The organism is Streptomyces sp. Ncost-T10-10d, assembly GCF_900091955.1.
Lineage (GTDB): Bacteria > Actinomycetota > Actinomycetes > Streptomycetales > Streptomycetaceae > Streptomyces.
This window is the reverse complement of sequence record NZ_FMDF01000134.1, coordinates 1-55,575: the sequence shown is the minus strand read 5'-3', so window position 1 is coordinate 55,575 and position 55,575 is coordinate 1. Positions and strand designations below refer to the sequence as shown.

The 55,575-nt window shown below is 69.3% G+C and carries 34 protein-coding genes, 5 pseudogenes and 1 riboswitch; of the genes and pseudogenes, 14 read left to right on the top strand and 25 right to left on the bottom strand.

Translation table 11 applies throughout. The features are described 5' to 3' along the window. The 6 genes from GA0115254_RS22170 to GA0115254_RS22145 form a co-directional block, all read left to right on the top strand. A partial coding sequence (locus tag GA0115254_RS22170) for a non-ribosomal peptide synthetase (RefSeq protein WP_141720895.1) occupies positions 1-4,894 on the top strand: 4,894 nt, incomplete at its 5' end. Between the two features lie 50 nt (positions 4,895-4,944). After that, positions 4,945-6,744, top strand: a complete 1,800-nt coding sequence (locus GA0115254_RS22165; RefSeq protein WP_093897042.1) for a carbamoyltransferase family protein — start codon at positions 4,945-4,947, stop codon at positions 6,742-6,744. Next, positions 6,737-10,087 (top strand): non-ribosomal peptide synthetase, encoded by a 3,351-nt coding sequence (locus tag GA0115254_RS22160; protein WP_093897041.1) that lies wholly within the window; start codon positions 6,737-6,739, stop codon positions 10,085-10,087. Before GA0115254_RS22165 ends, GA0115254_RS22160 begins: the two co-directional genes overlap by 8 nt. Next, on the top strand, positions 10,084-11,580 hold the full coding sequence (locus tag GA0115254_RS22155) for an amino acid adenylation domain-containing protein (protein ID WP_093897040.1): 1,497 nt from the start codon (positions 10,084-10,086) through the stop codon (positions 11,578-11,580). The genes GA0115254_RS22160 and GA0115254_RS22155 overlap by 4 nt, the downstream gene beginning before the upstream one ends. Positions 11,581-11,666: 86 nt before the next feature. Continuing rightward, positions 11,667-11,873, top strand: a complete 207-nt coding sequence (locus tag GA0115254_RS22150) for an MbtH family protein (protein WP_093897039.1) — start codon at positions 11,667-11,669, stop codon at positions 11,871-11,873. Positions 11,874-11,961: 88 nt separating this feature from the next. After that, on the top strand, positions 11,962-13,266 hold the full coding sequence (locus GA0115254_RS22145) for an MFS transporter (protein ID WP_093897038.1): 1,305 nt from the start codon (positions 11,962-11,964) through the stop codon (positions 13,264-13,266). Between the two features lie 21 nt (positions 13,267-13,287). On the opposite strand, the gene GA0115254_RS22140 is transcribed toward GA0115254_RS22145, so the two are convergent. The 4 genes and pseudogenes from GA0115254_RS22140 to GA0115254_RS22125 all read right to left on the bottom strand — a co-directional run bounded on the left by GA0115254_RS22140 (position 13,288) and on the right by GA0115254_RS22125 (position 15,354). Next, the gene (locus GA0115254_RS22140) at positions 13,288-13,476 is read right to left on the bottom strand and encodes a ferredoxin (RefSeq protein ID WP_093897037.1); all 189 of its coding nucleotides are present in this window, start codon (positions 13,474-13,476) and stop codon (positions 13,288-13,290) included. A gap of 31 nt (positions 13,477-13,507) precedes the next feature. After that, positions 13,508-14,704 carry a cytochrome P450 gene (locus GA0115254_RS22135; protein WP_093897036.1) on the bottom strand — a complete coding sequence of 399 codons (1,197 nt, stop codon included), beginning with the start codon at positions 14,702-14,704 and terminating at the stop codon, positions 13,508-13,510. A 249-nt stretch (positions 14,705-14,953) separates the two neighbouring features. Further along, positions 14,954-15,181: pseudogene (locus tag GA0115254_RS22130) on the bottom strand (fatty-acid--CoA ligase); the annotation flags it as partial. Further along, positions 15,100-15,354: an AMP-binding protein gene (locus GA0115254_RS22125; RefSeq protein ID WP_256102729.1), complete on the bottom strand. Its 255-nt coding sequence runs from the start codon at positions 15,352-15,354 to the stop codon at positions 15,100-15,102. The gene GA0115254_RS22125 and the pseudogene GA0115254_RS22130, both read right to left, overlap by 82 nt. A 192-nt stretch (positions 15,355-15,546) precedes the next feature. On the opposite strand from GA0115254_RS22125, the gene GA0115254_RS22120 reads away from it, so the two are divergent. After that, complete coding sequence (locus GA0115254_RS22120) at positions 15,547-16,158, top strand: TetR/AcrR family transcriptional regulator (protein ID WP_093897033.1); 612 nt, start codon at positions 15,547-15,549, stop codon at positions 16,156-16,158. A 184-nt stretch (positions 16,159-16,342) separates the two neighbouring features. Further along, positions 16,343-17,476 carry a PP2C family protein-serine/threonine phosphatase gene (locus GA0115254_RS22115; RefSeq protein ID WP_093897032.1) on the top strand — a complete coding sequence of 378 codons (1,134 nt, stop codon included), beginning with the start codon at positions 16,343-16,345 and terminating at the stop codon, positions 17,474-17,476. A gap of 88 nt (positions 17,477-17,564) precedes the next feature. Here GA0115254_RS22115 and GA0115254_RS22110 read toward each other — a convergent pair whose 3' ends face one another. Then, entirely contained in the window at positions 17,565-20,261 is a 2,697-nt protein-coding gene (locus tag GA0115254_RS22110; protein ID WP_093897031.1) for a SpoIIE family protein phosphatase, read from the bottom strand. 259 nt (positions 20,262-20,520) lie between these two features. Further along, entirely contained in the window at positions 20,521-21,759 is a 1,239-nt protein-coding gene (locus GA0115254_RS22105; protein ID WP_093897030.1) for a DUF4032 domain-containing protein, read from the bottom strand. A 138-nt stretch (positions 21,760-21,897) separates the two neighbouring features. Here GA0115254_RS22105 and GA0115254_RS43330 point away from each other — a divergent pair. Both GA0115254_RS43330 and GA0115254_RS22095 read left to right on the top strand, forming a co-directional pair. Further along, positions 21,898-22,005, top strand: a pseudogene (locus GA0115254_RS43330) (NAD(P)-binding protein); the annotation flags it as partial. Positions 22,006-22,238: 233 nt separating this feature from the next. Beyond that, positions 22,239-23,528 carry a cytochrome P450 gene (locus GA0115254_RS22095; RefSeq protein ID WP_093897028.1) on the top strand — a complete coding sequence of 430 codons (1,290 nt, stop codon included), beginning with the start codon at positions 22,239-22,241 and terminating at the stop codon, positions 23,526-23,528. Positions 23,529-23,616: 88 nt separating this feature from the next. Here the strand turns inward: GA0115254_RS22095 and GA0115254_RS22090 are convergent, their stop codons facing one another. The 14 genes and pseudogenes from GA0115254_RS22090 to GA0115254_RS22025 form a co-directional block, all read right to left on the bottom strand. Then, positions 23,617-24,792, bottom strand: a complete 1,176-nt coding sequence (locus GA0115254_RS22090) for a cytochrome P450 (RefSeq protein ID WP_093897044.1) — start codon at positions 24,790-24,792, stop codon at positions 23,617-23,619. Between the two features lie 109 nt (positions 24,793-24,901). Beyond that, on the bottom strand, positions 24,902-25,957 hold the full coding sequence (locus GA0115254_RS22085) for an MDR family NADP-dependent oxidoreductase (RefSeq protein WP_093897027.1): 1,056 nt from the start codon (positions 25,955-25,957) through the stop codon (positions 24,902-24,904). Then, complete coding sequence (locus GA0115254_RS22080; protein ID WP_093897043.1) at positions 25,954-27,702, bottom strand: phytoene desaturase family protein; 1,749 nt, start codon at positions 27,700-27,702, stop codon at positions 25,954-25,956. Before GA0115254_RS22080 ends, GA0115254_RS22085 begins: the two co-directional genes overlap by 4 nt. Then, positions 27,699-29,381 carry a phytoene desaturase family protein gene (locus GA0115254_RS22075; protein WP_093897026.1) on the bottom strand — a complete coding sequence of 561 codons (1,683 nt, stop codon included), beginning with the start codon at positions 29,379-29,381 and terminating at the stop codon, positions 27,699-27,701. The genes GA0115254_RS22080 and GA0115254_RS22075 overlap by 4 nt, the downstream gene beginning before the upstream one ends. Beyond that, positions 29,371-38,787: a non-ribosomal peptide synthetase/type I polyketide synthase gene (locus GA0115254_RS22070; RefSeq protein WP_093897025.1), complete on the bottom strand. Its 9,417-nt coding sequence runs from the start codon at positions 38,785-38,787 to the stop codon at positions 29,371-29,373. Before GA0115254_RS22070 ends, GA0115254_RS22075 begins: the two co-directional genes overlap by 11 nt. A gap of 80 nt (positions 38,788-38,867) precedes the next feature. After that, entirely contained in the window at positions 38,868-39,809 is a 942-nt protein-coding gene (locus tag GA0115254_RS22065) for a sterol desaturase family protein (RefSeq protein WP_093897024.1), read from the bottom strand. A gap of 653 nt (positions 39,810-40,462) precedes the next feature. Then, positions 40,463-40,822, bottom strand: a pseudogene (locus GA0115254_RS22060) (LuxR C-terminal-related transcriptional regulator); the annotation flags it as partial. A 133-nt stretch (positions 40,823-40,955) separates the two neighbouring features. Next, positions 40,956-41,801, bottom strand: coding sequence for a Gfo/Idh/MocA family protein (locus GA0115254_RS22055; protein WP_093897023.1), 846 nt, complete (start codon positions 41,799-41,801; stop codon positions 40,956-40,958). A 168-nt stretch (positions 41,802-41,969) separates the two neighbouring features. Continuing rightward, on the bottom strand, positions 41,970-42,881 hold the full coding sequence (gene bla, locus GA0115254_RS22050; RefSeq protein WP_370740924.1) for a class A beta-lactamase: 912 nt from the start codon (positions 42,879-42,881) through the stop codon (positions 41,970-41,972). 285 nt (positions 42,882-43,166) lie between these two features. After that, positions 43,167-43,433 carry a hypothetical protein gene (locus GA0115254_RS22045; RefSeq protein ID WP_093897021.1) on the bottom strand — a complete coding sequence of 89 codons (267 nt, stop codon included), beginning with the start codon at positions 43,431-43,433 and terminating at the stop codon, positions 43,167-43,169. 344 nt (positions 43,434-43,777) lie between these two features. After that, positions 43,778-44,665: an aminoglycoside phosphotransferase family protein gene (locus GA0115254_RS22040; protein ID WP_093897020.1), complete on the bottom strand. Its 888-nt coding sequence runs from the start codon at positions 44,663-44,665 to the stop codon at positions 43,778-43,780. A 219-nt stretch (positions 44,666-44,884) separates the two neighbouring features. Next, complete coding sequence (locus GA0115254_RS22035) at positions 44,885-45,832, bottom strand: EamA family transporter (protein WP_107451370.1); 948 nt, start codon at positions 45,830-45,832, stop codon at positions 44,885-44,887. A 119-nt stretch (positions 45,833-45,951) separates the two neighbouring features. Further along, positions 45,952-46,604, bottom strand: a pseudogene (locus GA0115254_RS22030) (HD domain-containing protein). 74 nt (positions 46,605-46,678) lie between these two features. Further along, positions 46,679-47,758: an NAD(+)/NADH kinase gene (locus GA0115254_RS22025; RefSeq protein WP_093897018.1), complete on the bottom strand. Its 1,080-nt coding sequence runs from the start codon at positions 47,756-47,758 to the stop codon at positions 46,679-46,681. A gap of 547 nt (positions 47,759-48,305) precedes the next feature. Here GA0115254_RS22025 and GA0115254_RS47720 point away from each other — a divergent pair. Further along, a complete protein-coding gene (locus GA0115254_RS47720) occupies positions 48,306-48,491 on the top strand; it encodes a hypothetical protein (RefSeq protein WP_093897017.1) in 186 nt (61 codons plus the stop codon). 55 nt (positions 48,492-48,546) lie between these two features. Here the strand turns inward: GA0115254_RS47720 and GA0115254_RS22015 are convergent, their stop codons facing one another. Beyond that, positions 48,547-49,944 (bottom strand): APC family permease, encoded by a 1,398-nt coding sequence (locus GA0115254_RS22015; protein ID WP_093897016.1) that lies wholly within the window; start codon positions 49,942-49,944, stop codon positions 48,547-48,549. 350 nt (positions 49,945-50,294) lie between these two features. On the opposite strand from GA0115254_RS22015, the gene GA0115254_RS22010 reads away from it, so the two are divergent. After that, a complete protein-coding gene (locus GA0115254_RS22010) occupies positions 50,295-50,612 on the top strand; it encodes a hypothetical protein (RefSeq protein WP_093897015.1) in 318 nt (105 codons plus the stop codon). 120 nt (positions 50,613-50,732) lie between these two features. Next, positions 50,733-51,383, top strand: a complete 651-nt coding sequence (locus GA0115254_RS22005; RefSeq protein WP_256102726.1) for a DUF2461 family protein — start codon at positions 50,733-50,735, stop codon at positions 51,381-51,383. A gap of 136 nt (positions 51,384-51,519) precedes the next feature. On the opposite strand, the gene GA0115254_RS22000 is transcribed toward GA0115254_RS22005, so the two are convergent. Continuing rightward, the gene (locus GA0115254_RS22000; protein ID WP_093897013.1) at positions 51,520-52,257 is read right to left on the bottom strand and encodes a transglycosylase SLT domain-containing protein; all 738 of its coding nucleotides are present in this window, start codon (positions 52,255-52,257) and stop codon (positions 51,520-51,522) included. 4 nt (positions 52,258-52,261) lie between these two features. Next, positions 52,262-52,447, bottom strand: a riboswitch (cyclic di-AMP (ydaO/yuaA leader). A gap of 703 nt (positions 52,448-53,150) precedes the next feature. On the opposite strand from GA0115254_RS22000, the pseudogene GA0115254_RS21995 reads away from it, so the two are divergent. Continuing rightward, positions 53,151-53,780, top strand: a pseudogene (locus tag GA0115254_RS21995) (ATP-binding cassette domain-containing protein); the annotation flags it as partial. Positions 53,781-53,976: 196 nt separating this feature from the next. Here GA0115254_RS21995 and GA0115254_RS21990 read toward each other — a convergent pair. The 3 genes from GA0115254_RS21990 to GA0115254_RS21980 all read right to left on the bottom strand — a co-directional run. Further along, entirely contained in the window at positions 53,977-54,372 is a 396-nt protein-coding gene (locus GA0115254_RS21990; RefSeq protein WP_093897012.1) for a DUF305 domain-containing protein, read from the bottom strand. A 104-nt stretch (positions 54,373-54,476) separates the two neighbouring features. Further along, positions 54,477-54,812 carry a hypothetical protein gene (locus tag GA0115254_RS21985; protein WP_141720894.1) on the bottom strand — a complete coding sequence of 112 codons (336 nt, stop codon included), beginning with the start codon at positions 54,810-54,812 and terminating at the stop codon, positions 54,477-54,479. A gap of 226 nt (positions 54,813-55,038) precedes the next feature. Continuing rightward, positions 55,039-55,575 (bottom strand): HAD-IC family P-type ATPase (locus tag GA0115254_RS21980; RefSeq protein ID WP_141720893.1); only part of this gene is annotated, 537 nt, incomplete at its 5' end.

Below are 55,575 nucleotides of genomic sequence, written 5' to 3'. Positions count from 1 at the left end.
CCTCCGACTCCATGTCCTCGACCCGTACGGGAACCCCACCCCGATCGGAGTGGTCGGGGAACTCCACGTCGGCGGCGCGGGCCTGGCACGTGGCTACACCGGTCAACCCGCACTCACCGCACAACGATTCGTACCGGATCACCTGACGCCGGCCCCCGGTTCCCGGCTCTACCGCAGTGGCGACCTCGCCCGCTGGACACCCTCCGGCGACCTGGAATACCTCGGCCGGGCCGACGCCCAGGTCAAGATCCGCGGATACCGCATCGAACTCGGCGAGATCGAGGCCCAGTTGGCCCGGTTGGCCGGTCTGCGTGAGGCCGTCGTCCTTCCACATCAGGAGGCGAACGGCCGTACGGACCTGGTCGCCTACCTCGTGCCGGAACCGGGAACCGACAAGCCCACCACCAGCGAACTCCGCGACGCCCTCGCCGACCACCTCCCCGACTACATGATCCCGAGGAACTTCGTCCTCCTCGACGCCCTCCCACTCACCCCGCAAGGAAAGCTCAGCCACCGGGCTTTGCCCGCTCCGACGGCCGAACGCCCCGACCTGTCAGCCGAGTTCATTGCTCCGCTCCCCGGGAAGGAGGAGCTGCTCGCAGCGATCTGGACCAACATCCTCGGCGTCGACCGCATCGGCCGCCACGACAACTTCTTCGACCTCGGCGGCGACTCCATCCGCAGCATCCAGATACTCGGCCGAGCCCGCGACAACGGACTCACCTTCCACCTCCAAGACCTCTTCCACCACCCCACACTCGCCGACCTCGCCACCACCACAACCACAACACAACCCACCACCACACCACCCACCACCCAACCCTTCTCCCTCCTCACACCCCACGACCGCAACCACCTCCCCCACCACCTCGACGACGCCTACCCCATGGCCGAACTCCAGATCGGCATGGTCTACGAAATGCAACGCGACCCCGACCGCAACCCCTATCTGAACGTCGAGACCCTTCCGGTAGCCGGTCCGTTCGACGCTCCGGTCTTCCGGCGGGCTCTCGCGCTGGTGGTGAAGCGGCATCCCGTTCTGCGTACGTCATTGGCACTGACCGGGTACAGCAAGCCGCTCCAACTGGTGCACACGGACGCCGATGTGCAGCTGACGGTGCTGGATCTGCGGGGACTCGGGGATGACGCGCAGCGCACGGCTCTGCGGGAGTGCGTCCGTACCGAGCGGGCGAAGGTGTTCGACATCGATGCGGCGCCGTTGTGCCGGATGACGGTCCATGTGCTGTCCGACGACGCCTTCCAGTGGACCGTCACCGACCACCACGCCATCCTCGACGGCTGGAGCCTCGCCTCCACCCTCGCCGAAATCATCGACACCTACCACACCCTCCTCGACGGCAGTACTCCGTCACTCCCGCCCCTCCGCTCCACCTACCGCGACTACATCGCGGCCGAGCAAAAGGCACTCATCGACCCCGCACACACCACCTACTGGCACAACCTCCTCACCGACCGCCCCGACACCCGCCTCCCGTGCGATTCGGCCGCGTTGTCCGACGAGCCGGGCAACCGCAACGTCACCACGCATCTGCCCCCGCAGCTCCTCGCCGCGCTGGAGCACGGTGCCGCGCAGGCCGGTGTTCCGCTCAAGGCAGTGCTGCTGGCCGCCCATCTGCGCGCGTTGGGCCTGGCGACAGGGAGCCCGGATGTCATCACCGGGCTGACGGCCAACGGGCGGCTGGAGGAGACCGACGGGGCCGAGGTACGAGGGCTCTTCCTCAACACCGTGCCGTTCAGGCTCCGTCTGCCGGAGGGCAGTTGGGCCGATCTGGCGCGGGCCGTGTTCGACGCCGAGCGCGAGATGCTGCCGCACCGCAGGTATCCGATGGCCGCACTCCGGCGCGAGCTGGGTGGTGCACCGCTCTTCGAGGTCAACTTCACCTACAACAGCTTCCCGCAGTTCGGTGCGCTCGCCGAGGCAGGTGCGCTGGCCAAGGAGGGACCGGGCAGCGACGTCCCTGGCGTGGCTCCCACGAGCTTCCCGTTCAGCGTCACGCTCAGCCGGGAATCGGTACTCGGCGGGATGTGGATGGAGCTGGAGTACGACACCGCGGAGCTGTCGGCCGACCAGGTCACCCGGCTGCGCGACTACCACCTGCGGGCACTGGAGGCGGTGGCGGCGGACGTCGGAGCAGACGCGTACGGGGCGCCATTGCTGAGCGAGGCCGAGCAGGCGCTGCTCGACATGCTGAACTACACGACGGACGCCCGGGCGGCCGGCAGGGTTCCGGTGCACGAGCTGCTGCGGCGGCAGGCCGCCCGTACCCCGGACGCACTCGCGATCGAGGACGGCGGGACACGGATCAGCCTGGCCCGGCTGGACGCGGACAGCGACCGCCTCGCCCGGCGGCTGCGCCGGGACGGGGTGCGTCACGGTGATCTCGTCGGAATCCTCCTGCGGCCCGGATCGGCAGCGCTGACCACCTTCTGGGCGGTGTGGAAGGCGGGGGCCGCGTTCGTCCCGCTCGATCCCGGGCTGCCGGAACACCGCCTGCGCTCGATGCTGGATCAGGCCCGGCCCGTTGTGCTGATCACCGACGACCCGAAGGCGGCCCCGAGCGGTCACGCACTGTTCGATCTGTCATCCATCACGCACGAGGCAGGGCAGAATGAGACCGGTTCGTGGTCCGGGGAGGGCCCGGACAGTTCCGCGCTGCCGTCCGTGAGCGCCCGGGACCTGGCCTATGTGATGTTCACGTCCGGCACCACCGGTGGCCCCAAGGGCGTCATGATCGAGCACGGCAGCCTTGCCGCCTACGCGGTGGGAACACCCCTGGCGCGTACCCGTTCGTTGGGGGCCGAGAAGCCGCTGCGAGTGGTGACCGGCACGTCGGCGTACATCTCCGACTTCCTGCTGGCGCAGGTTCTCCTGGTGCTCGACGGTCACACACTGTGCGTCCTGAGCGAGGAGCAGCGGCGTGACCCCGGACATCTCGTCGCCCTCGCCCATGACCGTGAGCGGGCTGTGGACGTCATCGACACGACCACCGTCCAACTTCAACTCCTGGTAGAGCATGGACTGTTGGACGCTCCGTGGCCGCCCCGGCTGCTCGTCTTCGGCGGCGAGGCGTGCCCGCCCGACCTGTGGGCGGCGCTGGGCGAACGGTCCGGGGTGCAGGTGTTCAACAGTTACGGGCCTGCGGAGGCGACGGTCGAGGCGACCGTCTCACGGGTGACAGGCGACGGCGGACCCGTCATCGGCCGGCCCTGCGCCAACACCACGATCCATCTCCTGGACGCCGCAGGGCGTGAAGTGCCGCCCGGCACCGCGGGTGAGATCTGCGTCGGCGGCGCCGGGGTGGGCCGGGGCTATCTCGGCCGGCCCGGGGCCACGGCCGAGCGTTTCGTGCCGGACCCCTGGGGCCCGGCGGGCAGCCGTCTCTACCGCACGGGTGACATCGGCCGTCTCACCGACTCCGGCGACCTTGAGTTCCTGGGGCGGGTGGATCACCAGCTGAAGGTGCTCGGCGAGCGCGTCGAGCCGGAGGAGGTCGAGGCGGTGCTGCGCGCCCATCCGGGCGTGGCCGGCGCGATCGTCGGCCGTCATCCGGACCACGAGGGGCTGCTGGCGAACGTCGTACCGGCTCAGGGCGGCGCCCCGGACCAGCGGGAACTGCGACGGCATGCCGCCTCGCGGCTGTCGTCGGCAGCGGTTCCGGCGCACTTCGTCGTGGTCGACGCGTTGCCGCTCACCCCGGCCGGAAAGCTGGACCGTGGCGCCCTGCTGACCGCCGGACCCGGCTCGGGTCCCGAAGGAATCGGAACGTCTGAAGGAATCGGGGGTCCGGGCGAACCGGGCCGTGGGGCGGCGGAGTCGGCGTTCTCCCGGACGGAGCGGCGCGTCGCCGAGGTGTGGCACAAGCTCCTCGGCCTTCGTGCCGACCGGCAGGACGACTTCTTCTCGATCGGCGGTCACAGTCTGCTGGCCGTACGGCTCGCGGGTGAGCTGGGCGCCGCGTTCGGCACCACGGTTCCCCTGCCGCAGCTGTACAGCACTCCCACACTGGCGGGTCAGGCGGCGTACCTCGACGACGTGCGGCACGAGCGTGAGGGCAGGGGCCGAAGCAGCGGCCCGCGCAGCGTCATGGGCCTCGGCGGCTCTCCCGGGCTCCAGCCGCTGGTGCTGGTGCATCCGCTCGGCGGCACGCTCTTCTGTTACCGGGATCTGACGGCCCGGGTCTCGGGGTCCTTCGAGGTCCTCGGGGTCCAGGGGGACCTGATGGGCGGTGGGGACACGGCGGACTTCGCCTCGCTGGCGTCGGGTTACGCCCGCGAACTGGCGCCCCTGCTCCGGGGGCGGCGGCCCGTGATCGCGGGCTGGTCGGCAGGCGGTGTGCTGGCGCACGAGGTCGCCTCACGGCTGGCGGACCGGGGCATCGTGGCCGATCGTGTCGTCGTCATCGACGCCGCTCCCCGGCAGGGACCGGACGCGGCGGCGGACGCGGCGGTGCTGGAGCGGCTGCGTACCGATGTGGGGCGGCTGGGCCCGCGCCGGCTCCTGGCGGAGCACGCCGTCGACGACGTGCTGCGGCTGCTCGGCGTGGACGCGGAGGCGCTGGCCGAGCTGAACGGGCCCGTCACCGCGTCACTCATGGAGTTCTGGCAGGGGATGCTGTCCGGCCTGGCCCGACACCGGCCCTCCCCCTACCCGGGCCCCGTGCACCTCGTGGTGTCCCGCCGGAGTGAGGAGGCGGCCGTCCGTGCCCAGATCACCGGGTGGGAGCGGTGCGCCGGGACGCTGCGTGTCTCGTACGCCGACGGCGATCACTACGAGCTCATGCGGGAGCCCTGGATCGGGGACGTGGCCGAGGTGTTCGCCGGCCCGGACGATCCGACAGATCAGACCGACGGGGGCGTGTCCGGCCGGTCCTGATCCGCCGTACACATCCGAATCCGGCTGGACCCTTTCGAAAGGAACTCGACGTGCTGGTGCTCGGTGTCAGCGGACTCGACCGATCGTTGTCCGTCAAGAAGAACATGCTGCCCGGTCTGGACCGGCGGGAACAGCGTGTGGTGCAGGGTCTCGACTCGGCCGCGGCCCTGGTCGGGGAGCAGGGCGTGATCGCCGCCTCGGCACAGGAGCGGCACGACGGGGTGAAGGGCACGGGGGCCTTCCCCGTCGACGCGGTCGAGGCGTGCCTGAGAATGGCCGGAGTGACCCTGGACGACGTCGACTTCGTCGCGCACGGCTTCCGGTACGAGCCGTCCGTCGCGTTCGAGCGCGACGAGTTCGCCCGGCGCTGGTACCGCGAGGTGTACAGCGAGGACGTGCAGTACGAGGTGTTGCGCGCGCACTATCCGGACCAGGACTGGGAGCGCAAGTTCGTCCGGGTGGGCCACCATGTCGCCCACGCCGCCAGCAGCTACTACCTGAGCGGGTTCCCCGACGCGACGGTTCTGGTGGCCGACGGGATGGGCGAGGCCGAGTCCACGTCGGTGCTGCGGGGCAGCGGTGACGCATTGCACGGTGTGCGCAGCTACTCCATATCCGCGTCACTGGGCATCCTCTACAGCGTCGTCACCCAGTACCTGGGGTTCCTGCCGGGGATGGACGAGTACAAGGTGATGGGCCTGGCGCCGTACGGGGATGCGAGCCGGTACGCGAATGTGGCTGACGAGCTGGTGCGCAGGGCTCCGGGCGGACGGCTGCTGGTCCCCGTCCTGGCGCACGACAAGTCGCCGACGGAGCGCGAGACGCATCGGGGAGCCATCCGACGACTGGAGGAGCTGTTCGGTCCGGCCCGGCATCCGGAGGCATCGCTCGACCAGCGGCACATGGATGTCGCGGCGACCGTCCAGCGCAAGCTGGAGGAGAGCCTTCTGTATGTCCTGCGCGAGACAGCCGACGGCGCGGGCGGCTCCCGCAATCTGTGCATGGCGGGTGGTGTCGCGCTGAACTGCACGGCCAACGGAGTGATCGCCCGCAGCGGTCTGTTCGATCGGGTGTTCGTGCAGCCGGCGTCGGGGGACGACGGTACGGCCCTCGGCGCGGCTCTGTGGCAGCTTCAGCGGCACGTACCGGCGCCGCCGGCCCCGATGACGATGCCGTACTGGGGCGAGGAGTTCGACGACGCGGACATCGAGGCGCAGCTGCGTGGGCTGGGTGCCGGATTCACCGTACGGAAGCTGGCCGAGGACGAACTGCTGGCCGAGGTGTCGTCGCTGATCGGCGCGGGGAAGGTCGTCTCCTGGTTCCAGGGGCGGATGGAGTTCGGCCCGCGTGCACTCGGCAACCGGAGCATCCTCGCGGACCCGGCATCGCCCGGCATGCGTGCCCATCTGAACACCGTCGTGAAGCAGCGTGAGGAGTTCCGGCCGTTCGCGCCGGCCGTCCTGGCGGAGGAGGCGACCACCTACTTCGAGATCGAGCCGGGTCAGGAGTCGATGTACCGTCACATGCTGTTCGTGGCACAGGTGCGGCCCGAGTACCGCGACAGGCTGCCGTCGATCACACATGTCGACGGCTCGGCCCGGGTGCAGACCGTCGACCGGGAGAGCGCGCCGAGGTTCTGGCGCCTGATCCGCCGGGTCGGTGACGACCGGGGCATCCCGATGGTGGTCAACACCTCGTTCAATCTGCGCGGCCAGCCGATCGTGCGGACGCCGGACGTCGCGGTCGCCACGTACGCCCGCTCGACGCTGGACGCGCTGGCGATCGGCGACTGGCTGGTGACCCGCGACCAGCCGTCGGCCGCCGGGATCGCAGGTGCGACCCATGAGTGAGCGGCCCGCCCCCGCAGGGGAACGTTCCGCGGCGGAGCTCCGTGAGGCCGTCGCCGCGATCTGGCGCAACGCCCTCGGCCTGGACGACGTCCGCGACGACTGCAACTTCTTCGACGAGGGCGGCGACTCCGTCCTCTCCGTGGAGGTGGCGATCTCGCTGCGCGAACTCATGGGCCAGGAGCTCGAACTGGACATCCTCTACGAGTACCCGGAGTTCGGCGCACTGTCGGCGGTGTTGAGCGGGGGCCCCGATGAGGGAGCGCCGGAGACGAGGGAGCTGACCGCCGCCGAGGAACGGCTGTGGACCGCCGAACAGCTCCACCCGGGGAGCGCCGTCTACCATCTCGCTGTCCGTTACCGCTTCCCCGGCGGTCTCGACGTCATCAGGCTGCGCGCCGCGCTCGACACGCTGGCGGCCCGGCACGAGGCACTGCGGCGCGGCTTCGTGAAGCCGGCGCTCGCACTGACCGCGCAGAAGGCCTCCGTGGCCTGCCGGTGGGTGGACGCGCGGGGCGTGTCGGACGGGAGTGTGCGCGAACTCGTCGACACCGAGGTGCGCACACCGTTCGACCTCGGCCGGCCTCCGCTGTTGCGCGCACTCGTCGTGGACCGGGGCGACTCGGGCGCCGAACTGGTGCTGACCGTGCACCACTTGGTGTGTGACGGAGTGTCGCTGGACCTCCTCGAAACACAGCTCCAGCACCTCTACGAGAACGGCTCGGATTCAGAGGGCACGGAGTGGGAGCGGGAATCCGCCGGCCGGCAGGCCGTGTCCGTACGGCCCCGGGATGCCGGGGCGGCGCTGGACCACTGGCGGACGATGCTCGCCGGCTGCCCGGGTGCGTTGTCCCTGCCGCACGATCTGGCCCGTCCGGCGCGGCCCGGTGTCAAAGGCGCCGCCCATCGCATCCTGCTCACGGACGAGCAGGTGTCGACGATCCTGTCGTCGGCCGAGGAGGAACGGCTCAGTCCGTTCATGGCGTGGGTGGCCGCCTATGTGACCGGCCTGATCGCGGTGACGGGCGACCGGGATCTGGTGCTCGCCGTGCCGGCCTCGTCGCGGGGTGCCGCCCAGGCGGGCGAGGTCGGCATGTTCGTCGATACGCTGCCGCTGCGGTTCACCGTCCGACCGGGGGCAACGGCCCGTGACGTGGTGCGGTTGGTGCGTCGTGTGGTGACCGGTGCCCTGGCCCATCAGCAGGTGCCCTTCCAGACGCTCATCGAGGAGGTACGGTCCGGCGTCGACCGTTCTCGGGCCCCGCTGGCGCAGACCGCCCTCACCTACATGGACACCACACGGTGCGGGCTGCGGTGGGACGGTCACAGGGCCGAGCGTGAGCAGATCGGCACGGGCACCGCGAAGTACGAGGTGCTGTGGCTGGTCACGCGGACCGGTCGCGGAACGGTCTGCGAACTGGAGTACTCCACGGACCTGTTCACCGACGAGGCGGCGGCCGCCCTGCACCGACGCATGGTGGCGGCTGTCGGCGAGGCCTTCGCACAGCCGGACACCCCTCTGCCGGAGCGCGGTACGGACGCGCTCGACGTGTTCGTACCGATCCACGAGAGGGTTCACCGCCGGGCCGTGGAGCACTCCGGCGCGGTGGCGGTGCGACACGGGCGGACGACGCTGACGTACGGGGAGCTGGACCGGCGGGCCGGCGTTGTGGCCGCGGGGCTCCGGACGGCCGGGATCGGCCGCGGCGCGGTGGTGGCCGTGCCCATGGAGCGTGGCATCGCGTCGGTCACCACATGCCTCGGCGTCCTGTACGCGGGCGCCGCCTACCTGCCGGTGGACATCGCTCAGCCGGCCGAGCGCACCCGGCACATCGTGCGTACCGCCGCGACGGCGGCCGTCGTCACGGACGACGCCGCAGCTGAGCTGCTCGCAGAGGACGTGCCCTCCCACCTGCTGGAGAAGCTGCTCGTCACCGACGGGGCCCCGGTGGCCCCGGCGGCGGTGACCGGCGCCGATGTCGCCTACGTGATCTGCACCTCGGGCTCGACGGGCCGTCCCAAGGCGGTGGTGGTGCCGCACCGTGCCGTCGTACGGCTGGTGCCGGACGCGGACTTCGTGACGTTCGGCCCCGCCGACCGGGTCGCCCATGTCTCCAATCCCGCCTTCGACGCGGCGACGCTGGAGATCTGGGGAGCGCTGGCCGGCGGCGGCACCCTCGTCGTCGCGGACCGGGACGTCCTGCTGTCACCGCGGCGGATGCGCTCCTTCCTCACCGACGAGCGCATCTCGGTCATGTTCCTCACCGTGACGCTCCTCAACCAGATGGTGGACTTCGCACCGGACGCCTTCCGGGATCTTCGGGTGCTGCTCTTCGGCGGTGAGAAGCACGATGCGCGCAGGCTGGGGAAGCTGTTCGCGGCCGCCCCGCCCGCCGCTGTGGTGAACGGCTACGGCCCCACCGAGAACACCACGTTCAGCACCACTCACGAGGTGACCGCCGAGGATCTCGCCGAGGGCGTGGTCCCCCTCGGCCGCCCGCTCCCGCGCAGCACGGCGTACGTCCTCGACGCATCCGGGCAGCGGGTCGGTACCGGCGGGACCGGGGAACTGTACGTGGGCGGCGAGGGGCTCGCCCACGGCTACCTCGACGCCCCGGCGCAGACCGCCGCGGCCTTCGTCCCCGACCCGTTCGCCGGGCGTCCCGGGCAGCGGCTCTACCGCACGGGCGATCAGGTACGGGTCCTGCCCGGTGAGCGGTACGAGTACGTGGGGCGGCTCGACGACCAGGTGAAGGTGCGCGGCCATCGCGTCGAACTCGCCGAGATCGAGGCGACGGTACGGAGGCAGCACGGGGTGGCCGACGCCGTCGTGCACGCACGTCCGACGGACGACGGCATCGAGATCATCGCCTTCGTGGCACCGGACACCGCCGGGGACGGACCGGACGCGGCCCTGGACGTCACCGTGCTCGGGGACGGACTGCGCAGCGCACTGCCGCAGTACATGCTGCCGACGGTGATCGTCGTCGACCGCATCCCCGTCACCGCCAATGGAAAAGCGGACCGCGAGGCACTCCTGTCGACGTCGGCCGCGGCCGGGTCCGGTGGTTGTGCTCCGGCGGAGTCCGCCGATCCGTCGCAGGACGGCGACCCGGTCGACGGCACGGTCGCCGTGCTCTGGCAGGAGGTGCTCGGCACCGGGAGCGTCCGGCCGGAGGACAACTTCCTGAACGCGGGCGGGCATTCCATCAAGGCCATGCGGCTGCTGGCCCTCCTCGGCGAGGAACTGGACGTCACGATCGATCTGGTCGACTTCTTGGAGAACCCCACCCTGCGCGGGCTCACCACCCTCGTACGGCAGGAACTGACGGGAGGCGGGCTGTGAGCTCCGCTCCTTCTCTGAGCCGCTTCCTGCACTGGGCACAGGTCCAGCCGGGCGCCGTGGCGATCGTCGACGAGAGCGGCGAACTGAGCTATGCGGTACTGGAGTCCGCCGCCCGCGCCCGCGCGGCCGGGCTGTCGGCCGATGGGGTGCGCCCCGGTACACGGGTCGCCGTCGAGTGCGGGTACGGCACCGACTACGTGGTCGCCCTGCTGGCGACGTGGCTGCTGGATGCGGTGGCGGTGCCGCTCGATCCGGCCGCGCCGGCCGAGCGCCGCCGCCACCAGGTCCGACAGGCGGGCTGTGAGGCGGCTGTTCCCTTTCCGTACGTCGACGGCATCGTCCGCGCCGCCGTCGCCGACGTGGTCTCCGGGCGGGCGACCGGGACCGTCGGCCCGCCGGACGCGGCCGAGCCTGCCGCGTACATCCTGTTCACCTCGGGCTCGACCGGGCTCCCGAAGGGGGTGGAGATCGAGCACACCGGGCTGCTCACCATGCTGGACCACTTCTCCGGGTCCATGGGGCTGGGGCCCGGCGACCGGATGCTCGCGCACAGCAGCATCGTCTTCGACATGTCGGTGCCGGAGATGCTGGTGCCGCTGACGAGCGGCGGCACGATCGCCGTCGCTCCGTCGCGGTGTGCGCGCAACCCGGAGTTCTTCGCGAAATGGCTGCTCGCCCAGGAGCCCGGCGCCGCGTACGCCACACCCAGTCAGTTGCGGCTGCTGCTTCCCTTCCTGGCCGGTGAGCGGGCCTTCACCCACCTGGTCAGCGCCGGGGAGGCACTGCCCGCCGCGCTCGCCGAGGAGTTGGACGGGGTCGTCGGTACCTTGTGGAACGGGTACGGTCCCACCGAGACGACCGTCTGCGGCCTGTGCACCGAGGTCCGTCCCCCCTACCGGGACCCGCTGCCGATAGGCGTACCGATCACCGGCCTGCGCGCCCAGGTGCTGGACGGGTCGCGGCAGCCCGTGCCCGAGGGTGAGGTCGGTGAACTCTGCCTCTACGGGGTCGGTGTGGCGCGCGGCTACGTCGGTGAGCCCGGTCTCACCGCCCGGTCCTTCACCACGGGCCCCGACGGCTCCCGCGCCTATCTGACCGGTGACATGGTGCGGGTCGGCGCCGACGGGCAGTACTTCTTCCACGGCCGGATCGACGACCAGGTGAAGATCCGGGGACACCGGGTCGAGCTGGGCGAGATCGAGTCGGTCGCCGAGCGCACCCCAGGCGTCGCGCAGGCGGTCGCCCTGCTCACCGAAGCGCTGCGTGGGCGGGCCGAGTTGCATCTCGCCGTGGTGTGCCGGGCCGGGGACGGCGAACCCGTCGGCCCGGGGGCCGCCGAGGCCGCGCTGCGCGAACGCCTGCGGCGGGACCTGCCGGTCCACATGCGGCCGGGGCGGCTGCTGTTCTTCGACGAACTGCCGCGCAACGCCTCGGGGAAGACCGACCGCAACGGGGTGCGGCGGATCGTCGAGGAGCGCCTGAGACGCCCCTGAGCAAGGCACGGCACACCGTCACCGGTCGTGCGCCCGAACAGATCCTTCCAGTCGATTCAACCGTCAGTCAGAAAGGCAGCGGACTCATGAGCGAGCAGACGACCGGCACCCGGTACAGCGTGGTCCACAACGACGAGGAGCAGTACAGCCTCTGGGCCGAAGGGCGGCCGCTCCCGGCCGGCTGGCACCGCACGGACTTCAGCGGCGGGCGCGAGGAGTGCCTGGCCCACATCGACGCGGTCTGGACGGACATGCGCCCCAGGAGCCTGCGGGTGGCCATGGGCGAGAACTGACAGCTCACCGACCGAGGGCCAGGGAGGGAACCCGTCGTCGTACGGGTGCCTTCCCCGGTCGTATCCCAGCCAGCAGTGGAGGTCAGCCGTGTGGGCGCTTCTTCGCCGCAATGCGCAGTTCCGCCGGATGTTCGCCGGCGAGGCGGTCTCCAGCTTCGGGGACAGCGCCATGTTTCTGTCACTCGCCATCTGGGCGAAGGACCTCACCGGCTCGAACGCCGCCGCCGGTCTGGTCATGCTGGCACTCACCGTGCCGGGCCTGTCCGCGCCCTTGCTGGGGCACCTCGTGGACCGGGTGCATCGCAAACCGCTGCTGGTCAGGATGTACGGCGGCATGGCGGTTCTCGTGCTGTCGCTGCTGGCCGTCCGGGGCTCCGGCCAGTTGTGGATCATCTATGTGGTCGCCCTCGCCTACGGAGTGCTGGTCTCCACACCAGCCCGTCAGGCGCTGCTGAAGGACCTGCTTCCGTCGTCCGACGCCGTCCAGGCCAGGTCGCTCCTCATCGCCACCAGGGAGGGCGTGCGCATCGCCTCCCCGGTGGCGGGCGCCGGGGTGTACGTGGCCTTCGGCGGTGTCGCGCTGGCTGTGCTGGGGGCGCTCACACTGAGCGCGGCCGCGCTGCTGATCGGTTCGGTGAAGGTGGTCGAGTCGGAACCGGACCCCGTCGAGGAATCCTTCGGCACCTCCCTCTCCGCCGGCCTGCGGTATCTGCGCGGCACACCGCTGCTGTTCAGGTTGACGCTGGCGATGGTCGTCTTCCTCGGCGGCATCGGCATGCTGGAGACCGCGGCCTTCGCCGCCGTCGATCACGGCCTGGGCCGCCCGGCGGCGTTCGTCGGGGTCATGGCGTCCATCCAGGGTGCCGGTTCCGCGCTCGGCGGTCTGATCTCCGGGACGGTGATACGGCGTCTGGGTGACGTCGGTACCAGTTGCGTCGGCTACGGACTCGTCACGGTGGGGCTGCTGCTGTGCGTCTCACGCGATGTCGCGCTCTTCCTCGTCGGGACGACACTCATCGGTGCGGGCCTGCCGTTCGTGGCCGTGGTGCTGGGCGCGGCGGTGCACCTGTACGCACCGGCCCGGATGCAGGGTCGAGTCAACGCCGCGGTCAACACCGCGAAGGACGGAGCGCAGACTCTGTCGCTCACGGCGGGCGCGGCGCTGATCGGGGTGCTGGACTACCGGGTGATGTACCTGGTGATGACAGTGACCACGGTGGCGTGCGCGGTCAGTCTGCTGGTCCGCTCGATTCCCGCTCCGCAGGTGGTCCCGTCGGTGGCGGACGCCCCGGCCGACGACGCGCCCGCACCGGGCGCGGCCCCCGCGCGCGAGCAGGACGGCCCCGCACCCGCGGGCGAGCCGCGGAGGGGACTTCAGCAGAGGCAGCCCTAGCCGGAACGCTCCGCCACTCCCCTACTCCACCGTGATCGCCTGCACCGGGCAGACGCGGGCGGCTTCCTTGACCATCGGGTCGTCCACGTCCTCCTCGTGACCCGGCAGCAGTTCGCTGAAGCCGTCGTCGTCCTGGGTGAAGACCTTCGGCGCGGTCAACGCGCACTGGCCGGCGCCGATGCACACATCCCGGTCGATACTGATCCGCATCACCACAACATCCTTTCCAGAAGGAATCCGGTCACCACGCCACGGGCAGTTCGAGCATGCCCTGAATCGTGTCGCCGGGCTTGAACGGGATCTCGTCGACGGGTGCCGCCAGCCGCAGCTGCGGCAGCCGGTCGAAGAGAGTGCGCAGGGCGATCTCCAGCTCGGCCCGCGCAAGGTTCTGGCCGAGGCACTGGTGGACCCCGAAGCCGAAGGCGACATGGTGGCGCGACTGTCGGCCGAGGTCGAGTTCGTCCGGCGACGGGTACGCGGCTTCGTCCCGGTTGATCACCGAAGTGGAGAGTACGACGCCCTCACCTGCCCGGATGGTCACCCCGCCCACCTCGATATCCTCCGTCGCCACCCGTGAGATGCCGTCCGCGATGGACAGGAATCGCAGCAACTCCTCGACCGCGGCGGGCATCAGATCCTCGGACGTACGCAACCGGTCCAGCTGGTCCGGATGCTGAAGGAGAGTGAACGTACCCAGCGAGATCATGTTCGCGGTCGTCTCGTGGCCCGCTACCAGCAGGATCTCGGCCAGCTGGACCAGTTCGTCGCGGCTGACGGCCCCGGTGTCGAGCTGCTGGGCGATGAGCTCGTCGAGCAACCCCTCGCCCCGGTCGGACCGCTTGCGCTCGATCAGCGTCCGGAAGTACTCGTCGAGCGCCGCCCGCGCGGCCTCGATGTCCGCGGCCCCGGGACCGCGCAGCAACCTGCGCGACTGGGACTCGAAGAAGTCGTGGTCGGCGTACGGAACGCCGAGAAGCGCGCAGATCACCATTGAGGGAACGGGCAGCGCGAAGGCGCTCACCAGATCGGTGGGCGGGCCCTGCTCGATCATGGCGTCCAGCAGACGGTCCACGGTCTCCTGAATCCTCGGCCGCAATGCGGCGGTGCGCTTCACGGAGAAGCTCGGGATCAGCATGCGGCGCTGCGCGTTGTGCTCGGGGTCGTCGACACCGATCAGTTCGATACGCCGTTTGGTGCTCCGGGCCACCCGCTCGGTGAACACCGGGAACGCGGGGTTCTCGCGATCGGACGACAGCCGCCGGTCGACCAGCAGCGCACGCGCCTCGGCATGCCCGGTCACCAGCCATACCCGGCGGCCGTCGAAGAGCCTGGCCGGATTCAGCGGCTTCTGCCCGTCGTCCTGTGGCCGGTATTCCGCCGGCGGGTTGTACGGGCAGGTGCGGTCCTGCGGGAAGGAGACGGTCTCGGTGTCTGCCATGGCGGGCCTCGCAAAGAGGACGGAGGGGTTCTACCGGTCTCCCCCACTAGATGCCTCAGTCACCTAACTAGTCTACGCAATGTTCAGCCAACTCGTCGGGTGTGCGGCCCCCCGGAAGCGTAACGCCGCGACCTGCGTCCCGCCCCGCGAACCACCGGCGGCCCCGACGGCTGCTCCGGCCCGCGCCGCACCCCGCGCCGTGCTCGTGTCAGCCGGGCCCGGCAGCACCGTTGCTCGCTGCGCACATGCTCAGGAGCGTGTCAGGTCGGCCCGCAGTACCGGCTTGGTCACCTTGCCCGAGGGGGTACGCGGCAATGCTGTGCGCAGGACGAGTTCACGTGGGATCTTGTAGCGGGCCATCAGTGGTGTCATCCAGGTGCGCAGGCCGTCCAGGGTCAGTTCTGCGCCGTCGCGCAGTACGACCACGGCGACGACGGTCTCGCCCCACTGCGGGTGCGGCCGGCCGATGACCGCGACGATGGCGTGTTGTACGTCATCACTGCCAGCCGGTCACCGGGTTGCAGCCCCGCATCCCTCAGCACACGAGCGGTCCGCCGGACGGCAGCGGCCAGCTCCCGATAGGTCAACCGCCGGTCACGGTAGACGACGGCTTCCTTGTCGCCGGCCTTGCGGACCGCGCTGTCCAGCATGGCACTGAGGTGCATTCCGGGCTCCTGATCGCATGCGGAAGTGGAAGGGGGTGCTGCCGCACCGAAGATATGAATCCTTGTTCGGAGCATGCATCATCGGATGCTCCTTCGTACAGAGCCACTTCCCGAAGGAGAGCCACGAGGCGGCAGGGAGGGTGACAGAAAGATCCGAACAATGGTCCACTTCTTTTCATGGCCTACCGCAAAACCCCCGCAGTGCAGGACCGGCTCGCCGCCGCGAAGGACCGCCTCATCCGGTGCGCCACGTCCGTCGTCGCCGACGTCGGCTGGGCGAATGCCTCCGTCACCGCAGTCGCCGCCGCTGCCGGAATGTCGGTCGGGTCCGTCTACCAGCATTTCCCCTCGAAGGGCGCCCTGGCCGTGGAGGTCTTCCGGCGCGCCTCCGCACGCGAGGTCGAGGTGCTCGGAGAAGTGCTCCGGGACGGCAGCGGCGACGCGGCGGAACGACTCGCGTGCGGAGTCCGTGTCTTCGCCCGCCGCGCCCTGCAACACCCCGGGCTCGCCTACGCTCTGCTCGCGGCCCCGGCCGAGCCTGCGCTGGGTGAGGCCCGTTCGGAATTCCGTCGCCGCTATCGCGCAGTGTTCACCGATGTGGTTCGCGAGGGCGTCGCTGCCGGATTGTTCCCCCAGCAGGACCCGGAGGTCACGGCCGCCGCGCTGACCGGCGCGATCGGAGAGGTGTTGGTGGACCCGTTGTCCGCTCCCACGGGCGACGCGGCCGATCATCTGGTCGCCGAACTGATGGCGATGTCGCTGCGCTGCGCCGGCGCACCCGCGCCGTGATCCCTGCCCCATGCCCGTGGCACCGCCGGTCGGGCAGAACGACCGGGTCGCGAGGTGGGCCGTACGACGCCGTCGGCGCGGCCTCCACGACCCGCGGCTACGGAGGCGGGTGACGCCGCGGAAGTCGACCAGCGGGTCTGCACAGCAATGGAGGAAGGGCACCAGATGTGCATAGGGTTCCCCTATGTCACATGTCGGTGAAGGCGGCGCGGGAGGGATCGAGCGCCTGCTGCGGTGGCGCCCTCGGCCCGGCGGCTACAGGACGTGGGTCTGGTGGCTCCCCCTCCTACTGCTGTCCGTGGACCTGGTGGTGGATCTGGCGTTGTTCCACAGCCACGAACCGCTGAGTTTCCTGCTCGTCGGAGCCCCGCCCCTGGCGGCGGCCACCCGGAGCCCGCGACACACTGCCGGGATCACCGTCGTATGTCTGGGGCTGGAGATATGGATGGCCTCGCTGCGCCCGGGGCACTTCGCGGAACCACACCATGTGGCCATGTACATCGCCACCGCACTGATCGGCATCGCCAGCGTCGCACTGTCCCGGCAGCGGGTCCGGGCCGAGGCCAGCCTGGTCCACGCCCGCTCGGTCGCCGAGGCCATGCAGATGACTCTGCTGCGCCCATTTCCGGAACGACTCGGTCCGGTTCGGGCGGCGGGCTTCTACGAGGCGGGTGAGCGCGGCACGCTCGTCGGCGGTGACCTCTACGAGCTGTGCGAGACCCCGTTCGGCGTGCGCGTCGTCCTCGGAGACGTACGCGGGAAGGGGCTGAATGCGGTTCAGACGGTCGCCGCCGTCCTGGGGAGCTTCCGGGTCTCCGCCCACGAGTGGACGGACTTGAGCCGTCTCGCTGAACGCCTTGAGCTCAGCATCGCCCGCAATGCCGGAGCCCCGGCAGGTGATGACGAACTGTTCGTCACGGCTCTCATTCTGGAGTTCCCGCCCGGCGGAGACTCGGTGAGGATCGTCGATCGCGGGCATCCGTCACCGCTTCTGCTCACTCCGCACGGCACGCAGCGGCTTCGTACCGCCCCTGGCCTGCCTCTGGGGCTGGGCGAGTTGGGCCTCGGAAGCGTCGAGGTCACCACTCACCCGCTGCAGACAGGGGAAGTGATCCTTCTGTACACGGACGGGGTCAGTGAGGCGCGGAACGCGGGCGGCGAGTTCTATCCGGTGCTGGACCGGCTGACGGCTCATTTCGGTGACGGCCACAGAGCCCTGGATCCCGAGGCTCTTGTCTCCTTCATCAGGGCCGACACGGACGAGTGGTCGACCGGAGGGAAGGACGACCGGGCCGTGATCGCTCTCACCCTGACGTAGGCATCCCGGGGCCCGGACCTCGGCTCCTGCCTCGGCACGCCGGCCGGAGGTCTGCAGGTGACGGGTTCGAAGGGCCGCCGGGGCCGCGTCACGGAGGCGATGGGCTGCTCGGCGGCGGGGCGGCCGGAAGCGGCTGTTCCGCCCAGATGACCTTGCCGTGGTCCGTGTAGCGAGTCCCCCATCGGTCGGCGAACTGAGCGACGAGGAACAGCCCGCGGCCCCCCTCGTCCGTGGTGGCCGCCTGCCGCAGATGGGGCGAGGTACTGCTGTGATCCGAGACCTCACAGATCAGGGAGCGGTCACGCAGCAGTCGTACGCCGATGGGACCCGTGGCGTAGCGAATGGCGTTCGTGACCAGTTCGCTGAGGATCAGCTCCGTGGTGAACGCCTGCTCCGCCAGATCCCACTCGGCCAGCTTGCGGGAGACCTCGGCCCGTACCAGGGACACCGACGAAGGGTCGGAGGGTACGTGCAGCTGGACCACGTCCGCGGCGTCCAGCCTGCGTGTACGGCCGACAAGAAGCGCGATGTCGTCGCGGGCGCGCTCGGGCACGAGGGTGCGCAGGACCGCCTCGCAGGTCTCCTCCGGTGTCCGGTCGGCGTTCTCGGCGACTGTCCGGCGCAGGATTGCCAGCCCTTCGTCGATGTCCCGGTGCCGGTCCTCGACGAGTCCGTTCGTGTAGAGCACGAGGCGACTGTTCTCGGGCAGCAGCGTTTCGAGGGTCTCGAAGGGCAGGCCACCGAGCCCCAACGGTGGGCCGCCGGGCACATCGGCAAATTCCGAGGTGCCGTCCGGGTCGACGATCACCGGCTTGAGGTGGCCGGCCCGCGCCATGGTGCAGCGCCCGGACACCGGATCGTAGATCGCATAGAGGCAGGTGGCGCCGGTGACTCCCCCATCGGCACTGTCGGCTGCCTCGTCCTGGTCGATCTGGGCGACCAGTTCGTCGAGGTGCCACAGGAGTTCGTCGGGCGGCAGGTCCAGGGTGGAGAAGTTGTGGATCGCCGTGCGCAGGCGCCCCATGGTCGCGGCGGCGTGCAGTCCGTGGCCGACGACATCGCCCACCACGAGCGCGACGCGGGCGCCGGGCAGCGGGATGATGTCGAACCAGTCCCCGCCGACACCGCCCAGTCCGGCCTGTGCGGGCAGGTACCGGTAGGCGACGTCGATGGCGCTCTGTTCCGGGACACCGTGCGGCAGCAGGCTGCGCTGCAGGGTCACCGCCAGGTTGTGCTCACGTGTGTAGCGGCGGGCGTTGTCGATGTTCACCGCGGCCCGGGCGACCAGTTCCTCGGCGACGGACAGGTCCTCGTCCTCGAACGGCTCGGACTGCGCCGTACGCCAGAAAAGAGTCACGCCCAGAATGGCACCGCGGGCGCGCAGCGGAATCGCGATCACCGAGTGGAATCCGTCCTCGACGAGCTGCCGGGCCCGTGCGGGGTCCTGCTGCTGCCACCCCGAGAAGGCCGCCAGATCCGGATCGAGGACCGCCTCCCCCCGGCGCAGGCCGGTTCCCAGGGGCGTGGTCGGCAGAAAGCGGATCAACGAGTCGACGGGGTGGAGCGGCGTGTCCTCCCGGATGCCGCTGAACGCGATCCGACGCCACTCGGCATCCATGCCCGCGGCCGTCGGCTCCTCGCCGCGCAGTACGGCCTCCGCCACATCGACGGTGGCGAAGTCGGCGAAGTGAGCCCTCGCGAACTCCGCCAGTTCCTCGCACGTACGCACCACGTCGAGGGTGGTGCCGATCTCTGCGCCGGCCTCATACAGCAGATCCAGCCGCCGCCGTGCCACATCGGCCCGGCCGGTGAGTGCCCGGAGCTCGGTGGTGTCGCGCAGTGTCGTCACGCTGCCGGGCGGGCCGCCGTCCCGGTCGGTGGACCGCTGGTTGACGGCGAGCAGGCGTTCGCCGACCGGAACCACCTCGTCCGTCACGGTCCTCCCCGAGGCCAGCAACTCCGTGGTGACCGGATCCAGCCCCAGCTCGGTCGGCAGGCGCCCCTCCACGTCCGCCGGCAGGCCGAGCAGTCTGCGTGCCTCGTCGTTGGCAAGCAGCAGCCGACCGTCGCCGTCGATGATGAGTACGCCCTCCCGCACCGCGTGCAGAACGGCGTCGTGATGCTCGTACATCCGAGTCATCTCGGTGGGGCCGAGGCCGTGGGTCTGGCGGCGCAGCCGTCTGCTCACCAGCGCCGTCCCGGCCGTGGTGAGGAGCAGGATCCCCGCGGCGGATCCGAACAGAAGGGGAAACTGCTGCTCGACGACGCCGCCCACGCGCTCGATGGTGATTCCGGCGGACACCAGACCCACGACGGTGCCGTCACGTCCGATGACGGGCACCACTGCCTGTACGAGAGGGCCGATGGTTCCGGTGACTCTCTCGACGACGATGCCGCCGTTCAGTGCCGGCTCCAGATTGCCGACGAATTTCTTCCCGATCCGATCGGGCAGGGGGTGGGTGTAGCGGATTCCGGCCCGGTTCATCACGACGACGAAGTCGACGCCTGAGAGTTTCCGGGCCCGCTCGGCCAACGGCTGCAGCACCGCGGTCGGGTTCGGGCTCCTCAGCGCCGCCTCGATGCCCGGTGAACTGGCAAAGGCCTCGGCGACAGCGACCGAACGGCTGCGGGCTTCTCTTTCGCTGTCGGCCCGGGACTGCAGCACGAGCGCGGCGACCGCTGCGGCCACGAGCAACACGACGATCGCCACCTGCAGAAGAAAGAACTGACCTGCGACGGATCGCATTCTGGGAACCGAGCGTCGGCGGCCGTACCGTCCGGTCATGCCTTCTTTGTACACCCTCCGCACACGCTGGGCGAGCAGTCCGGCACAGCGTGCAGGGGCCTTTGGGCAGGGTGGTGCGAGCCGGCCCGGAGCAAGTCGGCCCGAGCACGGGGCCCGCCCGCTTCCGGCCCTCACGGGCCCGACCGATTCGGCCGACGCGGGTTGACGCACGTGGGCGCGGCGACACCCGGGGTGTGTGACGCCTACGCCGGACAGCCGAGGACGTGCACGTCGGGCTCGGTGGACGGACTCACGCAGGTTACGGAGAATCGCTCATTGTCTGCGCTTCGGTGTCTCGCCCGGGAAGAACGGTGGTGCTGAAGTCCGCCACGGCCGCCTCCAGACCGACGTCCTGCTGCGCCCGCTCGGACATGTACCAGCGGTGTTCCAACAGCTCGTGATAGAGCTCTGCCGGGTCCAGGGAGCCCCGGAGATCCTGCGGAACTGCGCGCACCGTGGGCCTGAACACCTCGCGGACCCAGCGGTGGGCAAGCACCTCCGCACGGGCGCCGAGCGGGTCGCCCGGCGCGTAGTCCTCCTGGGTCGCCATCCAGCTCTCGAGGTCATTGAGGAGTCGCCGGGCCTGGTTCTCCTCGGCATCGAGTCCGGTCAGGCGCAGCAGCTGACGCTGATGATGGCCTGCGTCGACAACCTTGGGGACGAAAGTGATCGAGTCTCCGTTCGGGGAGTTGACGATCTGCATCTCGGCTACGTCGAAGCCGAGATCATTGAGCCTGCGCACGCGACGTTCGATGTAGTGGTACTTGCCGGCCGGATAGACCGAAGTGCGGGTCAGTTCCTTCCAGAGCTCCTCGTACCGCTGGCAGATCTCCGCTCCGAACGCGATCGGGTCCACCGAGGGATGAAGCGCGCCCGCGGCCTCCAGGTCGAGCATCTCTCCGCTGATGTTCACCCGGGCCAGATCGATGTCGTACTCACGCTGCCCTGTGCTGAGTCGGCTGTGCACATCGCCGGTCTCCGCATCTACGAGGTAGGCGGCGTATGCGCCGGCGTCCCGGCGGAAGAGTGTGTTCGACAGAGAGCAGTCGCCCCAGGCGAACCCCGCCAGGTGCAGCCGGACCAGCAGCACGGCGAGTGCGTCCATGAGCCGGTGCACCGTGGTGGGGCGCATTGTCGTCTCGAACATCAAGCGATAGGGGAGGGACCCGTTGAGGTGACGGGTGATCAGCACCGGCTCCAGCGGTTCCCCGTCGCTGCCGGTGCGCCCGGTGACCACCGCGAGTGGGTCCACCGCGGGTATCCCGAGCCGGGCAAGGGTACGCAGCAGCTCGTACTCGCGCACCGCCGGCCGTTCGGCAAGCTCCTTGACCGCCACCACGTCGGCCCCCGCTCGGGCATAGCGCACAACGTGGCGGGAGATGCCGCGCGGCAGCGTCACCAGATGCTTCTCCGGCCACTCTTCGAGCGGCAGGTGCCAGGGCAGTTCGAGTAGGAAGGCGGGGTGCTCGGGGTTGGTGGCGCTGAACTGCAAAGCCATCGGGTCGCCTCGCTCGTACGGTGACGGGAACACCAGTGTGACGTAGCGGTTCGCCAGCACCGTGGCCGAGGGGGACGAAAGCCTGGGCAGCCGGGGGCGATCGAGCGGATTCTCTACGGGGGTAGGCCCGCGCGGCACCGGGTCGCGGTCGTCGGCACGGGCCCGGCAGGCATGTACGCGGCCGAAGAACTGCTGTTGCACACCGATGCCGAAGTCACGCTGATCGACCGGCTTCCGGTGGCCGGTGAACACGCCCGGCAGCGGATGCAGCGGCGGTCGGCCGGTCCTGGCTTCGAAGACATGCCGACTGCCCACTCCGTCCGCTCAGCTACCGTGTGCTACCAGCGCTCTTCCGGCTCCTGCCCTGCGACACAACGTCTCTCGGCGCAAACCGTGTTGGCGCCGGCCAATGTCCGTGTCCATGACTACTGCAAAGCCTTCTCATGTCCGCACCGTGTGTGCGGACCGCGCGACGACTAATGGAGTGCACGTTGAGGACGACGTTCCGTTCTCGTATCACCGCCCGGTTCGGGCGCACCTATCTGTCCAGGATCCAGAAGTACGGGATCGGTTCTTCCACGATCAGGCTGCTGCCCGAAGACCTGCTGATGCTGCTGCGCAGGGATGGCCTGGACCCGGTGGACAAGCTGGCCGGGCTCCGGGCGAAGGCGCCGGTGTCCAAGGTCTCGCTGCCGTTCGGTATGGACGCCTGGGTGGTCACCGGCTACGAGGAGTCGAAAGCCGTCCTGGGATCGGCCGACGGGTTCAGCACCGACTTCGCCCACCTCGCCACGAACGCCGGGGTCGCAGCGGAGCAGAGCCCCGGCGGGCTCGGGTTCAGCGACCCTCCCGTGCATACGCGGCTGCGCCGCATCCTGACCCCGGAATTCACGATGCGCCGGCTGCGTCGCCTCACCCCCAGGATCGATGCCATCGTCGAGGAGCGCCTCGACGCGATGGAGGCCCGTCAGGGCCCGGTCGATCTGGTGCAGGAGTTCGCGCTGCCGATCCCCTCGCTCACGATCTGTGAGCTGCTCGGCGTTCCCTACGAGGACCGCCAGGACTTCCAGCAGTTGGCCATGGACCGCTTCGACCTCTTCGGTGGGACGACCGCACCCTTCGGCGCCATGTCGGAGTCGCTGGCGTACTTCAGGAATGTGGTCAAGATGCAGCGCGAGGAACCGGGCGACGGACTGCTCGGCATGATCGTGAAGGAGCACGGCGACAGCGTCGACGACGAGGAACTCGCGGGCCTCGCCGACGGCGTGCTCACCGGCGGGTTCGAGACGACCGCCAGCACGATTGCCCTCGGCTCCCTCGTGTTGCTTCAGGACAAGGACGTCTTCGAGCGAATACGCACGGATGACGCGATGGCCGCACCGTTCGTCGAGGAAGTGCTGCGCTACCTCTCCGCGGTGCAGATCGCCTTCCCACGATTCGCCCGCGAGGACATAGAGATAGCGGGGGTGGTCATTCCCCGGGGCGACATGGTGCTCTGTTCACTGAGCAGTGCCAACCGCGACGCGTCGTACGTCATGGACGACGGGCGCTTCGACCCGCACCGCAACACCTCAGGGCATCTCGCCTTCGGCTACGGAATCCACCGCTGCATCGGCGCCGAACTGGCGCGCATGGAACTGCGCTCCGCCTACCCGGCCCTGGCGCGGCGGTTTCCCCGGATGCGCCTCGCCGTCCCGCCCCAGGACCTGGCCTTCCGCAAGCTGTCGATCGTCTACGGCATCGAATCGCTGCCGGTGCACCTGCACTGAGCGGGCGCACACCCTGAGGGCACCTGCACAGAGCCAGCGGGCCGTACGTGGGCCGGCTCCCCCGGTCGGCGGCGCGGATGTCGTCCTTCTACCAGGTGACTGTGATCCGCTGGGGACTGCGGGATGTGGTGCCGCGCCGCCACTCCACTGCGTGGGCGGGTCGCGCAAGCCGGAGGCCGGGGAAGCGGGCGGCGAGCCGGTGCAGGGACAGTTGGAGTTCGAGCCGGGCCAGCCAGGCGCCCAGGCAGTAGTGCGGGCCGGCTCCGAACGACAGAGTGGGGGCCTCCAGAGGAGCGAACAGGTCGTCGAACTGCCGGGCCGGGAACACATCGGGGTCGCGGTTGGCCATGCCGCAGTCGGCGAGAACCACCGAGCCCGCCGGGATGGTCACGCCGCCGACCTCCGTATCGGCGGCGGCGTGCCGCGCGGTCCCCCGGTCGTCGCCGAGCGGAACCAGGTGCAGCAACCGCTCGGCCAGCGACCCGGCGGCCTGTTCGTCCGCCCCGAGACGGGGCCAGCATTCCGGCCGTTCGCCGAGCAGGTAGAGCAGGGAGTTGCCGAGCATCGTCATCGTGCTGTCGTGTCCGCCCACCACCAGCCCGCACACGAGGTCGACGAGTTGCCCCTCCGGGATTCCGCCCTCGTCATCGGCCGCCCGGACGAGCACGCTGGTCAGATCGTCGCCCGGCGCGCTTCGCCGCTCGGCCAGCAGCGCGCTTCCGAAAGCGGCGAACTCCGCCAGCGCCGATTCCATTTCCTCCTTGGGGTGGGAGCCGTCGGAGAAGGCGTACTGGCTCCAGTGGCGCAGCCGTTCCCGTGCCGGGGCGTCGAGACCCATCAGTCGGCTGATCACCTCGACCGGGAGCGGAAGGGTGAAGCGGGCCACCAGATCCACCGGAGGTGCGCTGTCGGCGAGTTCGTCCAGGCGCTGTTCCACGATCGATGCGATCCAGGGCCGCCAGCGGGCGACGGCCCTGGGCGTGAACGCACGCCGCAGGGTGCGGCGCAGGCGCAGATGGTCCTCGCCGTCCTGGTTGAACATCAGGTCGAGGCTGCCCACCAGGCCGGATTCGCCCGACAGGGACGGGGCGTCCGGTGCGTGGAGCTGTGCGCGGCCGAATCGGGTGTCGGTCAGGACCATGCGTACGTCGGCGTACCGGCTCACCAGCCAGGCCCGACTGCCATCGGGTAACGCGACGGGCCTGGGTGGTCCGGGAGGGTCGAACCTCAGACGGTGCAGAGGGAGCGATGGCGGGCCGGTCATCGCGTCGGTGTCGTCGGATCGGGGCACGGAACCTCCTGGCTTGTACGGGTACGGGAGGGGCTGCGGCTGGGCGGGCCTGCTGAAAGGAGGGGTTCGGGGGAAGCGGCAGTCAGAGCTCGACCAGCACCTTGCCCCGGCTCGCTCCCGTGTCCTGGTAAAGGCTCCGATAGGCGTTCGGGATGTTCTCGAAGCCGTGGTGGAGGGTGTGCCCGCAGCGGACCTCGCCCCTCCGGATCCTGCCGCCGAGTTCATCGTGGAGTGCGCGCCAGTTCTGCTCGGTGAACCATTCCAGCGAGAAGATGCCGCGCACGGATGTGCGCGGGAACATGATGTACGGCAGCAGTCGTGGCCCGGTGACCTCCCGGCCGACCTGGGTGGCCCACTGCCAGCACACGGCCACCTGACTGCCGACATTGAGCATGGAGAACACGGCATCCGTCACTGTGCCGCCGAGATTGTCGAAGTACTTGTCGACTCCGTCCGGTGCGGCCCGGGTGAGAGCGGACCGCACCGCTTCGCAGCTGTCCCCGTGGCGGTAGACGACGACCGCGTCGAATCCCAGCCCGTCGAGATATTCCGCCTTCTCCGCTGTCGAGGTGGTGCCCACCACGCGGGCACCCGCGAGCTTGGCCAGCTGGCCGACCAGCGAACCGACGGAGCCGGAGGCACCACTGATCACGACGGTGTCGCCGGAGCGGACCGACATGAACTTGGTCAGGGTGCCCCAGGCCGTCATGCCGGGGCCGCCCATGACACTCAGCGCGGTGGGGAGCGGAAGCGCGTCGTCGTACCAGCAGGGGTCCAGGCGGCGGAAGGCGGGAAAGACCATCGGAAACGTCCCGGTCTGCCAGGGGGTGGCCGCACCGTTGCTGATGAGATGGGTGCGCCAGCCGCCGAACCCCTGCACCAGATCGCCGGGCCGGTGGGCCGCCAGAGGACCCGCTTCCAACACCTCCATGATCGAGTCGGCGCCCATGTGCGCACCGAGAGGGGTGTCCAGCGCGATGCCCTGGAGGTAGGGGTCCACCGATACGTAAAGCGTCCTCAGCAGCATCTCGTCCGGGGCGAGGTCGACGTCGAGATCCTCCTCGACCGCCCCATAGACCCTCTCGACGTCGGGAACTCCTTCGATGTGCTCACGTACCACCCATTTCCTGGCCCTCATCCCATTCCCTTTCTCTCCACAGGAGACGAGCGGTCCCCCATGACGGACTGCGCGTCCGGTCGGGGCCCCACCGGAACGACCAGATGGGTGGGGGGCGGCCCGCTCTCGTCGACGGACGCGGTGAAGGTCCGGCCGTCGTCCCGGCAGATGAACTGCATGACGTGCCGGCCAGCCGCCGCCGCGCGGATCAGGCCGCCCGTCGTCGCCCATACGCCGGACTGGTAGAAGTTCCGCAGTCCCGGCAGGCCGGGGCCGTGCTTCTTGATGAGCGTCTCCAACGTCTCCCCGCTCTCCACGAACGGCTGCCACCCGAGCACCGTGCCGTCGTAGTTGCCCGTGTAGCGGACCTGCGTGAGCGGGCTCGACACATCGCGCACGGCGATCGCGTCCGCGATGCCGGGGTGACGCCGTTCCAGGAATGCGACGAGTACGTCGCGGGCCTGCCGCTTGGCCGCGTAGTACCCGCGGCCGTGGCGTACCGGCAGCGTGTGGAGTTCCTGGCCGCCGCGGGTCCGCGTCGCCTGCTCCGGTCCTTCGTCCAGAGCCCGCCAGGGGGCGATGTCGCAGAAGTAGGTGACGTACGCGATGCTCGTCCCACGCGGGGAGAGTTCCGGGTAGTGCCTGCTGCGGAACTGGACGTTGATGCTCGGGTGACGTATGCCGGTCAGGCCTGCCGCTTCCGCTTCGTCGAGCAGATAGGTCGTGCAGGGGTCGGCGTCGGGGAAGTCCCTGCGGAGGCCGAGGAAGAGTGTGAAGTATCCGGGGAACACCATGCCGGGTTCACGGATGGTCCGGGTGTAGAGGCGGTGGTAGGCCTCGTTGAGGTAGCGGCCACCGAGCAGATCCATCATCGTGGTGCGGCCGTCGCAGGCCGAGACGACGATGTCGGCGTGCAGTTCGCTTCCGTCGCTCAGCCGTACCCCGACCGCACGATCGTCCTCGACCAGCACCTTTTCGACCTTGGCGTTGTAGGTCACCCGGCCGCCCAGCCTGCGGTAGCGGCGCTCGATGGACTCGGCCAGTCCGAGCGATCCGCCCTCGGGGACGCCCGCGGAGAGGTTCGCGTGCGAGGCGAGCTGGAAGTGGAACGGCAGCACCGGGAACGCCGGATGCTTCTCGTACAGGATGAAGTTGAACGCCTCACGCAGCAGGGGGTCCTTGAACCTCGCCGAGTAGTCGGTCATCAGTACGCTGATGGATTTGCGCACGACGTTGAAGTACGGGAGGAAGGAAGCCAGCATCCGCCATCGTTCGAGTGTCGGCATCAGGCCGACCGGTTTGAGGAACGGATAGACGGCGAGGCATTTGCGGAAGGCGCGCAGTTGCTTGCAGAAGTCCCGGATCGCAGCGGAGTCGGCGGGCGAGATGTCCGTCAGATGGGCCTGGAGCCGGTCGGGGTCGGAGTAGAAGTAAACGGCCCGGCCGCACCGGCCGCGCACGACGTTGAACACGTCGAAATGCCGTACCTCCTTGCCCTGCAACGCGCCCAGCTCCAGCCAGATCTGGTGCATCTCATTGCCGGGGCCGCTGCCGAGGAGCCAGCTGACACAGGGGTCCAGGGTGAAGTCGCCGCGGTCCCAGGCAGTGCAGCAGCCGCCCGGCAGTTCATGCATCTCCAGGACATGGGTGCGATAGCCGTTCATCCGGGCGTAGCAGCCGGTGGACAGACCGCCGAGCCCTGCGCCGATGATGATCATCGACTGTCGTTCGGAACGCGACACGAACCTGCTCTCCTCGGTGTTCATGTACGGGTGTCCCCGCGCGCGGACCATCTGTCGAGCTGTGGCAGACGGCCCAGCTTTCCGGGATGCCATGGCTCGTCGCCCTGGCTCTCGGACGCCGTGAACCCGCGTCCCAGCTCGTCGCAGAGGTACTGGATGACGAAGCGGCCGGTCGACGCGGCACGGATCAGGCCGCCCATGCCGACCCACTGCCCGGCCATGGAGAATCCGCGCAGGCCGGGCAGGCGCATGCGGTCCTTGCCCACCAGCTTGGCCGCGATGTCGTCGGCCTCGGAGAACGCCTTCCAGGCCAGGATGGAGCCGTCGTGGTTGCCCGTGTAGCGGCGGGTCGTCGCCGGGGAAGCAACATCGACCAGCTCGATGCGCTCGGCCGTGCCAGGCAGGCGGCGTTCCAGGAAGTTCCTTACGAAGTCGGCCACTTGACGCTTCTTCGCCCGGTACTCCTGGCGGTCGACGGCGCGCAGCGCGTTCCAGTAGGCGAAGTCGCTGAAGTAGGTGCAGTGGACCACCGACCTTCCGGGCGGGGCGAATCCGTCCGAGTAGTGGGAGCGCAACTGGACCACCAGACTGCTCTGCAGTGCGCCGGGCAGTTGGGCGGCGTCCTCGGAAGACAGCAGGTACGTGGTGCTGTGCGCCCGGTCGGGGCCGAGGTCGCCCCGGACGCCGACGAAGGCCGAGACCACCGCGGGGAACAGGGTGCCCGGACGATGCAGCAGGTCGTTGTACAGCTTGTCGATCCGCGGACCGGTGAACCGACCCTGCAGGAGTCCGTGGATCGTGGTGTGGCCGTCACAGGCCGAGACGACATGGTCGGCGTAGTACCGTCTGCCGTTGCGCAGTTCGATGCCGACGGCACGCCCGTCCTCGACAAGGATCCGTTCGACCCGTGCCCGGTAGCTGATCTCACCGCCCAGCGCCTTGTACCGCTCCTCGATCGACCGAGCCAGGCCCAGCGAACCTCCTTGCGGGAAACCGGCGTTGTGGTGGTGGGCGCTGGCCATGTTGAACAGGTACGGCAGCAGCGGGAAGCCCTCCGGGTCCTGGAAGAAGATGTTGCGGAACGCCCGCCGCAGCAGCGGGTCCTGGAACCGGTCGGCGAACCGGTGCATCGGTGTCGCCGCCGTACGCCAGAACAGACGGAACGCGGGCAGGACCGTGCGCAGCGTCGCCGCTCTTTCCCGAACGGTCCGCAGGTCGGGGGCGGTCAGGAACGGGTACAGCTCGATATCGATGAATCGCCTCAGGTCTCGGCAGAACGAGTGGATCAGCCGGGCGTCGGCGGGCGAGAGATCGAGCAGGTGTCGCTCCAACCGGTCCGGGTCGTTGAAGAAGACCACTGACCGGCCGGTCTCGTCGACGACTCGGTTGAACATCTCGAAGTTGGTGATGGTCTTGCCGTCGAGCGCCCCCAGTTCGCGCCACACCTGGTGGGCGTCGTTGCCGGCGGCCGTGCCGATCAGCCACTCGATGCAGTAGTCGAAGATGTAGCCGTCGCGCGACCAGGCCGTGCAGCAGCCCCCGGGCAGCACATGCTTTTCGAAGATTCGGGACCGCATCCCGTTCATCTGCGCGTAACATCCGGTGGACATTCCGGCGACGCCGGCACCGATCACGATGACACGGGGGCTGCCGTCCGCCTCCCGTTCCACGGCGCTCCACGCGTCGCCCGCGTCACCGGTCATCGGCGCCGCCCTCCTGGAGGATGCCTCGCACCAGCTCGGCGTTGCGGGCCACGTGCTTGGGGTCGAGCATGTCGGCGTGGATCCCGGAGCCGCGCAGCACCGCCGTGGCCGTGGTGGAGCTGCCGTGCCAGGTGCCGCGTTCACCGGCGCCGTACAGCGCTGTCTTCTCCTGGTCCGTGACGATGCTGACGGTCGCGGACACCACACCGAGGTTCGGTGTGCGGCCGCAGAAGGCCAGGTACTCCGCGGCGTGGTCCAGGGTTTCGCGGGCGACGATCTCCGACCCTGTGTGCTTGAACAGGTGTTCGGCCAGTTCCGCCTCGAAGAACGCGAAGTGTTCGGGGCCGGGGACGTAGGGCTCCAGGATGCGGTGCGAGTCCAGGACGATCACATGGGCGACGTCTCGTCCCCGGCCTTCGAGCTCCTTGGCCACCTCGAATGCGAGGTTGCCGCCGAGGGAGTAGCCGAGCAGCAGGCATCTGCCCTCGGGCCGGAGGGACTCGACGAGGTCGGCGTAGCGGGCCACCTTGTTCTCGCCGGGGACGTAGTTGAAGGCGATCAGCCGGTACTCGGGCAGCTGGGCGGCGAATGTCCGGTAGACGAGTCCGTGGCCGCCCGCCGGTGGGAAGCAGAACACTGTCGGTTCCCGATCGCTGTTGAAGCTCAGGCACGGCAGGTCGTCCGAGCTGCCGCCGGTGGCCAGACGCTCCACCGTCGCGGCCATCCCGTGCAGGGTCGTGACCCGGTACAGGAGGCTGACGGGGATGCCGACGCCGAACTCCTGCCGCAGGCGGTGGATCAGCTCGATCAGCTTGATGGAGCTGCCTCCGGCCTCGAAGAACTCTTGCGCAGGGCCTACCCTCTCCAGCCCGAGCAGCTCCTTCCAGTGCCGCGCCATGCTCTCCTCGAACGGTGTGCCGAGCATCTCCTCCGGCTCGTCGTCGGCGTCGAACCGGGGTGTCGGCAGGCCCGCGACATCGACCTTTCCGTTGGCGGTCAGCGGCAGTTCCGGCAAGGCGATGAAGTGCGAAGGAACCATGTGTGCGGGCAGCAGTCCCGCGAGGTGCCGGCGTAGCGCGCGCCGGTCCAGCGGTGCCCCGTCCGCCGGTACACAGTAGGCGCAGAGCGCATCTTCTCCCCGGGCATCGGGGCGCACCGTGACGACCGTCCGGGCCAGCTGGGGCCACTGGGCGAGGTGTGTCTCGATCTCGCCGATCTCGATCCGGTGGCCGCGGAGCTTGACCTGGTCGTCCACCCGCCCGAGCAGATGAACCCGGCCGTGCGCGTCCCAGCGCGCCGCGTCGCCGCTCCGGTAGAGGCGTACGGGTTCGGCACCCGGCGCCCGGCTCAGTGTCCGGGTCACGAATCGCTGGGCCGTCTGTGCGGGGTCGCCCGCGTAGCCGAGCGCGACGCCGTCGCCGCCGATCCACAGTTCGCCCGGCACACCGGGCGGCACCGGCTCACCGTGCCGATCGAGCACATGGAGAGTGCTGTTGCTCAGGGGACGTCCGATCGGCACCGTGCGGCCGGGTTCCAGGTCGTCGACGGGTCCTTCGAAGCAGGCGCTGTCGATGGTGGCCTCGGTGACCCCGTAGGAGTTGATCAGACGGGTGTGCGGTCCGCACAGGTCGCGCAGCCTTCGGTATTCCCCGGCCTTCCACGCATCGGACCCGACGACCAGCAGACGCATGAAATCCAGCCGCAGGCCCTCGCGTTCGCAGTGGTCCATGAGACCGCGTACGACAGCGGGGACGAACTCCGCACAGTCGACGTGCTCCTCGCGCATGGTCCGGTAGAGGCGTTCGGTGTCGAAGAGCAGGTCGCGGTCGACCAGTACCAGATTGCCGCCGGAGCACAGCGCGCGCACCAGGTCACCGGTGAAGACGTCGAAAGACGAGGCCGCCATCTGGAGGTGAACCCGGACGTCACGGTCCAGCCTGTACTCCTGGAGCCAGGCTGCGTACGCCGAGGCGAGGTTCCGGTGGCTGACCTGGACGGCCTTGGGGTGCCCGGTCGAACCGGAAGTGTGGATGACGTACGCAAGTGAGTCGAGGCCTCCCGGGTGCTCGGCCCCGGTCGCAGGCACCTGCTCATCGGCCGCCTCGTACAGCTCCCGCAGGGTCAGTGTCTCGGCCGGCAGTCCTGCCATGCGGTCCCTGCAGGCGTCGTCCTCGACGAGGACGAGGGTGGCGGCCGCCGTCCGCACGGTGTGGGCGACGCGGTCGGCCGGGTGGTCGGGCGGGACGGGGAGGTAGGCGCCGCCTGCCTTGAGCACCGCGAGCAGCACGACGACGAGGTCGGACGACTTGTCCAGGCACAACGCCACCACCGAGCCGGATCCGACCCCCAGCCCCCGCAGCCGCCGGGCCAGCTCCCCGGATCGACGGTCCAGTTCCGCGTACGTCAGCCGAAGGGCCGTCCCTTGAAGCGCCGGGACCGTGACGGCGACGGCGTCCGGGCACCGGGCAGCGACCGCGCTGATCAGCTGGTGCACCGGGCGGACACCGTCCGCCTCGCGTTCTCCTGCTCCAGGGGGCAGCGCGGCGCGCCCGGCGCCGCTCCATTCACCGACCAGCCGTTCACGCTCCTGTGCGCCCAGCATCTCCAGCCGGGTGGTGGGGTGATCGGCCGGTGCCCGGGTCATGCTGTCCAGGAGTGTGGTGTAGTGCGATGCCATCCGCCGCATGGTCTCCGGCAGAAACAGGTCGGTGTTGTACTTGAGAACACAGTGGAACCGATGCTCCGCCTCGTCCTCGTAGACGGACAGGGTGACATCGAACTGTCCTTCCTCTTCGGGGAGTTCGATGTAGTCGAGCCGGTAGCCGTACTTCTCGGTGGCGACTTTGTGGGTCAGCAGGATGAACATGGCCTGGAACACCGCGGAGCGGCTGGGGTCGTGCTGGAGCCCCAGCTCGTCGACCAGCAGGACGAACGGATACTCCTGGTTGTCCAGGCCGCCCAGCACGGTCGTACGGACCTGTTGCAGCAGCTGGGCGACTGACGGCCCGCCGGACAGATCCGCGTGCAGCGGGAGCGGGTTGACGAAGTAGCCGTAGACGGAGGTGAACTCCTGCTCGGTACGACCCGTGACGGGGCTGCCCACGATGACGTGGTCCTGACCGGAATAGCGCTGGAGCAGCATGTAGTAGGCGCTGAGCAGCACCATGAACGGGGTCACGTCGTGCTCGCGGGCCAGGGCGTGAACGCGGGCGGTGAGCGCCGTGTCCAGTACGAAGAACTCCGATGCCCCGTTGTGTGTCTGCACGGCCGGCCGGGGCTTGTCGACGGGCAGCTCCAGGACCGGCACCTCGGCCGGCAGATGCGAGCGCCAGTAGTCGAGCATGCGCTGCGCCGCGGGACCGGCCAGGAAGCGGTTCTGCGCATTGAGGAAGTCCAGATAGCGCGCGGTGACCGGCGGCAGCGAGGGCGCACGGCCCTGGCGCAGCCCCTCGTACACCGCGAGAAGCTCCTCGATGAAGGTGAACGTCGAGATCGCGTCGGAGACGATGTGATGGACCGCCTTCATGATCACCCAGCGGTCGTGGCCACGCTTGAAGAGCCGGAAGCGGAAGAGCGGGTCACGCTCCAGGTCGTACGGCCTGCGGTACTCGGCCACGATCGCACGGTGGATCTCCTCCCACTGCTGGTCCTGCACGTCGAACAGCGCAATGTCCGGGCTCCGGTCCTTCGAAACCTGCTGCAGCGGCCGTCCGTCCACCGTGAGGAAGTTGGTCCGCAGCGCGGGATGGCGTGCGACCAGACAGCGGACGGCATCGAACATCAGGTCGGGGTCGAGAGCGACGCGGACCTCGACCGCGCCTCCGATGTTGTACGCGTAGCCCTCGGGGTTGAGCTGCCTGAGGAACCACAGGGCCTGCTGGTTCTGCGTCAGTGGATGCCGGAACTCGTCCTCGAAGACCTCCACCGCCGCCGAGTCGTCACCGCCGACTGCCGACGCCACCGACTCGGACAGGGCGTCGTGGAGCTGTGCGATCAGTTCGCCGGCCGGTGTACCGCTCAGCAGAGCGACCACGGGGGGAGCTACGCCGAGCTCGGAGCTGAGCCGGGCGCGCAGCTCCATCGCCAGGAGCGAATCGAGTCCCAGCGCGTTGAGGCCGGCCTGCGGATCGATCTGATCGGGGTTCGTCCGCAGCACCGAGGCGGCCACAGCGGTGAACCTCCGGGTCACCAGGGCGAGGCGTTCCGCGGCGTCCGCGTTGCGGAAGGTGTCGAGGATGCCGTCGCCCGTCCCGTCGGCCGTCGCGGCTGAGGCCGTCGCGGCGAGTTCGGCCACCAGCGAGGGCGGGGAGGGGTACCAGGCCAGGAACACCGGCCAGTCGACGACGGTGGCGACGAGGAGCTGGGCCCGGTCCTGGCCGATGACGCGCTCCAGGACCGCCATGCCGACGTCCGGTGCGAGCGAGCTCATCCCACGGCTGTGGAGATAGTGGCCGACGAGCCCCAGCTCCTCGATCATGCCGGTGGCCCACGGTCCCCAGTCGACGCTGAGCCCCGGCAGGCCGAGAGCCCGACGGTGCTGGGCCAAAGCGTCCAGAAACGCGTTCCCGGCGGCATAGTTCGTCTGGCCCGCCGTGGTCATGAGCGAGGCGATCGACGCGAACAGTACGAAGTGGTCGAGCGGTTCGTCCCGAAGATGCCGGTGCAGCAAGTACGCACCGACGGCCTTGGGATCGTGGGCCTCGGCGAACGTCTGCCGGTCCATGTCCGCGACAAGTGTGTCGCGCACCTGCCCGGCCAGATGGAACACCCCGCGGACCGGCAGCGGGTCGGTGAGCCGGTGAGCTTCGAGCCAGGCCGTGAACGCGACCTCGTCGGTGATGTCGAGCGGTGCCAGGACGACCCGCGCCCCGAGCGTCTCCAACTCCTTGACGAACGCCACGGCACGGCCCTCGGCAGTGGTGGGATCGAGACCGCGCCAAGCGGAGCGCTCCGGCAGCACGGTCCGTCCGATCAGGATCAGACTACGCGCCCCACGCCGTACGAGTGTCCGGCAGAGCAGCCGGCCGAGCGCCCCGAAGGCGCCGGTGACAAGGTAGTTCGCGTCGGCGCGCAGACTCAGCGGAAGGGGGCGGGTCAGTCCTTCGGCCTGCCGCACCCTGCTGGTGAGGCGGCCGGCGCCACGCAACGCGATCTCCTCCTCGTCGTCGGTCAGGATCTCGCGCAACAGCGCCTGCGCCTCGGCCAGGTATCCCTCGTCTCCCCGCGGGCGGCCGGGATCCAGATCGATCAGCTTGCCGCGGTGGGAGATCAGCTCCTGGTGCCTGAGCACCCGGCCGACCCCCCACGCGGGCGCCCCCAGAGGTTCGACGGTCTCGCCGGCCTCGACGTGCTGCGCGCCGCGGGTCACGATATGCAGCCGGCCGTCGGCCCCGTGGCCGAGCAACGTCCGGGCGAGCGCGATCAGTGAGTACGCTCCAGTACCGCTGTGCCGTACGAGGTCCTGCCGCGAGGCCTCAGCAAGGTGCGGCAGGTCGAGATTCCACAGATGCACGATGGTGCGGAAGGACGGCCGGCCGTCATCGCCGTCCATACCCAGGTCGGCGAAGAGCTGCTCCAGGTCCGTGGTGGACCCCGGGACGACAGTGAATTCCCTTCCGTCGCCCCTCTTCTGGTAGGAGTCCCCCGGACGCACGAGGCGGCAGCGCTCGCCGCGCTCGGCGAGCAGGGCGCTCAGGGCGTCGCCGACGCCTTGCCGATCGGCGAACACCAGCCAGTCGCTGTTGGTGGAATCGGGACTGCCGGAGTCGTCCTCGTCCTCGGCGGCGTCGAAGGGCCTGTCGATCCAGACGGTCTCGGCGAGCCAGGAATCGATCGTGCCGAGTCCGACCGCCGTGGACGCCTTTTCCACGTCGGCTGCGCGGAAACCACGTACGCCGCCCAGATGTTCACCGCTGTCCGCGTAGACGGCGATGTCCCCGACGAGCTCGTCCCCCTCGCTGCGGGTCACCGTGGCATGCGCCCAGATCGGCTGGGCTCCCACCGGGGCGAGGCACACCTCGTCGATCGACAGGGGCAGGCGGATGCCGGAGGCCTGCCGGTCCGCGCCGTCTTCGAGGAGCTGCGTCGTCAGCAACGACTGGAAGCAGGCGTCGAGCAGCACGGGGTGGATGTGGTGCCGGGCCGCGTCGTCACCGATCACCGCAGGCGGACGGAGCCGGGCGAGCACCTCGCCGGAACCGATCCACACCTCTTCGATGGCCCGGAACGCGGGGCCGTAGTCGTACCCCAGGGCGGCCAGCGCCGCGTAGCAGCCCTTGCCGTCCAGCCGGCGCAGGGTGCGCGCCCGCAGGGCGGCGGTATCGACGGACGGGCCGGCCGGGCGCGGTTGCCCGGAGCGCACGACACCGCTCGCGTGCACGGCCCGGTCGCTCTCGGCCTCCCCTGCCGAAGCGATCGTGAACGCCGCGTTCTGCGACGAGAGCGTCAGACGCACGGCCCGGTCCTCGCCCTCGGGCAGGAAGAGCGCTTTGCGGAGTTCGATGTCCGTCAGTACGGCATGGGTGCCGCCGGTCAGGGAGCGGACCGCCTGCGTGGCCATCTCCAGATACCCCGCTGCAGGGAAGACCACGGTGGACTGGATGCGGTGGTCGTCGAGGTAGGGCAGCCGCTCGGTGTCCAGTGCCGTGTGCCAGGTCGGTTCGATGTGTGTCGTGCGGCGGCCCAGCAAAGGGTGGTCGGCGTGGCCGAGGCGCACCTGTGCCACGGGGCCGGGCTCCGTCCAGTGGCGATCGCGCTTCCACGGGTAGCGGGGAAGGGCCACCGGAGTGCCCGCCGGGTGCAGGGTGTCCCACGCGACGGGAACGCCGAGGTTGTGCAGCTCTGCCAGCGAGGCGGCGAAGCGTTCCGGTTCGTTCTCCTGGCGACGGATCGACGGAAGGGTACGTCCGTCCGTCCCCCTGTCGTCGAGGCATTCAAGGATGGAATGGCCGAGCACCGGATGGGGGCCGATCTCCAGGAACAGCCCGTATCCGTCGTCGGCGAGCCGGTCGACGGCCGAGCGGAAGCGGACCCGGTGGCGGATGTTCTTCCACCAGTAGCCCGCGTCCAGCTCGCTGCCGTGCGCCGTGCCCTCCTGACCCGTCAGATACAGCGGAACCGTCGCTGCCCGGGGATCCAGCCCGTCCAGTGAGGCCAGCAGTTCGTCCTTGATCGCCTCCATGCCCGCGCTGTGGTAAGGGACCTGCACGGTCAGGAACTTGGCGAAGATCTGCTCGGAGCGAAGCCCGTCCGCCAGTTCGGCCAGTGCGTCCCGGTCCCCGGCCAGTGTGACGGCCGAGGGGCTGTTGACCGCGGCCACGGACACGCGCTCCCCGTACGCGCCCGCCCGGAGCTGTGCCTCCTCCTCGGGCAGACTCACGGCGAGCATCGTGCCGGTCCCGGTCAGCCTCTGCTGGAGCCGGCTGCGGTGCACCACGATCCTGACCGCGTCCTCCAGCGTGTAGACCCCCGCCTCGTAGAAGGCGGCGATCTCGCCGGTGCTGTGACCGACCACGGCGTCGGGCCGCACACCGTACTGACGCCACATGGCCGCGAGTCCCAACTGGACGGCGAAGTTGGCCGGCTGCGCAAGCCAGGTCTCGCCCATGCGCGATCCGGCTTCATCGGCCGTCATCGCCTCGATCAGGGACCAGCCCGCGATTTTGCGGACGGCCAGGTCGCAGCGGGTGACGGCGTCCCGGAACGCCTCATCGCCCTCGAACAGTTGGCGGCCCATGCCCCACCACTGCGGCCCCATTCCGGTGAATACCCAGACCAGGCCGCGCTGTTCGAGGCCGAGCTGTCTGCCGTGGATCACCCGGGGGTGAGGTTCATCCCGCAGGAAGGCGGCGAGCCCCTCGTCCAGTTCGGCCCGTGAGGAGTACACGACGCAGAGCCGCGACTCAAGGTGCTGGCGGCGGCGTGCAAGCGTGTATCCGAGGTCGGTCAGCGACACCTCGGACCCGTGGACCCCTGCCAGCTCGCGGCGGATGCCCGCCGCCAGCTCCGGCAGGGCGTCCGGGGTCCGGGCGGTCAGCGGAAGGAGGTTCCAGGCCCGTTCGCCGGGCGCGGTCGGCTGTGCCTCGCGCTCGGGTGCCTGCTCCAGCACGACATGCGCGTTCGTGCCGCCGAAGCCGAACGCGTTCACCCCGGCCCGTGCGGGGCCCTCGTGCTCGGGCCAGGCGGTCGGCTCGGTCGGGATCCGGTACGGGGAGGACTCCCGGTCGATGGCGGCGTTGATCCGGTCCAGGTTGATGTGGGGCGGGATACGGCGGTGCTTGAGGCAGAGAACGGTCTTGATCAGTCCGGCGATGCCCGCTGCCGCTTCGGTGTGCCCGATGTTCGTCTTGACGGACCCGACGTAGCACGTGGCACCGGGTCTGCGGCCCACGGCGAGCGCCCGGCTCAGTGCGTTCGCCTCGATCGGGTCGCCGACAGGTGTCGAGGTGCCGTGCGCCTCCACGTACTGCAGGGCGCCGGGGGTGATGCCGGCTCCGGCGCAGACGCGTTGGATGAGGGCGACCTGGGCGTCCGCGCTGGGCACGGTGATGCCATTCGTGCGGCCGTCCTGGTTGACCCCCGTGCCGAGAATCACCGCGTGGATCGGGTCGCCGTCGCGTACCGCGTCGTCCAGCCGTTTGAGCGCGACCATGCCGACGCCCTCGGCCCGCACGTAACCGTTGGCCGTGGCGTCGAACGTACGCGAGCGGCCGTCGGGCGACAGGAAGCCGCCCTTCGTCTCGGCGATGGTGTACTGCGGTGCCGCGTGCAGCAGGACGCCACCGGCCAGCGCGAGATCGGTCTCCCGGTTGTTCAGGCTCTGGCAGGCGAGGTGTACCGCCACCAGGGAGGAACTGCACGCGGTGTCGATCGACAGGCTGGGACCCCGGAAGTCGAAGCAGTACGAGAGACGGTTCGAGACCATCGTCATCATGGTGCCGGTGGCGGTGTGCGCGGCCAGTGAGGCAAAGCTCAGGTCGGAGAACTGGAGGATCTTGTAGTCCAGCGTGAACGCGCCGACGAACACGGCGGCATTGCTTCCGGCAAGTTCCGACGGCCTCTGACCGCCGTCCTCCAGCGCCTCCCAGGCCACCTCCAGCAGCTTGCGCTGCTGCGGGTCCATGTGGTCGGCCTCACGCGGGCTGATGCCGAAGAATCCGGGGTCGAACTCGTCGAAACCGTCGATGTATCCGCCTCGGCCACCGCTCAGACGTCCGGGTTTCTCCTTGTATCTGCTGCCGAGCGTCGTGACGTCGTAGCGGTCAGCCGGTGTCGGTGTGATGCAGTTTTTGCCGTCCATGAGGTTCTGCCAGTACGCGCGGTGGTCCGATGCACCGCCGGGCAGTCGGCAGCCCATGCCGATGATCGCTACTTTGTCGCTCACAGGGGCACTGTTCACGTCGGGCAAGGTTGTACTCCTCAGGTCGTGGCGCAGCGGCACGGCATGGATGCGGGAGGGCGGTGTGGTTTCCCGAAGAAGAGAGGCGGTCAGGCGGAACCGGGCCCGGCCCTCTTCGCACGGCGCCAGGGGTGGAGAAGCGTGGTGGCGATCTCGCCGGTAGGGGGGAACGACTCGGGATCGCCGATTCCGACCGCGATCGGCTCACGGCCGGGCCGCCAGGTGTAGCTGTCGAAGAGGTGGTCCCAGATCGACAGATCCGAGCCGTAGTGGCCCGCCTCGGACAGGTCGGTGCTGTGGTGCAGGCGGTGTTGTTCGGGACTGGCGAGCACATGATTGAGTCGGCCGATGCGCACGTCGATGTTGGCATGGACGAAATAGCCCTGGGCAGCCACGAAAAGACCCACGACGAAGACGGAGCCATGGGAGAACCCGACCGACGCCAGGGCCAGTTGCACTGCCCCCTGCGCAAGGACGATGTCGAGAACATGATTGACGCCGTTATTGGCGACGTTGACTTTCTGCGGCACATGGTGCACACCGTGCAGTCTCCACAATATCGGGTTGGCGTGACCCAGTCGGTGCACAAGATAACTGGCCAGCGATCCGGTCAGCAGGGCTGCGGGTATTTCGGCCCAGAGAGTGAGCGCCGGTTCGTCGGGCGTCACCACGGAGACGGCCGCAGTGACCGCATATTGTGCCAGGGCGCTGGCCGCCATCGTCAGCAGAAAGTAGATGCCGTACCAACGCCATTCACTGGGGCTCGGGTGCCAGGCGCGCTGATACGGAATCAGACGTTCGAGAACGGTGAGGTAGGTGATGGTGCCGATCAGGAAGAGCGGGCTCACGCGTTCTGGATCCCAGTCGAGACACAGCGCCGCCGCGGCCACCGAAACTGCGGCCACCAGCAGGAACGGATAAGCCAGCACGCGGAGAACAACGCGCGCCGGGCGTACGAGCACTCTCGCCCGCTGCACCGGACCGGAATCGTTCTCCGAATCGCCACCGGGCAGTGGTTCGCAATTTTCCATCCACAGCACCTTTACGAAGGAACCAGCAAAGAAGAATGCACAGACCACAAAGGAGAAACCGACGACTTCCTTTCGGCACGCTGGACCGACACTTCGGACGTCAGTTGTCACGCATTGAAGAACCTATATCTGGAGACTGATGTGAACCGCCCTACGGACCCGGCGAACCCGGGCGGGCCACCGGGCGAACCCGCTCTGTTTGCATTTCCCTTTCCGGGGCCCTCAACCGTCTGATTCAAGCCTCGTCCTGATGCGCCGGACCGTCAGGGCAGCATTCGCCACCCCGTCCAATCTTCAATGAAACAGGCGGACCAGCCGGGCGGAATGCGAATAATTCGACCTTCCACCACGCGAGTTACCAGTAATACTGATAATCTATTGGGACTTTATAGCATCCCTGTTTTCCGGGCGAGGATCGTTCGATTGGCCGGCGCAGGCCGAAGGGACCAGGGAAAGGCCGCCCGGGCTGGAACGGCCTTCCTTTCCGGTCAGGATCTCGCCGGACTCCGCCAGGACGGCAACGTGGCTGCGGCCCGGGTCGTGACGATGCAGCGGGGCCCACAGCGCTGTGGTGGCCTCGCGATCGGACGGCTGGACTCGCGGGACGTGATCGGGTCTGCTGTGGCTCATAAACGCCGGACCCGGGGCGGGGTCTAACGCCGATGAAGGATGCCGCCGTTCATGGCGACAACCACCGCGTGTGTGCGGTCACTGGCGTCGAGCTTGGCGAATATCCGCAGGAGGTGGGTATTCACCGTGGCCTCCCCGATGAACAGGCGTCGGCCGATCTCCGCGTTGGGCAGTCCGTCGGCCACCGCATCGAGCACCTCCGACTCGCGCGGGGTGAGTGCAACGGACGCGGGCTGCCGCGTTCTCGCCACCAGCCGTTGTGCGGCGCGCGGGGCGAGGGCGGTCTCACCCCGGGAGGCCGAGTGGATCGCTTCGACGAGTTGGTCGCGGGTTGCGTCCTTGAGGAGATAGCCGGTTGCCCCCGCCTCCACGCCGCGCCGCAGGACCAATCCGCCGACAGCTCCTGCCGGTTGAACCGCGTGTCCACCGGTCGGTGGACACAGCGACGTCGTCAGACCTCCCGGCGGCCGCCGAGGCCCAGGTGGATCGAGGTGCGTCATCTCACCGAAGGCGGCCCTACTGCGTACGCAGGGCGGCGGCGACGGACTCCAGGACCTCGATGGGGCGCAGCAAGTCCCCGTACCCGATCGGTGGCCTGCCGGTACGGGCCATCTCCAGGAACGCTTCGAGACCCGGCACGCAGTAGTGGGCGTCGAGGGTGAGAGTCTGCTCGACCACGGTGTCCTGAGTGAGCGCCATTGCGTGGAAGGGGATCTGGTGCGTGTCGTTCGGCTTCACGAAGTTCACGAGGACACGGGTGCCGCCCGCGGTGAATGACGCGGTGACGGTGGTGTCGGTGGTGTCGGTGCGTACGTCGGAGATCTCACCGGGGGCGAGCCGGAGAGCTACCTCCACCGGGTGGATGCCGTAGAAGAAGATCCCGCCGTACTCGCCGTCGGGATCGGCCGGTCCGGACGCGACGACCACGTGCGGATGTCCGCCCCGCGCGGTCCGGGCCACCAGCGCGTCGGTGTCGGGAATCCAGCGGAGCGCCGAGGATGACGTGAGCGGCGCTTCATGGGCGAGCGCGGTGTCGATCATGGCCTGGGCGTCCTCGACGGTGCAGGCCAGCGGCTTGTCGACGAATACCGGAAGCCCCTCGGCCAGGAAGGGGGTCGCCTGGTCGCGGTGGTGCGCGCCGTGCCGGTCCGCGACGATGACGGCGTCCACCAGTCCGAGCAGGCCGGCGGGCTCGTCGACGACCTTTTCTATCCCCCCGGTGGACGCGAGCGTGTCGTTGCGCCGACTGTGCCCGCCGCTGAGAGCCACGACGCGGGCGTCGCCGCCCGCCCCATGGACGTTGAGGTGGCCGACGATGTGGTCGACATGAGTGTTCTCGGTGCCAACGATCCCGATACGCATCAGGAGAGGCTACCTTCACGGTGACAGGCAGGTTGAGCGCACTCCCGGGCCACAGGGGGGCGCTCCTGGTGCTGTGGCTGCCTCCCGCCAGGGGCCGGCAGCCTCGCGCTGCGCCGACGGAGCGAGGCTGCCGGCCGGCCGGCCCCGACCGTACAGCCGCGCCGGACGTCAGCTGAGGGCGGCTGCCAGGACGGCGGCTGCATGGGCGATCAAAAGGTCGTCCGCCTCGGAGTCGGCATCGTGCTTGGTGGACAGAACAGCCATCACGATCGGCCCTTGGCCGGGCGGCCAGACGATGCCCACGTCGTTCGCGGTGCCGTAGCTGCCGGTGCCGGTCTTGTCGCCGACGGACCAGTCCTCATGAAGACCGGCGCGCAGGCGTTTACCACCGGTCGTATTGGCCAGCAGCCACCCGGTCAGCTTCTTCCGGTCCCCCGCCTCCAGCGCGTTCCCGAGGACGAGCTGCGCGTAGGTCTTCCCAATGGCGCGAGGGCTGGTGGTGTCGGACACACGCCCTGGTTCCGCCGAGTTCAGCTCCGGCTCCCAGCGGTCGAGCCGGGTCACCGAGTCTCCGATCGACCGGCAGAAGCGAGTGACGGACGTCGGTCCGCAGAGCCTTTCCATCAAGAGGTTCGCTGCAGTGTTGTCGCTGTACGAGATGGCCGCGCCGCACAGATCCTCAACCGTCATCCCCTGCGCAAGATTCTCGGGCAGACCGGTCACCGGAGCGCCTCCCGACCTCTTGATGTCCTGCTTCGTGTAGTGAATGATTTTCGAAAGGAACGTCCCGTCATGGTCGAGGTCCCTCAGGACGGCCCCGACGGCCAACGTCTTGAACGTCGAACACATGGGGAAGCGCTCTTCCGCCCGGTGCAGGACGCTCCTGCCCGTCACCGTGTTCCACCCGAACACCCCCAGCCGAGCGGCATGCTCCCGTTCGAGGTCGCGCAACTTCCGCACCGCCTCGCTCCCCGGGCCGAGGGTCTCCGCGGCCGATGAGATGGGAACAGCGGCCAGTGCCACCCCCAGGCCACCGGCGAGCACGGTACGGCGTGACGCACCCCTGCTTGATTTCAAGATCTTCTGCCTTCCTGCTCGTGCGGTCGTACTGCCTGCACACGACGCTTCCGACAGCCAACGGGTTGCACCACCAGGCAAGCAGGTCTCGTCCAGGCCCTGTTCCCGTACGGCTGCCGCCACCCGGCACATGGCTCTCCGTGGCGGATCAGAGGGAGGCCGGCCCCGTTCCTCGATGGTGCCGTTGCGACGTCACCTGCGGGACGGGCGGCTCCTGGGAGACGACGGGCCCCGGTCCGCGTGATCCCCCGCGCCCGGCTCCGGCGACCCCGCACAGGCCGGGGTCCGTCAGACCCGGCCTGCGCTCAGCCGGCCGAGCAGGTCATCCGTCATCAGGTCGCCGTCCGCTTCGACGTCCTCGTCGATCGCGCCCGGATCGAGACGGTACACACGGGTGCTCTCGCGGCCGTGGCGGCGCATGAACAGGTGGACCGTCAGGAACCCCAACGGCCGGTCGAACGCGGCCTCGATGCGCCTGGTCGGATACCGCGGTGCGGGCGGCACCCCGTTCGCCGCCACCCCGAAGTCGGTGTGTTCGCCGAGCGGTACCGGCATCGACCGGATCAGCCCGTCCGTGCGGTCCGATGCCCAGGCGTCGAGCGCCTTCCGGTCCGCGTTTTCAGCGCGGTCAGCAGGTCCCGCGCGGCCGCGGTGGCGACGTCCGCTCGCATACCGACCGCTTCCTCGGACTCGCTCCGCGCCGGGCCGTGGGCCGCGTCGGCGAGAATGGCGAGCAGGGGCCAGACAGACGTTGCAGAGAACACGGTGCCGGACGGGCCGAGCGTGGTCGCCCGCCGTGCGGTGAGCCTGTTCGCTGCACGTATGGATTGCGCTGCGAGCCGCGTAAGGAATGCCCCTGTGTCGGTGCAGCGGCCATCGGCGGGTTGGGTCCCGGTTGCCTAGCCGATGAGGGCCTCGTTGATCTGACGGGTGGTCTGCGCGGCGACCCGGGGGTTGACGGCAGCGTAGGAGGTGTAGGCATTCAGGCCGGTGGCCAGGGCCCAGCCGCGGCCCCGGGTCCAGGTGGCGTCGTCCACGCCGAGCGCGGCACGGAAGGCGGCCCGGCTCCCGGCGGACATCAGGGTGAAGGCGATCATCAGGTCGCAGGACGGATCGCCGATGCCGAGCTCGCCGAAGTCGATGACCGCGCTGAGGCGGCCGTCGACGGTCAGCAGGTTGCCGGTGTGGAAGTCGCCGTGGAACCAGACCGAAGGGCGATCCCATCCGGGAGCGCTCAGCGCCGCGTCCCAGAGCTCGGTCATGGCCCCGGTGTCGAATGCCCCGTCGGACTTCGCGATGGCGGCCCGCGTGGCGCGGTCCCGGTCGGCCAGCGACCGTACGGTCAGGTCGTCGCGGGTGTCATCCGCGGGCGTGAGCCGCTGAAGGGCGGTCAGGAACTCCGCCAGCTCGACGGCAGCCCCCGTCGAATCGGCCAGTGCCTCGACGGTCGCCACCTCGCCGTCCAGCCAGCGGGACACCGCCCATGGCCAGGGGTAGCCGAAGTCGGGCTCCCCCACTCCCACCGGTACCGGTATGGCCAGGGGCAGGTGCGGGGCGAGCCGGGGCAGCCACTCGGACTCCTTCTTGGCCTGCCCGATGGCCCCGGCGTGGCGGGGCAACCGGACGGACAGTTCGTCGCCGAGCCGGTGGATCACATGGTCCGAACCGGCCGGATCGAGCAGCTTCAGGGGCAGCTCGGCCCACTGCGGGAACTGCGTATCGACGAGCCGTCTGACCAGTGCTCCATTGATCGCGGGGCGCGTCCCCGCGGCTCTCCCGGTTGCCAAGAACGTCTCCTGCGTCCGGCCCGCTCCGTGCGGCGGGCAGTGGAGGCCATCTCAGTGCGTCGCGGGCTCGCCTGTCGACCGGATTACCGCTCAGAAGCACGCGTGGCCCTCCGAAGAGGCCGGAACCGTGCCCGGGCGATGCCGGTCGCTCCTCTCACCGGGGACGGACCGGCCGGCTGAGCCCGCTGCGGTTCAAGGGCGTTGAGGACCGCATCGCGATCACTCAGCAGTGGCGAGTCGGTCGTGCGGCTGGACGGTGACGAGTGCGATCCCCGCACAGCACACCGCGAGGAGCATCAGTTCGGCGGTCGAGGGCGCGGGCGCGGTCTTCAGCGCCCAGTCGCCCAGGCGCACGGTGAACGGAACGGCCAGTTGCACAGCTGCCGTGAAGACCGGCCCGCGGAGCAGGATGAGCCGGTGTTGTACGAGGTAGGCAGGCGCGTAGACGGCCGCGCCCAGCACCACGATGCCGCCGGTCGCGGCGAATGTCGGCGGGTGGGTGACCAGGGCGGGCAGGGCCATCGGGAGCAGCAGACAGGTGGCGGCCCCGAGCAGCACGGGCAGAACGGCGAGGGGCGGCAGCCCCGACAGCCGTTCCCGGTACAGGAACCCGTACACCGCGAACGCCACGGTCGCAGCCGCCACCAGCAGCAGCCCCATCCCGTCCAGGTCCCCCGCGTCAGCGCCCAGCGCCGCGTACCCGGACGCTGCCGCGCAGGCCAGAACTGCCCCCGCCGCCTTGCGTGGCCCGGACCGTTCGCCGAAGAACACCGCCCCCACCGCCACCGAGGCGCATGGCATCAGCGCGACGACGAGGTTGGTGAGCGAGGTGCCGATGCGCGGAATGGCCAGGAGGGTACCGGCCGCGTAACCGGCGAAGCCGAGCAGGCCCAGCAGCCATACGGTCCCCGGGCGGGCCGCGGCCCGGCGCAGATCGGCCCGGCCAGCCGCACTGGACGTGGCGACGGCGGTGAGCACCGCGCAGCACACCGCGGTGCGGCCCACAGCGACGATCAGCGGATCGGTTCCGGTGACCAGGGCGCCGGAGAGCAGCCACGTCCCCGAGAGCAGCAGCACGAGGGCGACCGGCACAGCCGTGGCCTTTCCGTAGAGGCGCGAGAGGCGGGCAGCGGGGCTCGGAGCCGTACGACCTGCCCTGTCGCCCATGGATGCCCCGTCGGGTGGCGGCCACGGCTTTCGCTCGCCACGAAGAGCCTCAGCTCGGACCGCCCATCATGGTGCGCCCGGGCGAAGGCGTCCACCGACTTGCGCGCCCGGTGGGAGCCTCACTCCGGCCAGGGGGAATCCAGGATGGTGTCCACGAAGTTGCCCCGCTTGAACCCGGCTGCGTAACGCTCCAGCACATCGGCCTTCACATTGCCGAAAGTGGTGTCCGGCTTGGCTTCGATGCCTTCGGTGAAGGCCCGGAGAATGCGCTGTTTGAAGTCGGGGCGGGGATGGAGGGCAACGATCGACGCACGGTCCGTGTCGCTGATGTCGGCGTACCCGATGCCGAGCACGTCGTACTCCACCCCCGCGGTCACGAGGGCGACCTCGGGTTCCATGAATGGTGGAACTCCCGGCGTCGTGTGGAGCGCGATCGCCTCCAGACGCGGCGGATGCTGTCCTCGGGCACGCCGTGGCTCTGCAGAAATCTCCGTGCCTCGTCGGCGCTGTCCACCTCGGACCGGCGCCCGCTCCCACGGAACTCCTCGTTGAGGCCCAGGTCATGGAACATCGCTCCGACGTAGAGAAGCTCCGGGTCGAAGCTCAGTCCCTTGTTCTGCCCCTGCAGGCTGCCGAAGAAGTAGACACGGCGGGAATGGTGGTAGATCAGGTCGTCGGTCGCATCGCGCACCAGCTCGGTGGCCTCGGCGGCCAGCTTGGTGTCGGGCACCGTCACTCCGGGGGCGGCAGGGAGGTCGGCACTTCTGGGCATGTGAACTCCATTTGTCGTACGACGTGTCGGCTCTTCCTGTCCGATTTTTCGGCCTGCAGCTCTCCCCCGCCCGGTCAACCGTCGGCTGCCTCGTCCCTGTCCGCCGGGGAGAAATGGAGATGGGCCAGGTCGTGCGGGATCGGGCCGTCGGGACGGAACAGGGGCGCGGTCTCCCCCTCGGCGGCAGCGGCCGGAGCGTCCGTGAGGCGAAGGCGGGTGCGCAGCCGCCCGTAGAAATCGTGCGGGCCGAGCCTGATGACGCGCAGACGACGCGGGGCCGCGTACACCCCTAGCCAGTCTCCGGCGTCCAGTACGCCGCGCAACTGGCCGTCGATCGTGACCGCGCCCTGTCCCGAGTTGGGCAGGACCCGGACCGCGACCGGTTCGTCCGGCGCGACGACCACTGTGCGGTTGAAGGTCATGTGCGGTGCGACGGGTGTGAACAGGACGGCGTCCATGCGCGGTGAGACCACTGGACCGCCTGCGGCGAAACTGTAGGCGGTCGACCCGGTGGGGGTGGCCATGATGACGGCATCGGCCGAGTACGAGGCGAGAAGCCGGCCGCCGATATAGACGCCGAGACTCACCTGCCGGTCGCGTGCGAGCTTCTCCACGACAACGTCGTTGAGGGCCGTGACATCCAGCGCCACTCCCCAGCCCTCCGCCGCGGCCTCCGCCTCCAGGTCGACATGGGGAGGCGGCAGCATCGGACGTCGTCCGTAGCCCATCAGGGCGTCGATGTCCTTGGGCACTTCAAGCACGCGGGAGGTTCTCATCGTCAGCGTCATGCGCTCCTCGACGTCCGCCCGGCCGCGGTGAACGGCGTCGAGCGCCCGGACGACGTCCTCGGCCGGCACCTCGGTCAGGAAGCCGACCCGGCCCAGGTCGATCCCGAGGACGGCGGCATGGTTCTTGGCCGCGATCCTGGCGCCGCGAAGAAATGTGCCGTCGCCTCCGAGCGTCACAACGAGATCGGGATTGCCCGCGACATGGGCCTCCTCCCGTCCGCCACGCCGGCGTGCGTCGTCGCGCCACACGTCGATGTCCGTGCAGGGAACGGCCTCGCCCGCACACCAGTCACGTACGACGCGCGCCGCGGCAATGGCCTCGGGACGGCCCTGGTGGACAACGACTCCCACCCGCTCGACACTCATCTCGCTCCGGCTCCGTATTCCGACGATGTCGCGATGTCCTGGTCCCACCTTGATGGTCCATGGGTGTGCCGGCTTCGTCGCCGGGCCGACAGATCGTCCCCGGTCAGGCGATCGGGCCCCTGGGAGAGCAGCGTGACCGGGCCACTGCGGGGGCAGTGTGGTCCGTCCACCGGGCGGCAGAACGGTGGGAAATGGTTTGCCTGCTCTTCATGCGTGCCGCGGGCCGGTCCGCCAGGTGCGACCAGGAGCAGGCGGGTGGTCCAGCCGTCCGGAGCGGTACCGTCTCGCTCCGGACGGCTGGAGACCGTCAGTTGCTGGTACGGGACCTGGCCTGGGGCCCGCACCGCGACGAGATCGCCGTCGTGCCCGCCGTCCGGCCCGGACGGTGCGCGAACCGTGTCCGGCGTCAAGTGCCCGCGCTTCCACGCGGCCGCCGGTACCGGCATCTGTCTGCAGGCCCGCACGGCGCGCTTCAGGACACCTGTGCGAGCGACGGCAACCTGGAGACGTACACCGTCGCCAGGGACGGCAGGCCCTACCGTGCCGCGTGTCGCAGCTCGCGACCGCCGAGCAGCGCAACATCGACGACCATGCGGTGTGGGCGGACGACTCCGCCCTCGTCCACACCCTCCCCGGCGACTACGGCTCGGACCTGTGGACCGTCCCGGCCGACGGTCCCGGTGCGGCCCGCCGGCTGATGACCTCCGCCGTCGCCCCGGCCTGTCCGGGGTGACGGCTCAGCGGGCCGGGCAGAGTGCCGGATGCGGGTCGCGAGTCCCGGTCATCCGTCAGGACTGCGCGTCCTCCGGAATGCTGACCAGCCAGCGGGTCTCCCGGCGGGGACGCAGATACAGCGCCCAGTAGAGCGTGGCGACAGCTGTGATCCCACCGGTCCACAGCAGGTACTCGGTCTCCTGCTGGGTCAGGATGTAGGCGAGCACGGCGATGAGCAGTACGGGAATCGCAGGCCACAGGGGCATGCGCCAGGCCGGTGCCTCGCGGTGCGTGCCGCGGCGGCAGAGCAGGGCGGCGACCGCGACCAGCAGGTACATGCCGGTGACGGAGACGCCGGTGACGCCGTACAGGGTATCGAGGTTGACGAAGCAGAGCGCCGCGCCGGGGACGCCGACTACCAGGGTCGCCACCCACGGGGAGCCGAACCGGCCGAGTCGGGACAGGGCGTTGTTGATCGGCTCGGGCCACGCCTTGTCACGGGCGGAGGCGAACAGGACCCGTGAGTTCTGGATGACCATGACGATGCCCGCGTTGATGATCGCGAGGGCCACGCAGAGGCTGACGAACGTACCGACGGCCGAGTTCGACCAGGCGGCGACCATGGTGTTGAGGTCGCCCGAGGTCAGGGCCGCGAGGTCCGGGGCGCCCAGCGTGATGGCGATGACCGGGACGAGGATGACCGCGGTGGAGATGGCGAGGGTGGCGAGCACGGTGCGGGCCACGTTGCGCCGCGGGTTCTCCAGCTCCTCCGAGAGGTAGACGGCCGTGGAGAAGCCCTGGGTGATGAAGAGCGCGATCGCGAGCCCGGAGACCACCATCATCGCGGTGACCGTGGAGGTCGTGCTGCCCGACGAGGCGACCGACCCGTGCACCAGTGCTGAGGCCCCGCGCTCGGAGTGCGCGAAGCCGAGAACGGCGACGACACCCGCCGCGATCACTTCGAGGACGAGGAAGATCCCGGTGATCCACGCGTTGGCGCGCAGGTCCAGGAGGCCGGCGAGGGTGGCGAGGACCATGACCCCGGCGCCCGCGGCGGGAGCCGGAATGTGCACGACGGGAGCGAGATAGTCGGCCGTTCCCATGGCGATGACCGGGGGCACGATCATCACGACCAGCAGGGAGAGCACGAAGACGAGCCATCCGGCCAGCCGTCCCGCCATGGTCGACACCATGGCGTACTCACCTCCCGCGCTCGGTATGAGGGTGCCCAGCTCCGAGTAACAGAAGGCGACCGCGATACAGAGCAGCGAGCCGATGGCGATGGTGAGGGCGGTGTACGTGCCCAGGCTGGAGAACAGGTCGGGTACGACCACGAAGAGGGTCGAAGCGGGCGTCACGCAGGAGAGCGTGAGCAGCGTCCCGCCCACGACGCCGATGGAACGCTTGAGCTTCTGTGGAGTGGGGCCGGTCGCTGGGGCGAGCGCCTGGGGAGCGCTGAGCGTTTCGGTCATCGTGCGATTCCGATCAACAGGTGCGGTGTTCTGAGCGCGGGAGCGGTATCGCCTCCAGACGAGGACGTGGTGAGTGGTTTCGTCGCTCCCAGCGCGACATGCAATCCTGACGAGTTCCGCAGGTCAAGAGCTGTTCACCTTCGGAATTCGTTGTTTCAGCGAGCAGATCTGACGATTTGGCGTTAAGAGCGCGTCATTCTTTGGGGATCGGCGGGTGCGGGAACCGCAGCAGGGACCGGTGCAAAGTTTCGTCCATTCCAAATCCCGGAAGGGTGCGGACGTCCCGGAGCGCCGCGATGCACGGATGGCCGCGGGTCGCGCATCCACGGTCTTGATGCCAGCCTGGAGTCATGGCTTGGGCGTCATGGACGACTCGCGGTGTGTTCTCCGGGCACGGTGGCGTGCTCACGGAGGAGGTCGGCGTCCTGTCCGGAGACCTGACCGTTCACACGACCTGGGCCGATGACACGGCCCAGGTCACTGTGCAGTACACGGGTGCGATCGACTGGTTCACCATGTCGGGCAGCCCGGTGCCGTGCTGCTCGGAGGACGACAGCCGGCGCCTTCACGAGGCGGTGGTGGAGTCCGTCCGGGAGGGGGCGGCGGCCACGGTGCCGAGGCCTCCGCCACAGAAGCCGGAGCAGCCGACGGGGAGCGCCCAGGAGTGAGGGCTGCGTCGGCGGGCGCGCTCCGGGCGTTGCGGTCCGGATCACCGGATGGCAGGCAGCGCACGGTTTCGGCTTCGGGCCCGGCTCGCGCACCGGTCCCGGATCACTAGGATCCCTTGCGTGAGAAGAGCATTCAGCGGCTGGACAGAGCAAGCGTTCGAGCTGCTTCTGCAGTTGGAGGGCATGCCCTCGCAAGAAGCTCGCGAGAAGCGCCGCAAAGAACGGGAGCGTCTCGTACGGCAGCCCATGATCGCGTTGCTGAACGATGTGGCCGACGCGGACCATGCGTACGAAGACTTCTCCGTCTGGGGGTTCCGCAAGGACCCGTGGTGGTGGCAGCACCAAGTGGCAGTGATCCGGATCGCTCGCAACGTCGAGATCGGCCTCCGCTTCGACCTCGACGGGCTCCGGATCAAGGGCGGCTGGACCTACCCGGACCCGGGGCAGGTCCCGTTGTTCCGCACGGCCGTTGCCGCGCAGGGCAGTGGCCCCGAGCTGGTGCGCGCCATCGAATCGCTGGGGGCTCAGGGGTACGAGATCACCGGTGACACCATGAAGCGCATGCCGCGCGGCCATGACCCCGGCCATCCCCGTGCCGACCTGCTCCGGTACCGCTCGGTCTCCGCTGCCCGTCCGCTCGGTGGGGACTGCGCGCAGCACACGCCGGCGTTGGTCGACACCGTGCTCCGAGCGGCGGAGGAGTTGCAGCCCCTGCTCTCCTGGCTCGCCGGCCATGTGACCGTTCCCGGCTCCCGCCGACGCCCCGCATGACGTCGCCTCCGCATACTGTCCACGCGGGTGAACGGCCGAAAGGCGGTCCCTGACCGACGGGTGCGGCCCCTTCCGAGGGGTCTGTTGGGCCCCTCGCCACCCGTCGGTACTGAACCGCCATCGGCGCTGCTGTGCGTCAGTAGGCCCCGAACACGTTGTCGATGGAGCCGTACTTGTCGGCGGCGTAGTTGCACGCTGCGGTGATGTTGGCGATCGGGTCGTAGCTGTCCATCGGCGTGCCGGGCACGTGGTAGGCACGGAACGTGGGGTCGATGATCTGGAGGAGGCCCTTGGACGGCGTGCCCTTGGCGGCGTTCGAGTCCCAGTTGTTGATGGCCAGGGGGTTGCCGGAGGACTCGCGCATGACGTTGCGGTGGATTCCGTTGTAGCTGCCGGGGATACCGTGCTTGGCCATGACGGCCAGCGACTCCTTGATCCAGCCGTCCAGATCGTTCGTGAACGTCGTGGGCGTCGCAGCCGGGGCGGCAGTGGTAGTCGCGGAAGTCTTGGAATCGGCCTGGGCACCGATTGTCAGCTTCATGCCCGGGCGAATGTCCGCGGGGTTGTCGCCGATGATCTCTCGATTGTCCTTGTACAGCTTCTGCCAGCCACCGCTGAGCGAATGCCCACGCGCGATCTTCGAGAGGGTATCGCCGGCGATCACGGAATAGATGGTGGGCGCGGCCTTCTGCCCGGTCTTTTCCTTGACGGTGGCGACGGTCGCCGCCGCGGCCTTGGACTGCGCCGGCGCGGCCGACGCGAAGCCGGCACCGACCAGCGGAAGCACGAGAGCGGCTCCGCCCGTGGTCGCGACGATGAGACCGCGGGTCAGCGAAGTGGACTTACGACGACGGTGGTTACCCGTAGCAGACATAGCGAATTCCTCTCCGTCGCCTACGAGGTGAGCTGTCGGGTTCGGACTGGAGACGTCCGGCCGCAGGCGAATGCGGCTTCACCCCGAGCCGTTCCGGATACCGGATCGGCGGCTTACCTGGGTCCCCCGTTCCTGCCGTACATGAGTGGTCGGATTGCCGGACGGCGGCAGGATTCGGCGTTCCGTCCGGATTGACGGTGACCGTAGGCGAGAAACGCCGAAAGGAACAAGCCCCCATTTTTGGATCACAATTCATTCGCAAGATCGAATCGCGGAATTGGCAGTAATCCACTTCACACCGCGAAGCCGAATTTCCCCCCACAGAAGGGAACCGGGCAGCGCGCCACGGCATCTTGAACTCTGAATGTGACTCACACCACGAGATTCACAAAACAGGCAATTCGGTCAGCGCCCGAGAGTCGCAACTCTCCCTAAATACCTCTTTATTGACCAAGAGATCATCTCTAAGCAAATCACTCATACTTGGACATTTGTGCGGTGGTCCGGGCCCTCTCAGGACGACCACACCCGACAGGACTCCACGACCTCCCGACCGACCGGTCCGCGGGCCGCTCGTCGCGCTCCCCCCGCGCGACATCGAGCTTTGCCTTTCGCCATCCGGGTCGTTACCGTTTTCAACGGCTCTGTTGTCTCCGATAGAGGTGGACGTTGCGCATCTGAGGTTCGCGATCATCGCGCCGTACGGCTTCAGCCGTACGCCCGTCACGCAGTGGCAGTGTTCAGTCCTGCCCGTGACCCCGCGTGGATGCGACCTCGGTGCATGAGCCGTCCTTCGATTTTTCGGACCGCCGCACCTCCCTCTCGGTTCGGTCGCTGCGTGGTGCTCGCATGCGAAGCCCCCATTCACCGCGCTTGCGACTGCGAGGATCACCATGGCGACACCCACCACCCCCAGCGCCTCTCTGACCTGCTCCGCCCTGTCCTTCCAGTGGCCGGACGGCACGACCGTCCTCGACGGGCTCTCCCTCAGCATCGGCCGCGGCCGCACCGGTCTCGTCGGGACCAACGGCGCCGGCAAGTCGACACTTCTGCGCCTGCTGGCAGGCCAACTGCACCCCTCCCAGGGCTCGGTGACCGTCGGTGGCAGCCTCGCCCACCTCCCTCAGAACATCACCCTCGACACGACGCTGCGTGTGGACGAGGCCCTGGGCATCGCCGGGCGGCGCGATGCGCTGCGCGCCATCGATGCCGGGGATGTGGACAAGAAACACTTCGAGACGATCGGCGACGACTGGGACGTCGAGGAACGAGCCCTCGCGACACTGGGGTCACTCGGACTCGGCGATGTCGAACTGGACCGCACCGTGGGCCAGATGTCCGGCGGGGAGACCGTCCTGCTGCGCCTTGCCGCACTGCTGCTGGAGCATCCCGAAGTTCTCCTGCTGGACGAACCGACCAACAATCTCGGCATCGCCAGCGTGCGACAGCTGACCAGCGCACTCGATTCCTACGAGGGCGCGCTGCTGATCGCCAGCCACGACCTGCCGTTCCTCGAATCGGTCGGTATCACCCGTTGGCTGCTCCTCGCGGAGGAGCTCCGGGACACCACCGTGGAGGAGGTGGGCGACCTGCTCGCAACACCGGAAGCGGACTGAGTGGCCGCGGACGTACGAGAGGCCGGGCTTGTCCGGCCCCTCGTACGTACAGGAAGGGGTGCAAGCCTTCAGCATGACAAAGGCCCGCACCCCCTGCCAGGAGTCAGAGCCTGGCGATGATCTTGTTCATCTTCTCGATCTCGGCGGTCTGGGCCGTGATCACGGCACCGGCGAGCTTCTTCGCGTCGGCGTTGCTGCCGTTCTTCTGCTCGTCCTCGGCCATGGTGACCGCGCCCTCGTGGTGGCCGATCATGAGCTGGGCGAACTTCTTGTCGAAGTCCTTGCTCTTGGCGGCCCGGAGGTCGCTCATGTCCTTGGCGGACATCATCCCGGGCATTCCCGAACCGTCCGAGCCGTGGTCCATGCCGGGCATGGACGAACCGTCGGACTTCGAGCCGTCGGAGGAGCCGCAGGCCGTCAGTGCCAGTGCGAGGGCGGCGAGGGTGCCGGCGGCCGCGAGGGTGCGGCGGCGGGCGGCGAAGTGGCGGGAAGCAAACATCAGAGGTTCTTTCCAGGTGGGTTGCGCCACGTCCGTGGCGCGCGGAAGGGGCAGGCTCGTCCAACCGGTCCGGCCTCGAAGGGCCGTGGACCGGCGGATTCCTGTCACGTCCGCGCGATGCACACCTGGAGCAGCAGTCCCCGGCCGGTCAACGGCGGTCCCCGCCGGGCCGGTCCGCGTACGGCCGCGAGGCGCCCGGCGAGTGTCTGGACCGTCACGAGCGCCAGGCCCAGCGACATCAGCAGCGGCAGCACCCGGTCACGGGCATGGGTGAATACGCACGACTCGCCGTTCATCGCAGGCATGGCGGCAGTCGCCTGAGCGGAACCGTGCCCGGCCCGCATGGCCGCGTGGCCGGCGGTCGCCTGCGCGGGTGCGGCCGCCGTGACGGTCATCGCGTCGTGGCAGCCCTCCGCGGCGCTCGCGGGTGCTCCGTGCATGAGGAACAGCCCGAGCAGGACGGCACAGAGCACAAGCAGCCGGGACGCTCCCGGTGTGCGTGTCCGTCCGCGTTCCACGGCTGCCTCGCTTGCTCGCTCGTACGGGTCGTACAGATCGACGCGTCGTAGTGGTCGACGCGTTGTACAGATCGACGGGCCCTGGGATGCCTGCCCGACGATACCCCCACCGGGTTTCCGGTTCCGTACCGCCCCGCCCGCCCCGGCTTCAGCGGTCGCGCTCGGCGCGCGTCCAGGCGGCGTCGCGGAGCAGGCGCAGGCCGTTGAGGCCGACGATGACGGTGGAGCCCTCGTGCCCGGCGACGCCCAGCGGGAGCGGCAGCGTGCCGGCCAGGTCCCAGACGACGAGGCCGGTGATGAAGACGGCCGCGATCACCAGGTTCTGCACGACGAGGCGGCGGCACCGCCGCGAGAGCGCCACGGCGGTGGGGATGGTGGCCAGTTCGTCGCGGACGACGACGGCGTCGGCGGTCTCCAGGGCCAGGTCGGAGCCGGCCCTGCCCATGGCGATGCCCGTGTGGGCCGCGGCCAGGGCCGGGGCGTCGTTCACGCCGTCCCCGACCACGAGCAGCTTCCGGCCGGCGCTCTCCATCACCTTGACCGTGTGCACCTTGTCCTGCGGCAGCAGACCTGCCCTGACGTCGGCGATGCCGACCTCGGCGGCCAGGCGGGCGGCGGCGCGCGGGTTGTCCCCGGTGACCAGCACCGGTGTGCCGCCCGTGAGTCGAGTGAGGCGGGCGACGGT

Coding starts and splice junctions, on each gene's coding strand:
- GA0115254_RS22160 (WP_093897041.1), top strand. CDS start 6,737: ATGAGTGAGCGGCCCGCCCCCGCAGGGGAACGTTCCGCGGCGGAGCTC.
- GA0115254_RS22150 (WP_093897039.1), top strand. CDS start 11,667: ATGAGCGAGCAGACGACCGGCACCCGGTACAGCGTGGTCCACAACGAC.
- GA0115254_RS22140 (WP_093897037.1), bottom strand. CDS start 13,476: ATGCGGATCAGTATCGACCGGGATGTGTGCATCGGCGCCGGCCAGTGC.
- GA0115254_RS22135 (WP_093897036.1), bottom strand. CDS start 14,704: ATGGCAGACACCGAGACCGTCTCCTTCCCGCAGGACCGCACCTGCCCG.
- GA0115254_RS22125 (WP_256102729.1), bottom strand. CDS start 15,354: ATGCTGGACAGCGCGGTCCGCAAGGCCGGCGACAAGGAAGCCGTCGTC.
- GA0115254_RS22120 (WP_093897033.1), top strand. CDS start 15,547: ATGGCCTACCGCAAAACCCCCGCAGTGCAGGACCGGCTCGCCGCCGCG.
- GA0115254_RS22115 (WP_093897032.1), top strand. CDS start 16,343: ATGTCACATGTCGGTGAAGGCGGCGCGGGAGGGATCGAGCGCCTGCTG.
- GA0115254_RS22110 (WP_093897031.1), bottom strand. CDS start 20,261: ATGACCGGACGGTACGGCCGCCGACGCTCGGTTCCCAGAATGCGATCC.
- GA0115254_RS22105 (WP_093897030.1), bottom strand. CDS start 21,759: ATGGCTTTGCAGTTCAGCGCCACCAACCCCGAGCACCCCGCCTTCCTA.
- GA0115254_RS22095 (WP_093897028.1), top strand. CDS start 22,239: ATGGAGTGCACGTTGAGGACGACGTTCCGTTCTCGTATCACCGCCCGG.
- GA0115254_RS22090 (WP_093897044.1), bottom strand. CDS start 24,792: ATGACCGGCCCGCCATCGCTCCCTCTGCACCGTCTGAGGTTCGACCCT.
- GA0115254_RS22085 (WP_093897027.1), bottom strand. CDS start 25,957: ATGAGGGCCAGGAAATGGGTGGTACGTGAGCACATCGAAGGAGTTCCC.
- GA0115254_RS22080 (WP_093897043.1), bottom strand. CDS start 27,702: ATGAACACCGAGGAGAGCAGGTTCGTGTCGCGTTCCGAACGACAGTCG.
- GA0115254_RS22075 (WP_093897026.1), bottom strand. CDS start 29,381: ATGACCGGTGACGCGGGCGACGCGTGGAGCGCCGTGGAACGGGAGGCG.
- GA0115254_RS22065 (WP_093897024.1), bottom strand. CDS start 39,809: ATGGAAAATTGCGAACCACTGCCCGGTGGCGATTCGGAGAACGATTCC.
- GA0115254_RS22055 (WP_093897023.1), bottom strand. CDS start 41,801: ATGCGTATCGGGATCGTTGGCACCGAGAACACTCATGTCGACCACATC.
- GA0115254_RS22045 (WP_093897021.1), bottom strand. CDS start 43,433: ATGCCGGTACCGCTCGGCGAACACACCGACTTCGGGGTGGCGGCGAAC.
- GA0115254_RS22035 (WP_107451370.1), bottom strand. CDS start 45,832: ATGGGCGACAGGGCAGGTCGTACGGCTCCGAGCCCCGCTGCCCGCCTC.
- GA0115254_RS22025 (WP_093897018.1), bottom strand. CDS start 47,758: ATGAGTGTCGAGCGGGTGGGAGTCGTTGTCCACCAGGGCCGTCCCGAG.
- GA0115254_RS22015 (WP_093897016.1), bottom strand. CDS start 49,944: ATGACCGAAACGCTCAGCGCTCCCCAGGCGCTCGCCCCAGCGACCGGC.
- GA0115254_RS22010 (WP_093897015.1), top strand. CDS start 50,295: ATGGCTTGGGCGTCATGGACGACTCGCGGTGTGTTCTCCGGGCACGGT.
- GA0115254_RS22000 (WP_093897013.1), bottom strand. CDS start 52,257: ATGTCTGCTACGGGTAACCACCGTCGTCGTAAGTCCACTTCGCTGACC.
- GA0115254_RS21990 (WP_093897012.1), bottom strand. CDS start 54,372: ATGTTTGCTTCCCGCCACTTCGCCGCCCGCCGCCGCACCCTCGCGGCC.
- GA0115254_RS21985 (WP_141720894.1), bottom strand. CDS start 54,812: ATGCACGGAGCACCCGCGAGCGCCGCGGAGGGCTGCCACGACGCGATG.